Below are 57671 nucleotides of genomic sequence, written 5' to 3' on the forward strand. Positions count from 1 at the left end.
TTTTTGCTAATTTGTTATATTCGCGTAATTCTTTATTTAATTCTGCATCGTTTTGTGTTTCTTTTAAGGCTTGCACCCATGGTGTGGATTGTCCTGCGAAGGTAAGAATGTGTGGTGTTTGTGCGAGCTGGTCAAATAAGTATGTTGTCATTTTATTTTCCTTTGTTCGTGGGTTTAAGTTTTATTTTTAAAATTTATTTGTGCTTTTTGGATTATTTGTGTTTTTTGGATTTATTTATCTTTGGTCGCTTTATGCGCGGTTGCTGGCGACTTTTGAGTGCTTTCCAAATCATTCCCGAATTATTCCCGAATTATTCCCAAATCACATTGGCTGGTTTCCATGATGCTTCCCCGTTCTCGAAACACGTTTTTTACTTCTTAAAATCTTCAAAGAATTAGCAATAACATCTCTTGTTTGCTCTGGATCTATCATTGCGTCAATCTGGCCAGTTTCCAGCGAAAGATTCGCGTTTACAGTGGTATTTTCGTAATTCTCAACAAGCTTTTTTCTTAAAGCGTCAACATCTTGACCGCGCTCTTTTGCTTTTTGCAAATCCTTGCGATGAATAATGTTCACAGCTCCTTGAGCACCCAAAACCGCTATCTGGCTGGTAGGCCAAGCGTAGTTAAAGTCTGCGCCCATAGACTTTGAGCCCATTACAATGTACGCTCCACCAAAAGCCTTGCGTAAAATCACGGTAACAAGCGGAACTTGCGCGTTTGCGTACGCATAAATCACTTTTGCACCTCTGCGAATAATGCCCGCGTGCTCCTGATCCGACCCTGGCTTGTATCCAGGAGTGTCTACAAGAGTTACAACAGGAAGATTAAACGCGTCGCACAATCGCACAAATCGCGCTACTTTTTCGGAAGAATTAACGTCTAGAATTCCAGCATTGACTTTAGGCTGATTTGCCACTATTCCAACAGGATGACCTTCTATGCAAGCAAAACCAACTACTGCGGATGCCGCGTAAAGCTCTTGAACTTGCACAAATTCGCCATAATCTACGATTGCGCGAATAACGTCTAAAACATCGTACGGCTGGCGATCATTGCTTGGAACAATAGTCGCAAGCTGCTTAGCGGTTTCTCTGTCTGCGCGCGTGGCAGCGTATGCGAATGTTGGCGGATTTTGATTGCAATTTTGCGGCAAATAAGCCAAGATTGTGCGCGCATAGTCAATGGCGTCCGCCTCGTCTTCGCCCAAATAGTGAGCAACGCCCGAAGTGGAGTTATGCACATATCCACCGCCTAAATCGTCCATGCTAATTGACTCGCCTGTGGCAGCCTTAACAACATCTGGACCAGTTACAAACATGTTGGAATGTTCGCGAGTCATGATTATAAAATCCGTAAGAGCAGGGCAATAAACTGCGCCACCAGCGCAAGGTCCAAGAATTAGTGAGATTTGCGGAATTAAACCGCTTGCTTCACAAGTTTTTTTGAAGATTCTGCCATATTGCGTAAGCGCGTTAACGCCTTCTTGAATGCGAGCGCCACCCGAGTCGATTAGGGCAACAACTGGAACTCCAAGCTGCAACGCCATGTCTAGAAGATGGCATATTTTCTGTCCTTCAGCGCGTCCAAGCGTGCCGCCACGAACGGAAAAATCCTGCGCATAAACTGCCACTTTTTTGCCGTATACTTCGCCAAAGCCCGTGATTACAGCGCATCCTGCAATATCGTTATTTATGTCTCCACCGTTAAAGCGGCCGATTTCTTCAAACGTTCCCGTATCAAAAAGCAAATCCAAACGCTCTCTTGCTGTGGATTTTCCCTTTGCATGCTGGCGCTCTAAAGCATTCTGCTCGGCGTCTCTAGCAAGGCGAGCCGCGTGTTCTACGGCTGATTTTCCACGCTGAGGCTGCGTAGGCTGCGCATTTTGCATAGTTTTTGCGTCTTTATTAACATCTTTTTTATTAACATCTTTTGCAACTTGTGCAGTATCTTTAGTAAGCGCACTCATTTTGCACTACCGCCTTTAGTCACGTCAATTGTTACAAGCTTTTCGCCTGCTTCTACACCATCTCCAGGCCCTACAAAAATGCCAGTAACTACGCCAGCTGCAGGTGCATAAACGTAGTTTTCCATTTTCATAGATTCAAGAACAGCAAGTAAATCGCCTTTTGCTACGTTCTGACCTTCCGCAACGTTTACGCGTGTAATCACAGCTTGCATTGGAGCAGAAATCACTCCAGGAGCATCCTTTGGAGTTTCCGACTTGTGAGTATCTCCTCTTAATCCTCGTCCTCTAAGCGGCTGCGATGCGCGAACTGTGCTTCTAACTCGCGCAGAGCCAGTAAGATTGTCTACAATATCTTGCGGAATCGTAAGTTTTACGCGCTTATTGTCTACTTCTATTACAAAAGACTCCATTTTAGTTGTCTTATTTTGCGCGTCTTCACCAGACTTATTGGAATCCAAAGAAGCAGGCTGTCCGCCATTTGCCGCTGCAGCAGTGCGGTTCAAATACTTGTGTTCAAGCCATTTTGTAGAAATATCAAAATCGTGATCTTGCGCTGTAAAATCAGGATCGTTAAAAATTTGCTCAAAAAGCTTAGCAGGAGTGGGCACTCCCTCAATGCAAAGCTCCTTAAGCGCGCGTCTTACGCGAGCAATCGCCGCATCGCGATTTTGAGCCGTAACAATAAGCTTGCCCATCATGGAGTCGAATTTTGGAGACACGCTATCTCCAACTTCTACTCCAGAATCCACACGGATTCCAGGTCCAGATGGCCACTCGATTTTTGTTAGTGTGCCTGCGCTAGGCGTAAGATTCGTTGCTGGGTCTTCCGAAGTGATTCTAAGCTCAAAACTATGCCCGCGCGAAGGGTGATTTTGCGTAAGCTCACCGCCGTCGGCAATCGTAAGCTGTTCGCGCACAAGATCTAGTCCGCTAACTTCCTCACTAACTGTGTGCTCAACTTGCAATCGTGGGTTCACTTCCAAGAAGTAAACCTTGTGTTGAGATGTCACCATATATTCACACGTGCCCAAACCAACGTAGTCAACAGCTTCAAATAGGTTACGAGAATATCGGTGAAGCTGCGCGTTCTCGTCATCGGTAAGGAATGGCGCTGGTGCTTCCTCAACCAACTTTTGGTTTCGGCGCTGCACCGAGCAGTCGCGCGTGGAATATATGGTGAAGTTTCCATGCGAATCGCGGCCAACTTGTGTTTCCACATGGCGCGCCTTGTCTATAAAACGCTCAATAAAGTACTCGTCAAGGTCGCCGCCTTGCAAAGCGTCGTGGTTCATGTAGAATCCGCGAAGCTCGTCATCGTTGTGCACAACGGTTATTCCGCGACCGCCGCCGCCATCCGTGCGCTTCATCATAACCGGGTAGCCGTGTGTTTGCGCAAAAGTCAACAATTCTCGAATGTCTTTTACAGGCTCCGATATGCCTGGTACGGGCGGCACTTTAGCGCGAGTTGCCACGCGCCGAGCGGTTATCTTATCCCCTAAATCAATAAGAGCTTCTGGCTTCGGGCCAATCCACACAGCGCCAGCATCAATCACCTTTTGCGCAAAACTCGCTACTTCCGATAAAAATCCGTAGCCTGGGTGTACAGCATCCGCTCCGCTTTTATGCAAAATGTCTATAATCGCGTCTTCGTTTAAATAGGTGTCTCTGTACGTGTCTCCAGAAAGCGCGTAGGCTTCGCTTGCCATCTCTACATACTGTGCTTGGCGGTCGGATGCCGCATAAATAGCTACAGTTTGTATTCCCATTTCTTGAGCAGTGCGAATCACTCTAAGCGCGATTTCGCCGCGATTTGCAACAAGTATTTTTTTGATATTCGTAACCATACGTTACAAGTTATAGGAAATTTGGCTTATAGTATCCGTGAATTTGAACAAAACATTATGCGATTTTTTGTAAACTTCTCCAACGCGCAGCTGGTGATTTTTGTCTAATCTTTGATTCAGCAACGAAAAACAATACGAAAGAAGGATATCGTGGCTAATTTTGAATCTAACTCTGGTGCAAACTCTAGCGCAAACTCTAGCGCAGTTGCATCTAAGGCTTTTGGCGTTAATCGTTTGGCTGTTCCATTTGCTAAGGCGTTTTTGTTTACTGTTCTTATTAGCGCTGCAACTATGGCTGGCGCATTGCCTATTCCTGGAACTCCTGTTCCTGTAACTTTGCAAACTTTGGTTTTGGCTTTGGCTGGTCTTACTTTGACTTGGCGCCAAGCCGTTAGCTCTGTGCTTATGTACCTTGCGATTGGTGCTGCTGGAATGCCAGTGTTTGCAGGCGGAAAGAGTGGCGTTGTGGCTTTTGCAGGTCCTAGCGTTGGATTCCTTGTTGGATTCGTGTTCGGTGTGGCTGTGATTGCGCTCGTAAAGTCTGCGCTCGAAGGCGTTGTTAATGCCGCTATGCCAGAGGATTCTGTTGCTAAGAAATTTGCACGATTTGGCGCGTATTTTGCCGCATCTGTTGTTGGTTCTCTTGTGATTTACGCATTTGGTTTTGTAGGCCAATCGCTTATGATGCACTTGCCTGTTTGGGCAATCGCCGTTGCTTCTACTGGCTTTATTGTTGGCGATATTATTAAGGCTGCAATCGCTAGCGCTGCTTGCGCAGGATTGTATGGCGCGTTTAAACGCAATCACAATGCGTGATTAATTGCGATAAATCGCGTAATGCGTAATGCGCTAATCGTGATGCGTTATGCGTGACTAATCGTAATGCGCAATTAATCGCAAGCGTAACGCGCTAACTATTCTAAGACCGCAGTCTCGTCGCTGCGGTCTTTTTGTTCTAAACGCTAATCGCGCAATCCATCCTCTCGCGTTTGTTCCCTTTTTAAGCAAATTCGACAACGAACGCGGGCTAGCGTAATCAACAAAAAACACAATTATATTAAAAACTTAAATTAATACAACAATACAAGGGTGCACATGTTATGCATATTTGTTACGCAAAAGCATGCACACCCAACTTATTTCTAATTACAATTCTTCTTCAAATGGTTCATATGTCTGTTTCAAAATAAAATCAAAATATCTTACATGACCCCATTCGTCAGGATTACCAAAATGTAATACTTTCAAATTGTGATTATCATACGAAAATGCGTATAAATCTTTATTACTTATATCGTATGCAGACGTATATTGAGTCCATGGAACCAACATCTCATCATCTACCGATATTCGTAGAACTCCCTTAGGGGTGTTCTCCATTGACAACAATTGAAATACTTCATTAATCGCATTCCCGTCATCAACTGGCATAGACATTAATTTTGCATAAGCCGCTCTCAAAAATCGACTTTCTGGTTTATAGTCGCTAGGTATATCGAGTAATCCACTTATGTTCTCATCCAATCCTACATTATTCACAGCTTCATTGTTGTCATAAAGATATTTGCGATTGGTAGAACGTTCAAGATGAGCCTTCAAATTATTAAGATGCCAGTCAAAGGTCGGAGCATTTGTAAATACACCAACTGTATTTTCAAATATTTTAAAACCATTAGAAATAGAAGGTTCTACAACTATAGATCTCCCTGTTTCGTCGGAAAAAACAGCATGTTGCGGAACAGACATCCCCATCATTGGACCAGGTTCATTAACTATTCCTAAATCCGAATTGAGTGAATTAATGATCTCATCGAGAGAACGATACTGAGTTAATATCCATGTAACTAATTCTTCTCCACGAAGCGCAATTTTATTAGAATCATCAATTTCTTTCTTACTCACATATCGGAAGAAGTGATCGAAATAGAAAGACCCACCGCATATTCCGTATTCATTTATTCCATCTAAAATAACAGGGTTCTTATGCACATCTTTAGCCCAAGCAACACCCATTACTGCACATTTAGTAATAAATGGTGTATAGGTTGATTCTATAGAGGTACCAGACGGTATCTTCATACCAGCATATTCAAACTCTTGTTCAAAATCTTGGGTTCTTCCCCAATATGAATTTCCTTGTTTGCTTCTTATTCCAATTCCAGTACACATTGTTATTACTCCTTTATAATAACTAACTGAAAATAAAAATTTTTTATCAATTGACTTGTGAGACTAATTCATCCTGATCATTACGAGCAGAAGGTATTGCAGCTATAACAGCACCTACTAGTGCTACAACTGTTCCAATAAGTGTAATAACGTATACTTTTGCACCTAACGCTGGAACAAGCCAGTCGATCAACACAGATCCAAGTAACTGTCCAGCCGTCGAAGCTAGTCCTAGAAGAAGTAGACCTAATCCTCTCACCAATAAAGCCATTAAGGCTATAGACAATAATCCAAGCGGACCACCTAAGTACATCCACCAAGTCAATGGAAGATGGAAAGAAGTCTGACCTGTAGCGATTCTAACAATAAGAGCAATTGCTAGTACGGAAAAACCTACTATAAAGTTCCAAGTTATAGAAACTAACATAGAACCAGTTTCATTAGCCACTGCCGAATTACCAGCAGGTTGCCATCCCGCTAAAAGACCAGCAGCAAATGGTAGAACAGCTAGAAATACAACTGACGGAGCATGCCAGCTTGGTGAAACAACCATAATAGTTGCAACAATTGCAAGAATTGCACCAGATATACGAGGTAAATTAAACGGTTGCTTTGTATCTACACCTATTCCAAATCTATCGCATAATAATCCAGACAAAACCATTCCGCAGATTAAGGTTGTCTGGAATGTTGCAACACCAAGTACGGACGCAGATGCTCCTTCAGAAAAAACAACCATAGCTCCACATAATCCAGCTAGCCAACTCCACCAAGGTATATTATTAGAGCGAATTTTCGAAGGAATTGAAGCAAATTGTTGTCTTGTAGACGCTCGAGAGAGAATTATGATAAACATAACAACAAGTCCCGAACCGAATGATACTACTGCGCAAGCATTGCCATCAGCTAATTCTTTTCCCAATTGTCCATTCACAGCAGATTGCATTGGAGAAAGCATACCAGCCAATACCGTTCCAATGAACAATAAAGGAACCATATAACGTTGTTTACTATTCATAATGATTATCTCCTTTCATATAATTCTTCACTCTTATAGTGAATAATAATTTTAATTTGCAATTATTAAATTTCTTTAGAAAGCCACTTAACACAATTAGAAAATAGTTGACCATATCCACTCCATTGCATAAACGCTTCTGGAGCCCAATGAGGAGCTATATCTGATGCAAAAGCAATACTTCTGCCTTTATATACCTCATTAACAATGAGCAAAGGATTATCATCAACTTTCATGAGAATATTAGAACTTTCTTTAGCTAAAAGCTTTTGATATCCAAGAAGAATTGGAATAGGACTCAAATCATTCACAATTGGATGATTGGATACTATTTTAGGAATTACACCTTGAGGTTTTTCAGCTCTATCATCAAATGGACTTATTTCAACAGGAAGCACATCTTCAATAGATGTACCATGATAATGAGCTTTACCTTCAAATCCAGCAAAGGAAAGATATCCACCTGCCATCATCAGTCCATGACCTTCACGAACCCATTTAGCTAATAAATCTAAACGATTTACGCATCTTTTTCCTTCACCAAATACCCTATTAGGTAGTAAAAATGAATTACTTCCTATATCTGAAAGTATCACAACATCGTATTTGTTTAATTCATCCATTGTCCATGGAAAGTTTTCTGGAACATCATGAGCTTTTAGATGTGTAACATCGTGACCAAACTTTCTAAGAGCATCAAGAAATTCCACGCAACCAATTTCTAATTTAGTGGATGTGAATTCATCAAAACCTTTATATTCTGTAGTGGATGAAATCCAAGATTCTCCAGCTAGTAAAACTTTTGTCATATAAACAGCTCCTTTGCTTTGAATAAATAAAAACATCTCTATTTTGTAAATCTCACACATTAAGGATGTTCTTATAAAAAATAATAAATCTTTTGCGCAAATAAAACAAACACAAAAAACGCTAAAAATATGGGCTAAAAGGGCTTCATTGCTAGAATACTATAATATTTTTGCGCAAATTTTTCTATTGTAAAAGTTTTTGCGCAATAGTAGCATTAACAGTATTAAATTACTTATTAAACTATTGCTTTTTCAATAAAACTTATGGAGTCTATATGTCAATTGTTCAAGTGGCTAGAAGAGCAAATGTATCTACATCTACCGTATCGAGATATTTGCATGGTACGTTAAACGTAGAAGACTCTACAGCACAAAGAATTGACGAGGCTGCACATTTCTATAAATACACAACTAAAATAAACTCAAAGACAACTTACAAAGCACTGGCGCTTGTTATTCCTGGATTAAATAACCCATTTTATAGTGAACTATGTCAACAACTATCCATGGCAGCAGATGGTTTAGGATATACATTAAATATTAAAATATCGCAAGGAAATCCAATAAAAGAAAGAAATATTGTTGAATCCATAATTAAAGAGCAAAAGTATATTGGACTTATATACGCTGGATTAAATAACAATAATATAGCTTTGCGTAAAGTAATACCTTCTGGAATGAATGCCGTTCTAATAGATGAGCAAATGAATGATGAAAAATTATCTAATATATCAACAGTAACTGTTGACAATTACTCTGGAGCATACCAAGCTGTCTGTTATTTACTTTCCCTGGGGCATAAGAGAATAGCCTACGTGTCAGGACCAGATGGATTAAGCACAACCTCAGACAGAAAACATGGCTATTTATCTGCTTTATCAAATAGCAAAATATTATACGATGATTCTTTAATATTTTCTGGTCCATATACTGAGGAATTTGGAGAAAGTATATTCCCATACATAGTAAGTAACCCAGATCCACCAACCGCAATATTCTGTAGCTCAGATATTTCAGCACTAGGGTTACTTGGAGCAGCTGAAAGATATGGATTAAAGATACCAGATGATTTATCTGTAATAGGGTGCGATGGAATTCATATTGGCAAATGGGCGCATCCTAGCTTAACAACATTGCAGCAACCATTTGAAGCTATTGCTAAATCTACTTTAGAATTAATAAGTTTTAATGGAGAAACAAAACATATTCAATTACCATTAACGTTAACTATTAGAAATTCTACTTGCAGAATAAAAAGTTAGATCATCTGAAATATACGTTTGTTACAAGCTCTCGTAAAAACAGTAATTCATATTGATACCCACGAAAATATTGGAAATAAGCTCATATACAACGGCTTATTCGACTACAAAACCAAGAACACTTCCCCGCGTTTGTTCCCAAAATCGCCAAATATGATAACAAACGCGGGCAAAAATAAACGAACGTGGGCTAGCGTAATCAACAACGTAAATTTAAAACAAAGGATTACGAGTATAGTACTCTTTCAAAGAACGATATGCACTTCTCTTTTAATATAAGAAATTATATTGCGTCCGCTAAAACAACCACTTTTTATTAGAACACATTCTTAAAATAAGCAATGTAAATTTAATTTATAAATCTACATTGCTTATTCTGTATGCGCACTATGTCTTATGAATACTTCTTCATGTCTTATTAACAATAAGACATGACTAAATATTTAAAATATTATTCATTCTTTTTGCACCTCTCAATATCCAAATATTCTTTAAATCCTTTTTGAATCAACTTTCGAGCTTTAGAAATATCATCATTAGCCCTATATTCATCTAAGACTTTTTCTAGAAGATGTATATTCCCTTCAATATCATCTTCACCTTTACTTTGCAAATATATGATGTATAGAATCTTCTGATTGTAGACATCATTTTCATCATATAGTTCCTTATATTTTTCTTCTATTTTATAATACAAATTTATTAAGTTCACTAAATCATCAAATAATGATTTATTTTCTGCGAAAATTTCATCATAATAAATTCCAAATAATTTCTTTTTCTGATTTGTAGCCCTGTCAGGATATCCCTTATACGAATAAATAATCTGAGCTAATTTTTCCTTACTTATCTGACGCTCAAAGTTATTAGACTTTCCTATATCGCCAGTTTTACGAATATATCCTATTCTATTTTCTTCTAATAACTTTTCTATATCTATTTGCACCTTGTTAATAGATTTAAGATCAACATCAGAAATAGCATTTTGACTATTAGTATATTCGGCTATTTGATTTATTAGATCCTCTTTATCTTCGGTTTTAAAGATCCTAACTAAAACTGAGGCTTCTTTTAGATTTTCTTCCTTAAATTCACTGTCTTTAAACTCATAAATACTTCTTAAGGTCTGTCCTCCATTTACAATTTGCATATCTTCTAGCGTGAATATATATTTTGTTTTTGCATTAATGGAATCAACTTTTACATTCTTAGCTGTGATGGTTATACCATTATTGAACATAAAGAATTTATCTGGAGTGTTACGCAAAGTATTAATAATATTTTTATTGTATTTGGAATGACCTAAATATCCTCTAACATTCTCATACAACACGCCAACAGCAAGCTTCATGTCTTTTATTCTCTCAAGATCAGAATTATGATCATAAAAGTCATGAGAATTCCTCAGATTTTCGTCTGAACATGTAATTCTTATTAGATCAGCAATATCTATTTTAGCCAAGTAAGATTTTGACGAGGAAGAAGAATCAGACTCATAAACTAAAAATGATTCTTTATTAATAACAAAGGTTGAGGATATTTCACAATTCTTATCTCGCAAGAAGCCAGTAATATCGTCCAATGATATTGACTTTATACTAACATCATAGTCTTTCATCAAAGAATCTATCTCTGGCTTATTAACATCTGTACCATTACTTTCATTTGATACGACAATTAACTCAATATTCCAGGCAGAGTCTGAATGTATTTTTTCATTGATGCTTTTCATGACATTTTTTGAAATTATAGAATTATCATCTACATTTTCAAAACTATTGTTAAAAGTCATACTCAAGAATTTTGTTGAATCAAGAATAGGACTTATTTTCCCACCTTTTACAGGACTGAAATTATCTCTAAATTTAAAATTGTAAAGGAGAATTTTATTTTCTTCATCGTTAATATATACTGCATCAATACCAAAATCATTATTCTTCGTTTTACGAACTTTATTACAATAGTCAGTATCGATTATCATTCTTTCAATTTCATCTGCGTCAGCGACGCCAGTAGTTAATCCTAATATTAGATAGTAGAATCCAAATCTCTTTTTATCAGCATCAGACAACTTGTAAAAGCGTTCTTTTCCTATAGCATTTTCTAAGCATATTTCCGAACGCTTATTAATCAATTTGAAATCATTAAGACTTGCCATGTTTACTCACTTTAAAAAATAAAAATATTTGATATATACACATTATGAAAACAACGTACTACAACGTAAACTAGATATTAGCAATATAAGTATAAGTAAAATATCTCCCTTGATATAAAACATTAATCTTAGATATTAAATTATAATCCGATACACATTGTCAAACATTTAATTCTAGTTGTAAAAATATGCACACATTATTAGAATAATTTGCATTTTACAACTTGCAGATCATTTTCTGCATATATACTCATAAAGCAAAATACATCATATAAATATATAACAACGGTATTCTAGATATGAAAATGGGGGCTGAGAGAACCCAGCCCCCGAGTGGCTTAGTAAAACCAAACCACTGGAAGTTGCAACTTACTCAGCTCTACTACAGGAGCATACGCTCTTAGTTTAGTAAAGCCAAGTAGGTAGTGCTTAGTGACGCATCTTGCGAACAGCAGCACCCATACCAGCAAGCATAGAAGCAGCCAAAGCAGTCAAAGCAACACCAACACCAGCATTACCAAGCTTCTCGCCAGACTTACCATGACCCTTAGCACCCTTAGCAGCAAGCTCACCCTTAGCAGCAGCTGGAGCATTCTTACCAGCAGCCTGCTGAGCAGCCTTACCAAGCTTGCCACTAGCAGCATCATTCATAGCCTTAGCAGCACCTGGAACATCCTCAAAATTAGGAGCCAAAGGATCAGAAGTCACAACAGGAGGAAGCTTAGAAGCCTCAACACCGAAAGCCTCCGCATCGTTATAGCAAGCCTTGTACTCAGCCAAAGCAGCATTATACTTAGCAGTAGAAGCAACAGCCTTAGCCTTAGCCTCAGCATAATCCTTATTAGCCTTAGCAGTCTCAGCAACAGCAAAAACAACCTTAGCCTGAGCACGATCTACAGCATCAGCAAGACGCTGAGCCAAAACAGAATCATTCTTAGCAGAAACATTGTAAGCTTCCAAAGCATCCTGAGCAGCCTTCAAAGCCTTCTCAGCAGCTTCCTGAGCAGCTACCTTACCAGCCAAAGTAGCCTTAGCCTTCACATACTCAGCATAATCCTTAGTATAAGCAGCAAAAGCATCATCAAGATGCAACTTAGCAGTCTTCACAGCCTCAACAGCCTTAGCCTTATCAGCAGCCTTCACATGAACGCCAGGAACAACAGGCTTTGCTTCAGGCTTGGATGGCTGTGGAGCTGGAGCTGGGGTGCACTGAGCCTTAGCAAGAGCAGCCTTAGCTTCCTTCAACTCATTATCAGCATCAGCCTTCTTAGCCTTAGCTTCGAGAAGCTCAGCACGGGAAACAGCATTGCCTACTTTAGCAGTCAAATCACCCTTAGCAGCAGTATCAATTGCTTTAGTCGCACCATCAAAGGTCTTGGTACCAGCATTATCTTTGTAATCATCAGCAGCCTTCTTAGCAGCTTCAAAAGCAGCCTTATCCTCAGCAACCTTTACATTAAGCTGAGCCTTCTTAACACCATACTGCTCAGCATCAGCCTTAGCCTTGTCAGAAGTATAAGTCTCAATTGTAGAATCATACTTGTCTGCAATAGCTTTCTTAGCATTGTACTCAGCGACAGACTTATCATAATTAGCCTGAGCATCTTCAGCATCATAACCAGCCTTGGTTGCCTTACGATCAGCATCCTTAACAGCCTTCTTAAGCTCAGCGAGCTTAGCAGCATCAGCTGGCTTGCACTCTTCCTTCTTAGGAGCTTGTGGCTCAGCAGCGAATGCTGGAGCGGCGAATGCCATACCGGAGAGGAGGGTGGCGCCAGCAGCGAAAGCGGCGATAACCTTCTTATTCATCATTTTAATTTCCTTTCTTCTTCTCCTCCGTGCTAGGAACACGAAAAAGAATTTGCCTTATGCGGTTTCCCGCGTAGCACCAGTTGAACTAGGGATTCACTGGTTGCTGATTCAAAAGATACAACATGCTTTAACAAAAATCAACCAAAACATTCAGCTTACATTCAGGTTTGTTTTGAAGTTTTTCTGAAAATTCACAATAATATACACAATAAAACGTAAAAATTACGACTAATCATATTTAAAAACAGAAAAATATCCAAGACACGCCGTATATAGAATTTTTTTAAGATTCTTTCAGGTTTTTTTAAGGTTTGCATTTAATTGGCGTGTCGTCTATACGTGCCGACAAACTTTTACAATCATTTTCTGCAAAATAAAACATGTACACAATCAAACAACAAAACGGCATGAAGCTTATGCAAAAGCACAAACTCCATGCCGCACTATAGGAGAAAACTACGGGCACATACTTATACTGTCCACCATAAATCACTCGTAGTTTCGATGACGATAAGACATATCCTCATACGTAATTGATTCACTGCTATGAATAGCATATATGACAGAATCAAGAAATATCCAAGATGCCGTCTCCCACAATGTTCCCATTGGGTGAATCGTAGGAACCAAATCCCCCTTCCCCTTATAAACAGAAGCAGGTATAAAAATAGTTAAATCAGAAAGTTTAGCTGCACTACTATCTGGAACACCAGTAACACATATCAATGTTGCTCCACTTTCTTTTGCCAATCTTGCAACAGTCAACAAATGCTCAATCTCACCAGATCCACAAGTAAAGAAGAAAACATCTCCCTTAGAAATAGATGGTGCTGTGTCATCCCAAATCCAATGACTAGAATACCCAAGATGCATTAATCTCATACAAAATGCCCTACATGTAAGACCTTCACGACCTACACCAGCACAAACTATTCGTCTAGCAAATTTAATTTTTTCTATTACTTCATCAATTGATGAATAGTTCATAACATCAAAAGTTTGATGCAACTCATTTAAAATAGATTCTACATCTTTAGAATTCATAAAAACTCCTTTGTTTTAATAATTTCCCTAATAATTCAATAACATAATTACATGTTATTAATACTATTTTTTAGAAATATTATTATCTTTAGTATCATGTGATGATTTGCAATTTACAGATGTTTTATACTCCAAAAGCCTATTGACAATCATCACAAAAATAAGAGCCGCTCCCCATGTAAGATTTTTAATAAATGGAGAAAAGTTTAATATAGTAAAACCAGTTTGCAAAACTTGAAGCATAATGACTGAAAGGAAAAGATTGGCAAACTTGCCTCTACCGCCAAATGGATCAAATCCAGCAAGAACTACAACCAACAACGCCTGAAGCAAATATGTTCCACCAAAACCAACTCTAGCTGAATTCACCCTAGCAACCATAACAAGAGCTGCAATAGCAACAAATAAACCAGAAATTGCATAAGTTATAATAATAGTTCTATTAACTCTATGCCCTGAGAACAGAGAAGCTACAGGATTTGAACCATAGAAATATAGTTCTCGACCATATCTAGTATGAGAGGCAACCCATCCAGTAATCGCATAACTAATTATTCCAATCAAAAACACGGTAGGAATACCAGCTACAGATGATATTCCAAACATAGAATAATCAATCACAGATACTCCTATAGATGAGCCATTGGTAGCAGCTGTTGCAATGCCTGCAAATAAAAGTTGCGTGCCCAATGTAGCAACAATAGGATTCACTCCAGCCATGCTAACTAAACACCCATTAATAACACCACATACAATTGCGGAAAGAAGACCAAGTACAACAGCGATAACTATAGATAAGATTGGCGAACCAATTCTGCCCAATTCAGATCCCGACAATATCCATGCAATAACTATTGCAGCAACGTTCATATTCGCAACTACAGATAAATCAATGCCACCAGTTAATACAACAAGTCCCATAGCTAAAGCAAGAAACATAAACTCACCTATTTGGAAACCCATTGATTGTAAAGTACTCCAGTTATATAAAGTATCGCCTAATAAAATATAAAATATAAGACAAACTAATATAACAGAACAATAAAGAACCTTACTAGAGCGCTCAATATTTGACCATACACGTTTAATATTCGATAAATTGAATATATTTAATCCAGCCAATAAATGATTTAACATAATTTAACCAATCAATCTTAAATTTATTTCAAATTTCAGCCAAGAAAGGACATATTCTTACGATTACGCAATTTCTCTCCATAGTAAATCGCAACTACTGCAGCAATCATCACTCCGCCAATAAATAGATTGTTCCACGATGATTTCAATCCCAAAAAGACAAGAGTATTATTAAGTAATTGCGTTAAGGCAACGCCAAGAAAAGTGCCAAATAATGTACCATATCCGCCAGTAATTCTAGTTCCCCCTATAACCACTGCAGCAATAACAGTTAACTCTGTACCCATAATGCTTGTTGGGTCAACAAACTTTAAATTGGCGAATGAAATAATTGCCATTATTGCAGCTAAAACACCCATAAGAGGATAAATGAATAGTTTTATACCAAGAACTGGCAGACCAGCACGTCTTGCAAACTCCTCCGAATTACCTATAGCGTAAATACTGTGTCCCAAAGAAGTATGATTCATAATAAACCATACAAATATGTAGACAAATATAGATATTAGGAAGAATATGGAAATACCATTTTGCTGACCATTCACTGTGAAGGAAACAATATTACATCTTCCAAATTCTAATAAAGAAGATGGCATCTTACTGATAGTAACTGGTTTAGTTCCAACCGTAGTTGTCATTAACCCATAAAAAATAGAAGATGTTCCCAATGTAACTATAAATGTTGGTAATTCAAGCCAATGAATTAAAAGTGCGTTTATAGCTCCTAGAACTGCTCCTATAACAGCAGCAATAATAAGAATAACTAAGATTGAGTTTATCTTAGCGTTAACAGCAAATACAACTGATGTATATCCAGACATAATAGCTACAGCTGGAAAAGATACATCAATACCTCCAGCAATCATAATAACGTATACTCCTGCAGCAAGTATCGCCATTGTTGCACCATTACGCGTCAAATCTGCAAGAGTTCCCAATGTAAAGAAGTGCTTATTCACAACAGAAACAGTCATGGCATACAAAATTATTATTGTGAGCAATGTCTTTTCCATAGAATTTGGTCGTTTTACATTAGGCAACAATGATCTTAATTTTGGGATCACAACGCACCTCCATTTTGAACAAAAGAAACAGATTTGTCTGAAGAAGATATAAAACTCTCATTGGATTCATGAGAATTATCCCTATCTGTAGATTCCCTGAAAATCTTAGAAAATCCAGGTTCTAATTCATCACCAGTTATTTGAGTAGAAACTTTTCCTTGTTTAAAAATGTAAATTTTATTGCAAACAGCAAGGAGCTCTTCTTCCTCATCAGATATAACTATAACCGATATGCCTTTCTCAGCTAGTCTGCGTATGATCTGATAAATTTGAGATTTAGATCCAACATCAACACCAACGGTTGGAGAATCTAATATCAACAGCTTTGGGTTAGTTGCAACCCACTTACCTAAAAGAACTTTTTGTTGGTTACCTCCAGATAAAGATTTAGCCAACAAACTGAGATCATGTGTATTAACTTGCAAATCATTGAGGATTTCATCCCCAACTATTTTTTCTTCATTTTGATTTACAATTCCAAAACAGTTAGATATCCTACTCAAAATTGCAGAAGCACAATTACTTAAAAGATTACTATCTTGGAAAAGACCTTGCTTATACCTATCTTCAGGAACTAAAGCGATACCTCTTTCTATAGCATCACGAGGATTATTTATATCAACAATTTTTCCATTAATCTTCACAGAACCACTAGTTATATGATTAAGTCCAAATAGAGCAAGTGCTGTTTCTGTTCTGCCAGAACCAAGCAATCCACTAAATCCAACTACTTCACCAGGATTTACACTCAAAGTAACGCCATTAACTCTAGAAGCTTTTACATCTTCCATATTTAATGTTGGAACAACTTCCTTGTTCATGTCATAATTATTAGGAATACCGAATTGAACATCATGACCAATCATAAGAGAAGATAATTTTCTAGGATTTAAGTCCTTTGCATTATAAGTTCCAACTAATTCACCAGATCTAAATACTGTGATTCTATCTGCAACAGAAAAAACTTCATCAAGCTTATGCGATATAAAGACTACAGAAACTCCATTCAATTTTAGATTTTCTATAGTCTTCAATAATTCTTCAACTTCTGAATAAGTAAGAGCAGTAGTAGGTTCATCCATAAAAATAACTTTTGCATTAAGCACTAATGCTCTAGCAATAGCTACCTGCTGACGAGCAGCCATTGATAAATTCTCTACTCTTTCATAACAATTAATATTAGCTCCTATACGTTCGAGTGCTTCTTTTGCAACCTTATCAGCCAAAGAATTATTTATAAAAAATCTGCGGTGATGGACTTGCTCTGGCAAACAAATATTATCCTTTACCGTCATCGTGTTAAACAATGATAAATCCTGATGAATAACAGCTATACCGAGATCGATTGCTTGTCTAGCAGTTAAAGCAGAATAATTCTCACCATCAACTTCAATACTTCCAGAATCAGGTCGCAAAACTCCGGATAAAATCTTAACTATCGTTGATTTACCGCATCCATTGCCACCAGCTAAGCAGTGAACTTCACCACTAGAAATATCAAAATTAATATTTTTTAAAGCATGCACTCCACCAAAACTTTTAAAAATATTCATTGCCTTTAGACGCATGTCCATCACCTTTATTCTTGAATCACTATGAAACTTAAAAGATTAGAAAGGATACTTTCCGTCTGGGAAATCACCTTTCTTAAGAACCATAGGAGCATTACCTCTTACTTGATGACCATCAACTTGAATATCTTCATAACCTTTTACATTTAGGTTTGTACCATTACTAATCTTCTTGCCCTTAATCTTGTTATATGCAAGAGATAGAGCTGCGTAACCAGCATCAGCAGGACGCCAAGCTTTAGCATACTTAACCCAACCTTCATTTATGTAAGGCATATCAACAGATGGAATACCAAGAGAAGAAACAAATACGTTTTTATTTCCTCGCTCTTTCAAAACAGCAGCCATATTAGCTCCTGCAGAAACGGATGTGCCAAATAGTCCTTTCAAATCTGGATGCGCATTAAGTATCTCCGTTGAAACCTTTCGAGCAGTATCATCATTATTGTTATCTTCATACGGTTCGTCAGATACGAATGAAATATCTGGATATTCTTTTTCTATCAAAGACTTACATGCCTTGTACCAAGCCATATGTGTTTCCATCGTCTTTGAACCAACTATCGCTGCTATCTTGCCCTTACCACCTATTCCATCAGCAAGAGGCTTGCAGAATCCCTCACCAAAGTCTTTATTCTTAAATGCTTCTATATCATAGTCAACATCATCAGCAATATTGCCACCTTCGTGAGAAATAACAACTATGCCTTTAGCCTTAGCTTGCTTTATTACTGGCTTAAGAGCTTGAGGATCATTTGGAACAACAACAATAGCTTTGACGTTTTGCGAAATTAAATCAGAAATCATCTGAGCCTGCTTTGCAGAATCACCAGAATCTGGAGCAATTTGTTTAACTTCAACTTCTCCTTCATGATCTTTACCAAAACGTTCAACACCACTTCGCATATCATCAAACCATGGAATTCCCTCTTGCTTGGCAACAAGAACCATTTTTATTTTTCCATTTTTTGACGATTGCTTTGATCCTATTAGACCACCTGATCCACATGCTGACATAGGAGCTAAAAACGCAACAGTCAGCATCGTTGCCAATGTTACTTTCATTGATTTACGCATCTTATTCTCCTTTGATTAGTGATGCATATGATTTTTTAATTTATAAACTATAAATATTATTTTTTACGATTATCGATATATATTGATTTCAATGTTTTATCGTATCTATTGCCATACAATCTACAGCTTCTGAACGCGTTATAAAACGTTCAGAAACTTCATTAAATCGCTCTGCAATAAATGGAACATAATCACCTATATACTCACTAGACAATCTAGGCACCCATTCTGGAGGCTCAGAACCACCACAATAAACCCACGCAGCTTGTTTTGAAGCTCCATCCGCAACATATTCGCTATATTCTGGTACACTGACAGGCAATCCAAGAACGCATGGAGCAATTCTTCTAACAGCCTCAGACTGAGCGCCGCCTCCTATAAGATTAATCTTATTAACTTTCATTCCTAGAGATGTCATAGCTTTTATTCCGACACCAACTCCGCATAGCATTCCTTCAATCGCAGCACGTGCAATATTTGAAGGAGTAAAATTCTCACAAGTAACTCCATGTATTGCACCAGTCGCATCTGGCAAATTCGGCGTTCTTTCTCCTTCAAAATATGGAAGAACAACCAATCCTTCTGATCCAGGAGGAGCACACAAAGCAGAATGCGAAAATTCTTCATGTGTCATATGCAAAATTTGCCTAAACGAATCAATTACTCTAGATGCGTTTAACGTACAAACAAGTGGCAAATAATTTCCTGTAGCATCTGCAAAACCCGTAACATATCCTTTTGAATCGTGAATTGGAACTTTAGACACCAAAGACACAACCCCAGAAGTACCAATAGATAAAACAACTTCCCCTGGCTTTAGACCCAACCCAAGAGCAGCAGCTGCATTATCTCCAGCTCCTGGACCAATCTTCATATTAACGCCACAAATATTTGATTCACCGATACACTCATGAGGTCCTACCACTCGAGGTAAAACAACTTTACTTGCAAAATCATATCCAGCAGCCATAGAGATTATACTTCTCTTGTATTCATTATCTTCTGAAGAAAAATATCCAGTTCCAGATGCTTCTGAACGATCAGTTGTTAAAGTATTTATGTCTTTACCGTCTTTTAAAACCCAAGTAAGCCAATCATGAGGAAGTGCAATAGCTGCAGTTCTCTTTAGATTATCAGGTTCTTCACGATTCATCCATCTGAGTTTGGTAATGGTTAAAGATGCGACTGGAACACTACCGACAGACTTAGCCCATTTTAATTTTCCATTTTCAGTAGAACCATTTCCAAATTCGTTTATTAATTCATACGCATCAATTGCAGATCTTGTATCATTCCATAAAATAGCATCTCTAACTACGTTACCATTGTTGTCAAGCGCAACCATACCATGCTGTTGACCTGCTATAGATATAGCGACTACATCATCCAATCCGCCGGCTTGTTTAACAGCTTCATCAAAAGCATTACGCCAAACATAAGGATTTATTTCAGTACCTCGACCATGCTTGGCAGAACCAGACCTTACTAATGCGCCAGTTTTCAAATCGCGAATAACTATCTTGCATGATTGAGTAGAAGAGTCAACACCCGCTACCAATTTATGAATACTCATATTACCTCCCAACACCATCGTCAGGTTTAATTGCTTTATGCAACATAATACGTCAAATAATTAACTTTGTCTACACGAGCAACAAAAATATCTTAACAATTCCAACATGTACGGCATACTATATATATGCAGTTGATGGATTACAGTAAACACACAAGCGCGATGTCGCTATACAATAATCGACTCGATCCAGCACGGTCAAAATCCATTCGAAACCATAATTTGACGTTAATAGCTAACACACTGACTTCAAGCAACAAACATTATTCTAGAGCAGAATTAGCAAGAATAACTGGATTAAATAGGTCAACTCTTACACGTTTGGTAGATTCACTAATAGAATATGGAATAATTAGCGAATTACATTCAGAAATAACTGGATCAGGAAGACCAGCAGTACCACTGACCCCATCATTACATACTTATGCATCAATAGGATTATCTTTATCAAAATCAAATTTGGAAGCCTGTGTAATAGACATATCTGGAAATATTCTTTCAAGATATTATGAACAAATAAATGACACAAATCCTACAATAATATTGAAAAAAATCAAAAACATTATTTACTCAACGAAGCAAAAATTGCAAAAAGCAAATCTTCCAACAGTATCAATATCTATAGCAATTAGCGGTTTAATGAATACAACTGAACAACACAAAATATCAAGCCCAAATCTTAAATGGAACCACGTTGATTTATCTGACTTCTACAATAAGAACGACAAAGATAATAACTTAGAATTCATACCAATATCATTTATAGACCTTGCTGCAGCTGGAGCATATGCAGAAATCTATTTAAGAAACAAAAAAGGTAATACAATACCGAATTTTCTCTATATACATAGCGGCAATAGCATAGACACAGCATTAATAAAAAATAACACTTTTGAACAAGGGTGCAATAATTGGGGCGGAAAGTTCGGGCACGTTTTTGTATCATCGGGAAAATCTAATTGTTCGTGTGGGCATACAGGCTGTTTAGAAAGCTTTGCTGGAAGTCGAGCCTTAATAAGGGAAGGAAAACTAGGAGAAAATGCATCGATAAATAATTTTTATGCAGCACTATTCAGAAATGAGCCTGCTGCAACTCGAGCCGCAAATATAGCAGCAGAAAAGCTTGGAATAGCAATATCATCATTTATAAATATATTTGACATGCCAGTTTTTATATTTGATGGAATATATTCAGAAATTTTCGATTCTGTAAAAGATAAAATAATTGAGACTATTAAAGAAAGAGCAATATGCTCAAACTGGTCATCTATAGAAATAATGAAATCTATTGTTCCAGGTAATGCATCAGCATTAGGGGCAGCATGGAAAGGTATGAACGAATTCTTAAATACTCCAGAATTATGGATTAAAAAGTCTAAGGAAGCTTTGTCATACTACCCTATACAATCCATGTCTTCAGATATATAACTCATTACATTATTTGCATAACACATTTGTATATGACATACAAAAATTTTATGCGAAGTGAATATATAGACTACGCAGTACACATTGTATTCACTTATTGGGGAAGCTAAAACCTTCAACCGTCACCTGAGCCTGCATCAATACGCCATAAGATTGCTGAAGTATTTTAAACGCCTCTGACATATCAATAAGAAGAATGCCGCCTTCATGTAACTGAACGGTCTCTCCAGAACCTACGAAATATTCACGATCGTTTAAATCACTGTAACGCTCAACTGGTAGCAACTTTCCTTTATCAGCAATATCAATATAAGCAGTACCGCTTACAGAATACAACGCAGTTTGATATCGTCTCGAACCTATAAACCGTTTTTCAACAACGCATCGTAAATCATGAGTCCAAAATGTAATAGAATCCCCTATAGAGTAAGCCTCATCATTAGATAAACACTTGACCTTACCAATAGCCTCAATAAAACGCTTCCATTTTCGACTTCCATTTATACATACTTCAAATTCTGAAACATCGTTATAAATACGCATAATATCTTTCTTTTCATATCAATCCATTGTTGCATTATCGCAAATAGGCATAAAGGAAAAAGCGAAATTACAATTCTCAAAACGAATTCTATGAGAATCTAAAACCTCACTGCCCCATGAGTTAGATCCCAAACCCAATATTTGATCATTGAGATTTATTGTAACAAGATCATCTTCATGTAATTCATTTCTATGCTTCGCCTGTTCAATAGTATTGGAAGTAAACGGCCAAGCAGAATAAGAGAATCCATCAGTCATAGAACTACTAGACAAACGCGTTACTAAAATACCTACCCCACTACTATTACGCACAGATACCCACCGCGTATTTTGATGGTTTCCATAATCTTGCGGACGAACGTATGGAGTTATCATATCGTCGACACTGGCTTCCCAGAGTCCAACAACTTGAGAACTACAAGAATCTGGATATGTTTCACCCGGACCACGACCATACCAAGTAATATTGTCATACTCTCGAGGCATAGCAAAAGTTAATCCCACACGCGGAATAATATCTTTATAACTACCATAAGCTTCAGCGCATATTTCAAGATTAAGCACTCCAGACGAATTTACAACATACCTACTATTTAATTTCATTCCGAACGATAACACAGGAGGAGCAAATCTCTGTTCTACAGTGACTTCAGCAATATCATCACAACTCTTCCAATTAACGGAACGAGTATCTAATTGCATAATATCTAAGAAATTAGGCTTCCATAATTCATTGTACTCTTGTCGATAATTATCAATAAGAGGTCGCCAAATATCAAAATGAATCGGAGTTTTAATCATATCATGGGAAGCATTGTACCAATGTATGAGATCACCAGAAATTCTGTCAAACACATATTTCTGCGATTTCGATGTGATAGTAATATAGTCTTCATCAACTTTAATATCTGGTCGAAATACAGAACATTTTTCTTGCGAACATGGTAGTTCTATATTACCAGCCCGATAACAATACTGATATACACCAAGCGGAGAATGCTCATCATTCCACCAATAACGATGCAAACTATAAACATAAGCAGTTATTAATAACTCTCCAACATTTGAACCTAGTTTAGGAATATTTAATTTCACACGTATCGTATTAGAAGGATGTAACTCTCCTGGAGAGATAGTCGTATTATAGATGGCATGACCATTCTCACTCAATGAAAGATCAATACGAATATCATCAAGGTCAGTAAAATAACGCTTATTGGTTATAACTATATATTCACCATCTAAATCTACATGAACTGGACATAAAACCTGTTTATACTCTAATAGACCAGGGCTTGCCGCTTTCCATGGAAAAACAAGACCATCGATGCTAAAGTTGCCATCATTTGGGTAATCATGGAAATCTCCGCCATACGCATTATATGAACGACCCTGCGAATCAACTTGAGCAATTCCATGATCACACCATTCCCAAACAAAATGCCCTTGAATACTAGGATAACAATCAATAACCTTCTGATATTCCTGTAACCCACCAGGACCATTGCCCATAGAATGTGCATATTCACACAATATTCTTGGCTTTTTTGTTGGATGTTCACCAAAATCATTCATTTGAGAAACTCTCGAATACATAGTTGAAAGAACATCAACAACTTCACCAAACCTATCTTCCTCATAATGTACTGGTCGCGTTGGGTCAAGCTCTTTGCATCTATGGTACATAGCCCGGAAATTACATCCAAACCCCGATTCATTACCAAGAGACCACATAACAATACACGCATGATTACGCTCTTGAAACACTTCACGTTCAATGCGTGACACATAAGCTAGTTGCCAATCAGAATCATCACTAATCATGGAGATATTACCAACATGTTCAAACCCATGACATTCGAGATCAGTTTCAGCAACAACCATAAAACCAAGCTCATCACATAATTGATAAAACCTAGGATCATTAGGATAATGAGAAGTGCGTATTGCATTTATATTATGCTGTTTCATCATTATAAGCTCATGTTTCACATCAGCAATATCAATAGCACGACCTTTATTCTGATCAAAATCATGACGATTAACTCCATGCATAACAAAATACTTACCATTAAGATACATGAGACCATCTTTAATGCTTATTTCAACGAGCCCAAGACGATGCGACACAACTTCGTTAGATCCAGTATCACTTGTAACAGTAATTACCATGTCATATAAATATGGGTCTTCAGGATTCCAAAGATGCGGATTGTCAATATACATTTTTGTATGTACTTCTCCATTTGGAACCTTTTGCTCAATACGCGAAACAACAATACCATTATCCTCAATACTGCATGAAAAAGAAGAAGTTCCGCTTATTGTAGCGTCAAAAGATAAACAGGCTCTACCATCATCTAATAAATGAGTGCGAGCGAAGAAATCTTTCAAATGTACCTTTGGTCTACGATATACATATATATCACGAAAAATTCCACTAGCCCACCACATATCTTGATCTTCAAGATACGTTCCATCGCAATATTGCATTACAACGATAGAGAATAAATTCGTGCCTTCAACTACGGCTTCAGTAATATCAAATTCAGCAGAAAGACGCGATCCTTTTGTCATTCCAACATATCTGCCATTTAGATAGACTTCACCATAACTTTCAATACCGTCGCAACGCAAAATAATCTCTTCATCATCGTCAATAGATGAAATTATTATTTCCTTCTGATAAACAGCCGTTGGAGTCAAAGTTGGAACTCTAGGAGGATCAACAGGAAAAGGAAATGCTTCGTCAGTATATTGCAGTTGACCATAACCATCAAACTGCCACATATGAGGAACATTTACTTCATCCCAATTGGATTGTAATTCTGTTTTCATATACTTTCGGACAGAATTGGGACTTTTCAATAATGCAAATTTCCATTTTCCATTTAAACATACATATCCATGCGCAAATTCACGCTTATAAGTTTTTGCTAAACTAGAACACTCATAACTTAAGAAATATGCTCGAGCCGGTAATCTATTTTTACCAGTCAACGAAGGGTTCTCCCAATCATTAACACTTTCTACCATTGTTAAACCCCATTTACTTACGAAATACTGCTAGCAAATCGCTAAATGCATGGATATTATACTCAGCTTTTAGTGATGAAATTGCAATACTACCAAAAGCAGCACAATCCATACATCCAGCATGGGCCGCTTCAATTCCAGCTATGGCATCTTCTACAACAAGACACCTAGATGCCTCACACTGCAATAATTGCGCAGTTTTAACAAAAACCTCTGGATTTGGCTTTGAGTGTGTAATATCATTACCATCACACACTCCATCAAAATAATCATCAAGTTGAATCTGATGAAGAATATACTTAGCATTTTTACTAGATGATCCAAGCCCCAATTTTATTCCATCACAACGAAGCGACTCCATAACTTCTTTTACTCCTGGCAATATGTCATCTGGGCTCATCTGAGAAAGCATACTACGATAATATTCGTTTTTTTGATCCGTCCACTTTATTTTTTCTTTGTCAGTCATTTGACCTTGGTACTTCTCAAGAATAATATCAAAACTTTCCATTCTGCTAACGCCAAGTAAGCGTTTGTTTATCTCTTGATTAAATTCAATATTTAGTTCGTCTGCTATATGTTTCCAAGCAAGATAATGATACTTGTCAGTTTTACAAATAACTCCATCTAAATCAAAAATAACAGCCTCGTACTTATACATTGTTATATCACTCCTTTGTTGAACGACGTATAAATGATGAAGGAAGACTAGAAATGAGCACCGCACATAAAATAATTGCACTGCCAATAATCATACGAATGGTTACTATTTCATTAAGCAGTATAATTGAGAATAAAGTGCCAAAGACCGCCTCTAAAGATAACACAATAGCTGATTGCGTTTCATTAACGTATTTTTGACATGCTGTTTGCAGAAGATAGCAAACAGTCGTACTTATAAAACCAAGATAAATTACACTAATCCAACCGTTTGGCGAGGCAATCCAATGGCATTCTCCAGTAAATTGCATTACAACAAATGACAATAAAAACGCAGTACACATTTGTATACAATTGAGTACATTAGGTCTATAAACTTTTACAAATATTCCAGTTAGGACAATCTGACTAGCAAAACCTAAAGCACAAAGCAATGTCAGCAAATCACCAAAGGAAATCGTAAAATTATTACTTAAAGAAAGTATTGCGACACCTAAAACGGATAAAATAGCTCCTACAATCTCCTTCAAGCCTACACGTTTTTTAAATAAAAACATACTCAAAAAAGGAACAATTACGACATTCAGAGAAGTAATAAAAGCATTTTTTGATGGCGTTGTATACTGAAGCCCAAATGTTTGTAAGGAGAAACCTGCAAACAAAGCTACACCCATACCTACGCCAGCTAAAATCTCCTTATAATTAATGACAGTAAATTGCTTAGCAGAGATTACAAGCATAACCAATGCAGCAATAGCAAATCGTATTGTCATTATTTGCATTGGTGCAAATGAGCCTAGTGCTATATCACTTGCTACAAATCCACCACCCCATATAGCAGTAACAACAGTTAAACCAATTATTGCCAATTTACGACGCATACTACATACCATCCTCAGCACACCCATTTATAACTACTGGTGCACCATGTATTAGAATTTTCATGCTGCTACCTTGCAACATGTGAACTTCAACTTTATCTGCTGATATATTTATTTCCAACCATCTACCAGCATAATGCAATCTGAAAACTATAGACTTCCATCGAGATGGAAGTTTAGGATCTATAGTCAATACATTTTCAGCATTAATATTTATGCCAGCAAATCCAAAAATAACAGTTTGCCACACTCCACCAGCATTAGCAGCATGTATCCCTTCGCGTGTGTTACCCTGTAAATTAAGTAAATCGAGTGTAGCAGACCTCTTTATATAACGATATGCTTTAGAGTCATCTCCAACTACAAGACCCATAATGGCATGGATACTAGGACTAAGAGAAGAACCATGTAGCGTCCTAGCTTCATAAAAATGATAATTGTTTTTTACCACTTCTTCAGAAAACTCATTCCTCAAAAGATGCATTAGCATCACAACATCAGGCTGTTTAATAATCTGAGTTTTCTCTACTGGATACTCTTTCAATGCAGATGGACGAATTGGCCAATCATTCTCATCATATTGACTAATAACTACATCTTTCAAATTAAAGTATCCCTCAAATTGCTCAATAATTCCATTACAATCTTTCGGAAGATATATGTGATCTGCTACATACTTCCAATGAGCAATCTCCTCTTGAGTAAGGTCAGAATTATGAATAATTTCACTATACTTTTCAGGTTTTGCCACTTTTATTTGTGATAATAGTTGCAAAGAATAACGTATATTCCAACGCGCTAGATAATTTGTATATGTATTATTATTAACTGGCTCATGCCATTCATCAGGACCTGTAACTTGATTAATCTCATAACGAGAATATTTTTCTACCCACTCACAACGACTTACCCAAAAACGAGCAGTCTCTAATAAAATATTTATTCCTTTTGAATATAAAAATTCGTGATCATGAGTAATTTGCAAATACTTAGCAACACCAAAAGCAATTGCAGCAGTCACATGCTGCTCATATTGCGCAACATAGCAACGATAACAAGTACCATCTGGCTCAATCGTCCAATCTGGGCATTGTTCAGATCCGTCATCAGCTGACTCCCATGGGTACTGAGCCCCTAGTAGTCCATTCTTTTTCGCATTCCTCTTAGCTGCTGGTAAAAGATTATATCTATACTCTTCTAACTTACGCGCAGTATTTGGAAACACAAAAGCAAAGAATGGCAACATGAACAACTCGCTATCCCAGAAAGCGTGCCCTCCATATTCCTCTCCACTTAATAACTTAGCACCAATATTAACTCTATTATCTTCTTCATTCGCAGAACTCATAAGATGAAAAATATTGAATCGTATTGCACGATTTAATTCATTATCTCCTACAATTTCAATATCCGCGTGATCCCACATCTTCTCATACACCGCGATATGATTTTGCAGTTCTTTTTCTACACCATCAAGAATCATTGCATTTATTTCTGACTCTACATCTTCAAACAAATGATCAACAGGTGTATCTCTACTATCTTTTACTGCAACATATTTCACGAGAATAATAGGTTTTTTGCATTGAACAGAAACGTCACAAAATTCAACACCTCGTTCTCCAAAAGCATGAAAACAACGATTCTGTAATATGTTTACAGTAGACTCAAAATTATTGTCGCATTCATATCCCAACAATCTTGCACCAACTGCAACATGAATATTGTCATCACGTGTAGCCACTTCTAAATACGTACCATCAGAACTTAAACTATTATTACGTATTAGCTCTGTATGCTTTACTTTAAATCGTGGAGCATCGCAAAAATTGATAATAGAACCATCAATAGTGTGTTCTATTTCCAACAAACCATTGTAATTTAATGGAATTACTCGAACCACAACTGCCATACGATTACGATGAGCGCGACTCACAAATCGCAATGTATCAATCTGCGTATCACGCCCTTTTTTATCACGCAACACAATATATTGTCGTAGACAAGCACGTTTCATATCGAGCCATCTACGATATTGTATAATTTCACAATCTTCAATACCTATACACTGCTTCTCAAGATATAAGCGAACGCCTAACCAATTAGGTAATGTTGCTAGCTCTTTCATAAAAGTTTCGGATTTATCAAATATGCCGTTTATATACACATAAGGAAGAGAAACACTAGTTCCTTCTTCATGAGCACCACGAATTCCTAAATAACCATTTGATAATGCAAACAAACTCTCATATTGTAAATTTTTTTCAGAGCAATATGAATCTTCTGTTATACACCAATCGCTATCAAACACGCTGAAAATATCAGAATTCATAAGCATAGAACAATCCCCCTTTTTTGCGAAAATATATACAATGACAAACACTGAAGAAATAGAAAAACTACTTTTACTTTATTGAACCACTAGTTCCCTCAACTATGTACTTCTGACCAGCTAAGAAAGCAATAACTGGAGGAATAATCATCACGACAGTAATACAAAGCATTGGAATAATTTGCGTTTGATGCACACCCTTGAATGATGCCAAGCCTAACGCAAGCGTGTACTTACTACGATCTTGCAAGAAAATCAAAGGTCCTAAATAATCGTTCCACACAGTGATAATATTCAACAAACCAATTAGAATGAGGCACGGACGCATGATTGGCATATATACTTTCCACCAAATCTGCAAGTCATTACAGCCATCAATGCGTGCAGCTTCTTCGTATTCTTTTGGTACTCCAAGAAGGAATTGCCGCAATAAGAAGATGTAATACGCTGACCCAAAGAATGCTGGTACAATCAACGGGAGCAATGTATTTATCCAACCAAACGCCTTAAATTCCATATACTGAGGAATCATTGTTACATCCCAAGGAATCATCATCGTACTTAGCAAAATGATAAAAAGAACATTCTTCCCTCGGAAATTGTAACGAGCAAATCCATACGCAACAAGTGAACAAGAAAGAATCTGACCAATTGTAGTAAATACCGTCACTATCATAGAATTCATGAAAAATGTTCCAAAAGGTTGAGAATTCCAAGCTGTGACGTAATTATCCCAGTGCCATTCTTTTGGAAAAAGTGTAGGTGGATATGCAATAGCTTCAGAAGATGTTTTTAATGTTGAAAACAACATATACCCAAATGGTGCAAAGAAATAAATTGCAACCATTACCAATAAGGCATACACAACCACCTTAGACTGGATAGACATTTTCATAGCACAACCTTCTTACGCCCAAATTTCTTTATATTTTTTGCTGCATTTCGACCCTCAGTCTCATAGAACACCCAAGCGCTGGACGAACGAAAAACTAACGCAGTTAATAACAGTACGATAATAAACATCACCCAAGCATTCGCGCTCGCATAACCTAATCTATGGAATTTAAAGGCATTTTCGTATGTCATCAAACCGTAAAAATAGGTTGATTTTAGAGGTCCGCCATTGGTTAAAAGCATCACTAAAGTTACCTGTTGGAAAGAGGTAATAATAGATGTAACCAAATTAAACAATAGAGTAGGTGTAATCATAGGCAATGTAACATTGAAGAATTGCCTAGTCATACCTGCACCATCAATAGCAGCCGCCTCATATAGTTCTATTGGAATATTTTTTATATCTGTATAAAAAATAAGCATCATACTACCAACACCAAAGGCACTAGCAATAATTACTGCTAACAATGCCCACTTTGGATCAACAAGCCATTGTGGACCTTTAATTCCTAAGAAAGATAGAAGATAGTTAAGAACACCATAATTTCCATTTAGTATCCACCCAAAAATTATAGAAACAGCAACTCCTGAGATAACACATGGAATATAAAACAATGTTCTAAAGAATCTTACTCCCTTCACAGGCATAGCAATAAGTACAGCAAGAAACAGAGCGATTATTAGATTTAATGGAACAAAAATCGCCGCATATTTAAGCGTAATGCACAACGCATTCCAGAATTGTACATCATTGAACAACATCTCACTATAGTTTCCTAGCCCACGAAAAACTGGAGATCCAGTTATTCCCCAATCAAAGAAACTAATAGCAAATGATAAAAGCAGCGGTCCTAATGTAAAGACCAAAAATCCAATAATCCAAGGAGCAATAAAAAGATAGGGCCAAATACGCCGAGACACTGACGCAGTCAGCCCCTGCGTCCTATTAGATATAACACTCATAATATGCTCTATTTCAACACTTCTGACAGAGCATCTTTAGGAGATACACTAGAGCTTGGATTATACATTTTTTCAAAAGCTAGAGAAAGCTGATCAGATTTTTTGCTCCAATCTTTAACAATGAAACTAGCTGGAGTAAATCCATCAGACAATTGCAACATATCATAGAATGGGCGGTAATGCGGCTTTTTATTCATACCTTCTGATTTCACAACACTTATTCTTACAGGTAATTCGGTTCCGATACGAGACTTATTTGCCTCATCATTTGTCCAGAACTTCATAAACTTCCATGCCAAATCCTTATGTTTGCTATTCTTTGACATAGCAACACCCGAAGAGCTTAAAATAGAAACAGGCTTTTTCTTCGCATGGTCAAATGACGGTATATTTACAATCCCATAATTAAGCCCATCTTTATCAAAAGTATTCAAAGCCCAAGCTCCATAAACGAACATAGCTACATTGCCAGATCTAAATTCATCAGTACCATTAGATTCGGTGGCAACTGCAATGCCTTCTTTGCCCATATCTTGGAAGAGCTTGAATGCTTCTAAAGCTTTATCAGAATTTACATTACCTTTCAAATTACCGTTTTTATCAGTATATTTTGCACCATTACTCCACAAATACATTTCAAAATCATAAGGATCAGGTTTCATTTGATATGCAAAACCCTTAACGCCAGTCTTTTTCAGAATCTTCTTCGAAGCAGAACGAACATCATCCCAAGTCCAATTATTTGTAGGTTCTTCAACTCCTGCTTTCTTAAAGATATCCTTATTGTAATACAATGCGTGAGTGGTGAATCCAACAGGAAGACCTAAAGTTTTGCCATCATAAGAGTTATAATTCCAAAGAGTTGGGTAGAAAGCATCTTTGTAAGACTTACCTTCTTTCTTAATGTATGAATCAAGAGGTTCGAGACCATTTGCGTACCCAGGATAATTCCACATATACATTACATCTGGCGCATCATGAGAACCCATTCCAGCACTAATTTTTGCGTCAAAGTCCTTACCATACGCTTCTAGCGTTACATGAACATCCTTATTTTCAGAATTAAACTTATCAACTAACTGCTGTTGACGATCAACATCTTCCGCTACATCCCATGTAGCAAATCGAAGTTGAACTTTACTATTATCAGCAGTTGAAGAACCGCATCCAGACAAAAGCATTGATGTTGACGCAATCAATGCACATGCAAATAAAATTGATGACTTTTTCATAGAAACTCCTTTGCTAAACACAGTGATTTATCAGCAAGGATTCGACGTATATTCGCCGATTAGCATCATTGCTTAATGTCATTCTAGCGAAAAAAATACATTTGTGCAATCGGTTGTCCTACGGCGTGTCGGCATCATACTTCTGGCAGATTATAATGATAATAATAGATTTTTATTTGTTGCACGCATTGAGGACATATGAACACATCCCGTAAAAAAGCAGTAACTCTTGCAGATGTTGCTGCAGCTGCAGGAGTGTCTCGCTCAACTGCATCACGCGCACTAAATCATTCTCCGCGTATAAGTAAAGGTACAACTGAGCGCATAGAAGCTCTTGCAACGACGATGGGATTTGTTCCAAACGCTCAAGGACGAGCACTTGCTTCTGGTAGAGCAGAAGCAATCGCAATACTAGTCACTGAACCACTTAATGAATTATTTACTGATCCAACTTATGGAGCATTTATCGGAGGGATCACTGCAAAATTAGCTCAGACTTCTTATCTACCGATGTTACTGCAAGCAAGCAGCGATGATGAACGCCAAAGAGTAAAACGACATTTGGAATGTAGGTCTTTTGACGCAGTCATTGATATATCTCCATACACTGATTCTTACTTGTTAGATATAATGAATAAACTTCATACCCCTGGAGTATTGTTAGGACAAATCACAAATGAACGCTATCAAGGTATGTTTTCTGTAGTATATTCTGACGATACAAAAGGAGCTAAATTAGCTGCTCAGACAATTGTAGATCGCGGAAGAAAGCATCCTGTAGCAATAGTAGGACCTCGCGATAATCCGGCTTCACAATACAGAATTAAAGGATACACTTCCGTCTTTGGAACTAAGTTAAGTCCAGATTCTATAATCTACACACAATGGGATGCAGCTGCTGGATTTGCCGCAATGATGCAAATCCTGAGCCAAAAGAAGCCAGTTGATGCAGTATTAGCTGGATCTGATCGCATAGCAGTAGGAGTTCTTGAGGCATTAAAACAATACAACCTACAAGTTCCTGACGATGTGTCAGTTATTGGTTTCGATGATCATAACCTTGCACAAACTACAACACCATCGCTTACTACGATACATCAGCCGCTCTATGAAGAAGGACAATTAGCTGCTGAGCTTGCTATGAAAATGATTGAAGGTCAAGAGCCAATAACATCCATTCTTCAAATGAAATTAGTAATAAGAGACTCAGTGTAATTACTCCACAACACACATTATTTTGTGAACAAATACACTACAAGGTAATCACGATTACCTAAGCCTATCTTTCCCGTGTTTGTTCTCTTTTTAAGCAAATCTGACTACAAACACGGGCGCGAGACCTGCCTTCGCGCTTAAAGCGTAGCGCGCGAGCGATTTTCCCGAGATTGTTTACGTATTTGGCGATTTTGGAAACAATATCGGGCGAAAAGAAACAAACGCAGGCAAAAATACACAAACGCAAACAAAAAGGGCTTCTAGCCAATCGCTAGAAACCCTGCTTGCGGATGAAGCGAGATTTGAACTCGCGGAGGGTGTAACCCTCACACGCTTTCGAGGCGTGCTCCTTAGACCGCTCGGACATTCATCCATTTTGCGCAAACTGCAAAATGCAGAAAGAAACGCAACTTTTCAATTGTAAACCAACCCTAGAATATACACAAATTTGTGTTGAGAATTTTGCAAACAATCAATCAAGTTCTTCAAGAGTTCGACGAGCGCGAATCGCATTAGCCCTAACTTCAAGTTGATCTTTCGGAGGATATTCAACATATTCCAAAGTCAAACCATTAGACGCAATAGGACCAGTAGATCCTTCTCGAATCGGATTTTCAATCTTATCCTTAAACCAGTCAACAGAACGCTTACCGCAACCAACTTGTACACAAGCCTGAACAAGAGAACGAACCATATTATGTGCAAACGCATCAGCAACAATAGTAAACTCAATCAAACCGTGCTCAATAGGTGGAATATTGCCAGTTGATCTAGAAGCAATAGACGAACCAACAGGCGCGCAACCATCCAAACAAACGCGATTCCAAACCGCTTTTTTAACGCAGCGAATCGTAGTTCCACCAGGATTTGGACGAGCAAAAGACCCAAAATCATGCAAACCAACAATCATCTGTGCTGCCTGATTCATAGAATTGACATCTAAATCGTAATCAATTTGCAACACAAAACCACGCATACGCGGATCCAAATTCTCGCGATTTGCCGCATCACTAATCCTATACACGTATGTGCGATCAAGCGCAGAAAAACGAGCATCAAAACCGCTTGGTGCAATGCTTACACTGTGAATCGAAATATCTTTAGGCAAAACCCCACGAAGCCTATATTCTAAAGCTTTTACAGGCGTCAAATTTGTGTGACCGACGCAATTTTGTAAAATATCATCTTCTACATCTAAATGACAAACCTGATAAGAAGCATGAACGCCAGTATCCGTGCGCCCAGCAACTGTTAGTCGAAGCGGAAAACAAGAATCGCCATCATGTACACGCAAAACTTTATATAAAGCGTCTTCCAAAGTGCCTTGAACTGTTCTTAAATTCGGCTGCCTAGCCCAACCGTAAAAATCACCGCCATCATAAGCTAAATCTAAACGAAGACGCATCAAAAAACCTTCCAAAACAATTATTATAAAAACCGAATATTAGTCGCCCTAGTCGCCAGACTGCAACGATAATCTTTTCAATTCTTATGTTCTGCTCCACCAACACCAGTAAACGCACTCATAATATTACGAATTAACTCATAAGTCTTTGAATCCATATGCGTTGCTATGCTCAATATTTTCGGCAAAAGCTCAGACCAATGCGCAGAAATCTCGTCAAAAGTCGGATATCCTAAGCTAGTTAAAGCGTTGTAAACACTATCGATTCTGCGTTTTCTTTCTTCGAAAGGCAAATTCAACATCCAATCATTAGCAGCTTTAGAAACAGCAAGTGCACGCGGAGTTACATGATCACAATAGTCAAAATCTCCATCTTTAACCTGCCAATACATGCCAAAATGTTGCATCAATCCAATAGAATCAGCAAGCGTAACCTTATACGGTACGCCAGTATCCATAATCAATCCAATAAAAGCAGATTGTGGAACGACTTTTTCAATCCTGGAAACAACGCGAGAAAAAACCTTTGGATCAACAACATCCGAGCCAAAACTAGGACCGTCCATAGAATAAATTTTACTGACAAGATCACCAAGTTGTTGATTTTCTGCATCCAAACGCATTGCCGCATATGCAGCCATATTCCCGCCTTTTGAATGACCCACAACAAATATTTTAGGATTATCACTTAAATCGCAATCATTGCTATTTTCTAGATTGCTATTCTTATTATCGCTATTTTCTAGATCGACCTTATCCAGATCGATATTCTTAAAATCATTCTTCTTATTAAACAAATTCGCGAAATAATCGGCAACACTGCTACAAATCCCACGAATACCGCCACTTTTGCAAGAATCTTTACACGCGCGCCTAGATATAGAGAGCAAATATTCTGCAGCAGACTCTTGAGCTGGAACTGGGCAGCGAAAAGCCATATTAAAATCTTCCTTCCACCCAACAAGAGTGTTATCAGTCCCCCTGAAAGCAACAACAAAACATCTATAGCCAATACAATCAGTCAAATCAAAAGTAACTGCAGCAAACTGCTGTTCACACGAATCATCAACCTTCGACTCATCAAAACGCTCAAGAACCTCGCCGACTCGCATTCCCCTATATCGCGGACTAGCTGCAACAGCGAGAAGAAGACTCTTTCGAAAATCATCAACTTTAGCTGAACCAGAGCTAAACATTGAAGAAAAATCCTCACCGCGAAGCAATTCGCTTAAAGGAACGGTTGCTAGTGCGTTAGAATCGTCATTATACTTTGGAATCGATTCAGGCATGCAAACATACGCCAACTCGCATAAAATAAGCGAATCTACGGCGTTGAATTTTCTATCTTTAAAGTTAGTAAAATCGTTATTCACTAAATCGAGAATATTTGTCATATTTCAATAATAATTGATACCAGATATAGAAAAGATATATCAGATATAGAAAAACGGGCTGGAGATAAAACTCCAACCCGTTCAATAAATCTAAAACACGACGACTACTCGTAGAAAGATTTACTTACCGATGCATCAAGATGCTAATCTAAGCTACTCGGCTGCTTCTTCTTTAGCAGCAACTTTAGCAGCAGACTCAGCTTCCTTAACGACAGCCTTCTTTGGGCTTACTGGCTCAACAACAAGCTCAATAATAGCTTGTGGAGCAGTATCACCACGACGAGGAGCCATCTTAACGATGCGGGTATAGCCACCTTCACGCTGCTTCATCTGCTCAGCAATTTGAGTGAAAAGCATGTGAACAACGGACTTATTGCGGATCACGCGCAACACACGGCGGCGCGAATGCAAGTCGCCACGCTTAGCGAATGTTATCAAACGCTCAGCAAGTGGACGAAGACGCTTTGCCTTTGGCAAAGTAGTCACAATACGACCGTGCTGGAAGAGGCTAGTAGCCATGTTGGCCAGCATCAGGCGCTCATGCGCTGGGCTAGAAGCCAGACGAGGCCCTTGTTTCGGTGTAGGCATTATTACTCCTTATTGTCGCAGAATTCAGGTGGGCAAAAACCCGAACATCCAAAAACCACGACGATTGGCGGTGGACTGTTTACTCGTCTTCTGGCGAGAAGAACGTGCCACCTTCGAGATTATTGGCGTCAAAGCCAAGCGGCGAGGCCTTAAGAGACAATCCCATAGACTGCAATTTCTCTTTAACCTCATCGATGGATTTCATGCCGAAATTACGAATATCGAGCAAATCCTGCTCAGTGTGTACTACCAGCTCACCAACAGTGTGGATTCCCTCACGCTTCAAGCAGTTGTAGCTGCGCTGCGTAAGATTCAAATCCTCAATCGGAGTAGCCATCTGAGAATCAACTTCTCCCATGACTGGAGCTGGACCAACTTCAACACCTTCTGCATCGACGTTAAGCTCACGGCAAAGACCAAAAAGCTCAACCAAAGTCGAACCAGCAGATGCAACTGCATCTCGTGGTGTAATAGCTGGCTTAGTTTCCACATCCAGGATGAGCTTATCGAAGTCCGTGCGCTGTTCCACGCGGGTAGCTTCGACCTTATAGCTCACCTTCAAAACTGGTGAGTAGATCGAATCCACTGGAATGCGACCGATTTCGCTGTTTTCCTGCTTGTTCATCTGAGCAGGTACATATCCACGACCGCGCTCCACGGTGAACTCAATTTCAAGCTCACCATCTTCAGCAAGTGTAGCGATATGCATCTCTGGATTGGCAATAGTGACGCCAGCAGGAGGAGTAATATCTCCAGCTGTTGCTTCACCCTTGCCGCTCTTGCGAAGATACATCACTACTGGCTCGTCATACTCACTTGTAAGTACGATACCCTTAATGTTCAGCAGGATTTCAGTGACATCCTCTTCAACACCTGGCAGAGTCGTGAACTCATGGAGAGCACCAGAAATGCGTACCGAAGTTACGGCAGCACCTGGAATGGAGCTCAATAGGGTACGACGCAGCGAATTGCCGAGCGTGTATCCGAAACCTGGTTCCAACGGCTCAATTGTAAAGCGAGAACGCTGGGGATTCAGTGATTCCTCGGTAAGTGTTGGACGCTGTGCGATAAGCACTTTTGTATCCTTTCAGCTTCTGGTCGGTGGTGCACTCGCCGCCCATAAGCGGGTTGGATGGATGGATTCGTAAGAGTGCTCAGACGCGGCGACGCTTTGGTGGGCGAACGCCGTTATGCGCTTGTGGGGTGACGTCGGTAATAGAACCGACTTCAAGACCCGCGGACTGAAGGGAACGGATAGCGGTTTCACGACCGGAACCTGGACCCTTAACAAACACGTCGACCTTCTTCAGGCCATGTTCCATTGCCTTACGAGCAGCAGACTCAGCAGCCATACCTGCAGCGTAAGGAGTCGACTTGCGGGAACCCTTAAAGCCGACATCGCCACCGGAAGCCCAAGAAAGGACTGCACCCGATGGATCGGTGATGGAAATAATCGTGTTATTGAATGTTGATTTAATATGCGCCTGCCCAACCGGTACCGACTTGCGGTCCCGGCGACGCGGCTTGCGCGAGGCTTGCTTTGCAGCTGCCATTGACCCTCGTTTCCTAATGACGAATTAGTTGGTATGTCTAGGCGATGAGAATTAACTCGTGGCCTAGAGCCGACCACCGACTACTATCTGGTGGCCTTCTTCTTCCCGGCGACAGTACGCTTCGGACCCTTACGAGTACGAGCATTAGTCTTAGTACGCTGACCACGCACAGGAAGACCCTTGCGATGACGCTGGCCTTGATAGCAGTTGATCTGAATCTTACGACGAATGTCTGCATCGATTTCACGACGCAAATCGCCTTCAATCTTATAATTAGCTTCAAGATAATCACGCAAAGTGATTAACTGTTCATCCGTAAGATCCTTGACGCGAGTATCCGGATTAACACCGGTCGCGGCAAGCGTTTCCTTAGCGCGAGTACGGCCTACACCAAAAATGTAGGTGAGGGCAATCTCAATGCGCTTCTCATTGGGAATATCTACTCCGGCAAGACGTGCCATTGTAATTCCTTTACTATTACGCAGGTCGTGCACCAAGTCTCCCGCAATCCTGCGGCCTGGGCCTGCGCACCCAGGGTTCAGCTTTAGCTGCGACTTAGCGCCTTATCCTTTATCTTCGCGGTGGGGATCCACTCAGCCCTGACGCTGCTTATGACGTGGGTTGATGCAAATCACCATGACGCGACCGTGACGGCGGATCACGCGGCAATTTTCGCAGATCCTCTTCACGCTAGGGCTGACCTTCATGGTTTTCCTTTGCTTGTACCTTTACTTATAGCGGTACGTAATACGACCACGGTTCAAATCATAAGGGCTCATCTCCAGCACAACACGATCTTTAGGAAGAATACGAATATAATTCTTACGCATCTTTCCAGAAATCGTAGCCAGTACAATGTGCTCGTTCTCAAGCTGAACGCGAAACATCGCGTTTGGCAGTGCTTCAACTACCGTGCCTTCGACTTCAATCACACCGTCTTTTGCCATGAGCCTCGTTCCGTTCCTTGGACGTACTACTTTACGTATCCGAAGACACGCCAATCTTCTATGATACAGTAAATGCGCCCAATACAACACTCGGCGTGTCGCAAAAGGCGCATTATAAATACGAGAAAATCTAAATTTTAAATAAATCTCATACCAAAGACTCAACTATGCGATTGTTGATTTCAGCAATATCGCCAACACCATCAACCTCAACAAGCTGACCACGGCTTTCATAAATATCAAGAAGAGGAGCAGTTTCCTTCTCGTAAGTTTCCAAACGAGTAGCAATTACCTCAGGAGTATCATCTGAACGACCCTGCTCAATTGCGCGCTTCTTCATACGCTCAAGCAAAACCTCACGCTCCGCTTCAAGAGCAACAACGTGATCCAAAGGAGTACCAAGCTCCTCAAGCATAAGATCCAAAGCCTTAACCTGAGACGCATTACGTGGATATCCATCAAGAATCCAGCCATTCTTAGCATCATCCTGAGCAAGACGATCCTTAACAATGCTATTTGTCAATTCATCTGGAACAAGCTCACCCTTATCAAGATAACCCTGAACCTTCTTACCAAGCTCCGTTTGATTCTTCAAGTTGTAACGGAAAATATCGCCAGTAGAAATAGCAGGAATCCCATAATGCTCTGCAAGCAAAGCAGCCTGAGTGCCCTTACCAACGCCCTGTGGTCCCATAATTAGCAATCGCATATTAATCTCCTTGTTTCTTTATGCTCCATCGCAAATCTTAACAACAAAACCTATCTAGTAATACTATTTAGCAACTTGCTTACTATCGTTATGATCAAACAAGAATCCAGCATACTGGAACTGCTCGGTCTGAGCCTTGGCTTGACGCAAAGTATCCAAACCAACACCTGCGATAATAAGAATCGTAGTACCACCAAATGGAAGCTTCATATTAAGGTGCAAAGACATAATCAAAACTGTTGGAATCAACGCTACGAATAGCAAATAGACAGCACCAACAGTGTTTAATCTATTCATAACATAGCTAAGATAGCGACTTGTAGCACTACCAGCACGAATACCTGGAATAAAACCGCCGTATTCCTTCATGTTATCTGCAGTTTCATCTGGATTAAAAGTAATCTCAGTGTAGAAGAAGCAGAAGAACACAATCATAACTGTGTACAAGGCTATGTACCACACAGAAGTAGAGTTTGCTAAATTGGCATTAATCCAACGCACCCAATCCTTACGACTATCACCAAACTGAGCAAGAAGAGTTGGAATAGCAAGAATCGAGGATGCGAAAATTGGTGGGATAACACCACTCATATTGACCTTAAGAGGTAAGTATGTGGAAGAACCGCCATACATCTTACGACCAATCATTCGGCGCGTATACTGTACAGGAATTCTACGCTGAGCAAGCTCCACGAAATCAACAAAAATAAGAATTACAAGCAGAACGCCACCGACAATAGAGAACTTGGTCCAATCGCCATTAGTACCATTGGTTCCCCAACCAATTTCCCACAGCTTTGGAAGGAAGCCAGAGCAGATAGACATGAAGATTAACACTGACATGCCCTGACCAATACCCTTATCCGTAATAAGTTCTGCCATCCACATGATCAAACCAGTGCCACCAGTCATAATCAAAACCATAACCAGTAAGCTCCACATAGAGCCATCTGGAATAACCTGACCACACTGATAATTAAATAGTGCACCAGAACGTGCAGTAACCAAAATGGTTGTGGACTGTAAAATTGCCAAGCCAATAGTCAAATAACGAGTGTACTGAGTAAGCTTTGTTTCTCCAGACTGACCTTCCTTGTGAAGAGCCTCAAAACGAGGAATCACAACCCTAAGCAGCTGAATAACAATAGACGCCGTAATATAAGGCATAACGCCCAATGCAAAAATAGACAGCTGCAAAAGCGAACCACCAGAGAACAGGTTCACCAAACCAATAAAGTTTTCACTAGAAGAGGCAAGCTTAGCTGTGCAAGCACGTATAACTTTGTAATCAACGCCAGGAATTGGAATAAAGGAACCAATTCTGTAGATGATAATCATTGCGAAGACGAAGAGGATCTTATTCCTCAACTCCTTCGTCCTGAAGGCCTGGATTAACGTTTTCACCTGGGTCTTCCTCCCTTTTTTGCGCTACGATCTAGGCGCAACAGTAAAAAAACAAACTCTGAGGCAATAGTTTATATCACGGTGCATACCGATACAGTCATTCCGTGAGTTTAGACAATAAAAAATAATCCCTCCAGCCAAAACTAGAGGGATTATTAAACAGTCAAATCACTGCGTTAATTAGCATTATCAGCTGAGTACATTACTCTTCGCTAACAGAGCCACCAGCAGCTTCAATCTTGGCCTTAGCAGATGCAGAAGCTTTAACTCCCTTAAGAGTCAAAGCAACCTTAAGATCGCCATCACCCAAAACCTTAACTGGGTAACCATCACGCACAGCGCCCTTAACTACCAAATCAGCAACAGTAACTTCGCCACCATTTGGGAAGAGCTCTTCGAGGGCTGCAACATTAACAACCTGGAACTCTTTCTTGAATGGGCTCTTAAAGCCACGAAGCTTAGGCAAACGCATGTAAAGTGGAAGCTGGCCGCCTTCAAAGCCTGGACGAACTTGGTAACGCTTCTTCGTACCCTTATCGCCACGACCCGAAGTCTTACCCTTAGAGCCTTCACCACGACCCACGCGAATGCGATCCTTCTTAGCTCCTGGAGCTGGACGCAACGTGTGCATGTGCAACATTGGTTCTTCATTAGCCATAATCAGTCAACCTCCTCAACGCTCAGCAAGTGGCGAACGGCCATAACCAAGCCACGATTGACTGGATTGTCCTCGCGAACAACGCTCTGGCCAATCTTGTGAAGACCGAGAGTTTGAACGTTCGCGCGCTGACGCTCGGTGGAATGAACCAAACCGTGCACCAGAGTGATCTTCAAGTTAGCCATCACTCACCATCCTTTGCTTGGGCAGCCTTAGCAGCCTGAGCTTCTTCACGAGCCTTGCGAGCTTCGGCAATGCCTGCAGCGCGCTCACGAAGCAATGCGTCTGGTGCAACTTCCTCGAGAGAAAGTCCACGACGAGCGCAAATCTCCTCTGGCTCTTCAAGCTTCTTCAAAGCATCCACAGTAGCGCGAACCACGTTAACAGCGGTTGCAGAGCCCATGGACTTGGTGAGGATATCGGTAATGCCAGCGCACTCCATAACAGCACGCACAGCGCCACCAGCAATTACACCAGTACCTGGAGCAGCTGGACGAAGCAAAACTGTGCCAGCAGCATCGTGACCCAACACAGGGTGGGTTACGGTACCACGAATACGTGGAACAGTGAACATATGCTTCTTAGCATCAAGCTGACCCTTAGCGATAGCTGCTGGAACTTCGCGAGACTTACCGTAGCCAACACCAACAGTGCCCTTACCGTCGCCAACAACAACAAGTGCTGCAAAGCTAAAGGTACGACCACCCTTGTGAGTCTTGGAAACACGGTTAATAGTAACTACGCGATCCAGAAGCTCTTCGCCGCGGTTTTCTTCACGACGGTTACGACGCTCTCCGCGCTTACCTTCGCCCTTAGAGCGACGGGAACGGCGATCGTCAGTACGCTCCTCGGCGGATGCCTGAGTGTTCTGAGTTTCTTCAGCCACTTGGGTTTCCTTTTCGTTATCGCTCACAGTGCTAGACCTCCCTGACGGGCGCCTTCAGCTACTGCTGCGACGCGACCATGATACTTATTACCGCCACGATCGAAGATTACAGCGGTAATACCCGCTTCCTTCGCCTTGGCAGCGATTAACTCGCCAACCTTGGTAGCAGCTTCAGTCTTCGTACCAGTAAAACCAGCGAAGTCAGAAGTCAAGGTGGAAGCGCTTACAAGGGTAAGACCCTTAGTGTCATCCACAATCTGAGCAACCATGTGACGGTTAGAACGAGAAACTACCAAACGTGGGCGCTCTGGAGTGCCAGAAATGCGCTTACGAAGACGGGCGTGACGACGCAAACGCGCGACTTTGGTACCCTTACCGAAAATCTTAACGCTCATATCACTTACCAGCCTTTCCAGCCTTGCGCAAAATACGCTCATCGCTGTACTTAATGCCCTTACCCTTATAAGGTTCTGGAGCACGCAGCTTGCGAATGTTAGCGGCAGCCTGACCAACGGCCTGCTTGTCAGTACCCTTGACGATTACCTGATTTGCGTTTGGCAATTCAAACTCAATACCCTCAGGTGGCTGAACGGTAATAGTGTGAGAATATCCGAGTGAGAACTCAATGCCCTTACCCTTCATCACAGCACGATAACCAGTTCCAACAATGTCCAAAGTCTTGGTGTAGCCTTCATGCACACCCTTAACCATGGACGCTACGATTGCACGAGCCAAACCGTGCTTTGCACGAGTTGGACGCAAATCATCAGCTGGGGTTAAAACGATCTTGCCATCAGCAACTTCAGCGGTAATACCTTCTGGAATTACATAGGAATCAGAACCCTTAGCGCCCTTAGCACTAAAGGACTGACCTTCAATCTTTACTTCCACGCCTGCAGGAATGTCGACGGGGAGCTTACCAATATGCGATGCCATTTTCAGCTCTCCTTTCTCACCATACGTAGGCGACGATTTCGCCGCCAATGCCTCTGTCGAGGCATTCCTTCTGAGTCAACAATCCCGAGCTGGTCGAGATAATAGCGATACCGAGACCACCAAGAGGCATAGGCAAAGAATCAGACTTTGCGTAACGACGCAAGCCTGGCTTAGAAATGCGCTTGATGCCCTGGATGGAACGCTGACCATTGGAGCCATACTTTAATGTGACTTCCAAAGTCTGTCCAACCTTGGCTTCCTTAGCAGCAAAGTCTTTAATATAGCCTTCACGCTTCAGAATCTCGGCGATATTCGCCTTGAACTTGGAGTACGGCATTTCCACGGTATCGTGCTTTGCCGCGCTCGCATTACGCAGACGTGTCAACATGTCTGCGATAGGATCTGTCATTGTCATGTTGGGCTAACGCCCTTTCTCGCCGTGGTTTCCACCGCCTGTTTTAGTTATTCTTAAAGCAGTGGACCTTCAGCGTCGATATTTACCAACTGGACTTCGTAACACCCGGCAACTCACCGCGATGTGCCTTTTCACGAAGGCATACACGGCACAGACCGAACTTGCGATACACGGAGTGAGGACGACCACAAACCTGGCAACGCGTATAAGCGCGCACCTTGAACTTCGGCTTAGCGGCCGCCTTGTTTTTCAGAGCGGTTTTTGCCATATCAGTTCTCCTTGAATGGGAAACCGAGGTGCTTAAGTAGCGACTTCGCTTCCACATCGTCCTTGGTGGTGGTCACCACGGTGATGTCCATACCACGCTGATGATCAATCGAATCAGGATCAATCTCGTGGAACATTGACTGCTCCGTAAGACCAAAGTTATAGTTACCCTGACCGTCGAACTGGTTGCCATTAATACCACGGAAATCGCGGATACGTGGCAAAGCCAGAGTGAGCAAACGATCCAAGAATTCCCACATACGATCACCACGAAGAGTTACGTAAGCGCCAATAGCCTGACCTTCGCGCAAATGGAACTGCGCAACAGACTTCTTAGCCTTAGTAACCTTTGGCTTCTGACCAGTGATCAAAGTGAGATCCTTAATCGCACCTTCGATAAGCTTGGAATCGCGAGCTGCAGCGCCAACGCCCATAGAGACGACGACCTTCTGCAAACGAGCCACCTGCATAGGATTAGTGTGGCCAAATTCCTTTTCCAAAGCTGGAACGATTTGATCATTGTATTGCTGCTTTAAGCGCGGAGTTGCCGGCGCCTCAACTGTAGTATCGGTCATGCCAGCTCCTTTCCGGACTTCTTAGCTACACGCACGCGCACGGTCTTTACTTTGCCGTCGCGAGCTTCTTGCTTAACAATCACGCCCACGCGGGTTGGTTGCTTGGTCTCTGGGTCAATCACCATAACGTTAGAACGGTGAATTGGAGCCTCAACAGAGACGATGCCTGCCTGCTGACCCTGCTGGGTAGCACGCACATGCTTCTTAACAACCTGAACACCCTCGACGATCAAACGGTCTTCGGCGAGTACACGAAGTACTTTGCCTTCCTTACCGCGATCCTTGCCGCGGATAACCTTTACCTGGTCGCCGGACTTAATCTTGGCTACCATCTCAGATCACCTCCGGGGCGAGGGACACAATCTTCATGAAGCGCTTATCACGCAATTCACGACCGACTGGTCCAAAGATACGAGTGCCCTTTGGTTCACGGCCAGAGCCGAGAATAACAGCGGCGTTCTCGTCGAACTTAATATAGGAACCATCAACACGACGATGTTCCTTGACAGTACGGACGACGACAGCCTTAACTACGTCGCCTTTCTTGACCGACCCGCCAGGAATAGCATCCTTAACGGAGGCGACGATGATGTCGCCGATGCCGGCATAGCGTCGCTTCGATCCACCGAGCACGCGGATGGCAAGCAATTCCTTAGCACCCGTGTTGTCGGCGACATGAAGCCGCGTTTCCTGCTGAATCATTGATTCTCCTTAGTCGAGCTGGTTCTCCCCGCTCACCCGTACCTACTAAACAACAGGCACAGGTGAAGCGCGGAGCCTTGCTGAACTTGTTTACTTGGCGCGCTCGATAATCGAGTCGAGACGCCAACGCTTGGTCTTGCTCAAAGGCCGAGTTTCCATGATACTCACGAGATCGCCAATATGCGCCTCATTGTGTTCATCATGTGCCTTGACCTTGCGTGTGGAGCGGACGACTTTACCGTAAAGTGGGTGTGTCGAACGCTGCTCCAGCTCCACGGCAATTGTCTTGTCCATGGCCTCGGACACGACGTAGCCGCGACGAACCTTGCGGAAGTTGCGCTCTTGGTTCTCAGCCATGCTTACTTCTCCTTGACCTCAGTGGCGCCAGGCTCTTGGCTGATGCCGAGTTCACGCTCACGCAGGATAGTATACATCCTGGCTATGTCGTGCTTGACCGCCTTGAGGCGAGCGCTGTTTTCGAGTTGACCAGTTGCTGCCTGGAAGCGCAAGTTAAAAAGCTCTTCCTTAGACTTCTTTAAGAAGCCTTCGATTTCAGCATTAGTCTTCTCGTTTAAATTCTTGATGGTGTAGTCTGCAGTTCCGACTGGCATCAGATGTCACCGCCTTCACGCGCAATAACACGGCATTTCATTGGGAGCTTGTCGATAGCGCGGCGCAAAGCCTCGCGAGCGACGTCCTCAGAAACACCACCGATCTCGAACATTACACGACCTGGATGGATGTTAGCAATCCAGAATTCTGGAGCGCCTTTACCGGAACCCATTCGTGCACCAAGCGGGTGCTTGGTTAATGGACGATCAGGGAAAACCGTAATCCACACGCGACCACCACGCTTAATATAGCGGGTCATTGCGATACGGGCTGCCTCGATCTGACGGTTAGTGATGTACGCCGGAGCCAGCGCCTGAATACCGAAATCGCCGAAAGCGATAGCGGTTCCACCCTTAGACATGCCGCTACGGGTAGGACGGTGCTGCTTGCGATATTTAGTCCTTTTTGGGATAAGCATCTGCTCACTCCTTCGTTTCCGTTGCGGCAGGAGCTTCAGCAGCTGCAGCTGCAGCTGGCTTCTCAGCCTGTGCTTCGGCAGCCTTCTGCTGGTTGGCAGAGCGTGCGCCACGACGTGGACGACGATCGCCACGGCGACCTTCACGCTTACCCTGCTGGGCCTGCTGCTCTTCGAACTCACGCTCGGTCATATCACCCTTATAAATCCATACCTTTACGCCGATACGGCCGTAGGTAGTCTTAGCTTCAAAGAAGCCGTAATCAATAAGGGCACGCAGGGTCTGCAGTGGAACGCGACCCTCACGATAGAACTCAGAACGGCTCATTTCGGCGCCACCAAGACGACCAGAGAGCTTAATACGGATACCCTTTGCACCTGCGCGCATTGCATCCTGCTGTGCTTTACGCATAGCGCGACGGAATGTAACGCGATTGGTTAACTGTTCCGCAATTCCCTGAGCAACCAATTGAGCGTCAAGTGCAGCATTCTTCACTTCGAAAATGTTGAGCTGTACTTGCTTACCAGTGAGCTTCTCAAGCTTTGCACGAACACGCTCGGCTTCTGCGCCACGACGACCGATAATAATACCTGGACGAGCGGTGTGAATATCAACACGAACGCGGTCACGAGTACGCTCGATAACGATGCGGGACACGCCTGCACGTTCGAGGTCATGGCTCATTTCCTTGCGAATCTTGTCATCCTCAAGGACGAAGTCACGGTAACGCTCGCCGGCTTTAGTAGAATCAGAGAACCACCTAGAGCGATGATTCTCGGTAATGCCCAGGCGATAGCCGAAAGGATTGATCTTCTGACCCATCTTTAGCGATCCCCTTCCTTAAGCGAGACGATAACAGTGATATGGCTTGTGCGCTTGTTAATGCGCGCAGCGCGACCTTGTGCACGAGCGCGGAAACGCTTAAGCGTTACACCCTCATCCACATAGGTTTCCTTGATGACCAAGTCTTGCTCACGGAATGGTTCTCCAGCCTTTTCAGCCTTAACGCGAGCGTTAGCGATCGCGCTTTCAAGAACCTTACGCACTGGTAAAGATGCGTCCTGAGGAGCAAACTTCAAAATGGTAATAGCTTCGCTTGCACGCTTGCCTCGGATGAGGTCGACCATGCGGCGAGCCTTGCGCGGCGTCACACGTACGTGACGAGCGATTGCTTTAGCTTCCATGTGTCCTAACTCTCCTTTAGCGGCGTGCTTTCTTGTCGTCCTTCACATGACCCTTGAAGGTCTTGGTTGGGGCGAATTCACCGAGCTTATGACCAACCATTGCTTCGGTAACGAATACCGGCACATGCTTGCGGCCATCGTGTACGGCAAAGGTGTGTCCAATGAAATCAGGAGTGATCATCGAACGACGCGACCACGTCTTGATGACGTTATGCGTGCCCTTGTCGTTTTGTTCGTCGACTTTCTTCTGTAAGTGGGCGTCGACGAAAGGGCCCTTCTTGATGCTACGAGTCATCTGTTCGACACTCCCTTACTTGCGGTTCTTACCATTCGGACGACGACGAACAATCATCTTGTTCGAAGCCTTCTTCGGACGGCGGGTACGAACCTCGCCCTTGCCCCATGGAGAAACAGGTGGTTTACCACCACGGGTACGACCACCATGAGGGTGATCAACAGGGTTCATAGATTCGCCTCGGGTGATTGGCCTGCGACCAAGCCAACGAGCACGACCTGCCTTACCAAGCTCGATATTAGCGTGGTCAGAGTTGCCAACCTCGCCGATTGTAGCGCGGCAACGAGCGTCCACGTTACGAATTTCGCCAGATGGCATACGCAACTGAGCGTAAGCGCCATCCTTAGCTACGAGCTGAACGGCAGCACCTGCGGAGCGTGCAATCTTTGCGCCACCAAGTGGACGAAGCTCAATTGCGTGCACCACGGTACCAGTTGGGATGTTCTTAAGAGGCAAGTTGTTGCCTGGCTTAATATCAGCCTGAGCGCCAGTCTCAATAACATCTCCCTGGGAAATGCCTTCAGGAGCGATAATGTAGCGCTTCTCACCATCTGCATAATGCAACAATGCGATGCGAGCGGAACGATTAGGGTCATACTCAATATGAGCAACCTTTGCTGGCACGCCATCCTTGTCCCAACGCTTAAAATCGATGAGACGATACTGACGCTTGTGTCCGCCGCCGCGATGGCGGGAAGTCATGCGACCGTAAGAGTTACGACCGCCAGTTTTGCTGAGTTTGCGTACCAACGACTTTTCAGGAGTGGAACGCGTAATCTCGGAGAAGTCCGAAACGGATGCGTTACGACGTCCTGCAGTCGTAGGCTTATAAACGCGGATAGCCATAATGTAGTATTCCTTTACTTTTCTCGGCTAGCCTTCAGTTACCAAAGATATCGATTGTCTGGCCCTGTGCCACGGTGACAATAGCACGCTTCTGATTCACACGACGACCGAAGCCGGTGCGAGAGCGCTTAAGCTTGCCAGCGCGATTCAAGGTGTTAACATTCGTTACCTTGACTTTGAAGATTTCTTCGATAGCCTGCTTGATCTGAACCTTGTTAGCATTTGGAGCTACCACGAAGGTGTACTGACCACGATCGGAAGCTGCATAGCTTTTTTCAGAAACAACTGGCTTTAAAATGATGTCATGTGCTGGGTTATGGACTGCGACCATTTAAATCAGGCCTCCTTAACTTCAGGCTCGGTCTTAGCTGCAACGAAGGCTTCGAAACCTTCCTTGGAGAAGACTACGTACTGAGCGGTGATGACATCGTAGGTGTTGAGCTGATCAGCGAAGATCACATGCACCGTTGGAATGTTACGAACAGACATCCACTCATTGATGTTTTCACGAGAGAGAACAACAGTGGTGAACTGATCCTTAGTTACTGGTGTAAGTGCTGCAACTGCTGCTTTGGTGGATGGAACATCCTTAATACCAAAGTCCACAACTGCAATGCGACCAGCATTTGCACGATCCGAAAGAGCATAACGAAGAGCAGCTGCCTTCATCTTCTTTGGAGTACGCTGATCATACTTGCGAGGAACTGGACCATGTACAACACCACCATGCACCCACTGTGGAGCACGAATGGAGCCTTGACGAGCACGTCCGGTGCCCTTCTGCTTCCATGGCTTCTTACCGCCGCCAGATACATTAGCGCGATTCTTAACCGCGTGAGTACCCTGTCGAGCAGCAGCAAGCTGAGCAATAACGACCTGATGAACCAATGGACCGTGAGCCAAAACGTCTTCGTTGGAGATGCCGAAAATCTCAGCAGGAGCTTCAACAGTTCCGTTTGCATTGCCCTTGGTGTCAGTTACGTTCAGAGTTACGTTTGCCATTTAAATCAGGCTCCCTTCACTGCCGAACGGACGAGAACGATAGCACCTTTAGGTCCTGGAATAGCACCCTTAATAGCTAAAATACCGTTCTCAACATCCGAAGAAACGATTGTGAGGTTGAGCGCAGTAGAAGTCACATGACCCATGCGACCAGCCATACGCTTGCCCTTCAAAATGCGGCTTGGAGTTGCACATGCGCCCACAGAACCTGGACGACGTTCATTCTTGTGCGAGCCGTGAGTACGACGGTAAGACTTGAAGCCCCAACGCTTGATTGTGCCAGCAAAGCCTTTACCCTTTGTAGTACCCGTTACGTCGACTTCGGCACCTTCAGCAAATACTTCAGCGGTCAATTCTTGACCTGGCTTGTAATCTGCTGCATTTTCAGTGCGCACCTCAGCGAGGTGACGACGAGGAGTCACGCCAGCCTTTGCAAAGTGACCAGCCAATGGCTTGGTGACCTTGGTAGGATCAATCTGGCCATAACCGAGCTGTACGGCGCAATAACCGTCAGTTTCTTCGGTCTTAACAGCGGTAACTACGTTAGTAGCGACCTCAACCAGAGTTACGGGGACAAAAAGGCCGTTTTCATCCCAAACCTGGCTCATGCCCAGCTTACGGCCGAGCAAAGCAGTGCGATTCTTATTTTGCGACATTATTTACCCCCCTTCCTACAGCTTAATCTCGATATTTACATCCGCAGGCAGGTCAATGTGCATCAAAGAATCCACAGCCTTTGGCGTTGGATCAACGATGTCAATGAGGCGCTTATGAGTGCGCATCTCGAAATGCTCGCGAGAATCCTTATATTTGTGAGGAGAACGGATAACAACAAACACGTTCTTCTCGGTCGGCAGAGGAACCGGACCCACTACTGTGGCGCCCGCGTTCGTCACCGTCTCGACGATTTTCTTCGCCGATTGGTCGATGACCTCATGGTCATAGGACTTAAGCCTGATGCGGATTTTCTGTCCCGCCATTGCCGTCCGCCCTTTCTAGCGATTCGTTTACTGTTTACCAACCTGTATTAAAGGGCACCGGGAGAATAGACACTAAAGGTCATTCCACATCAGTGCGCAGCCTACAAAAATCAACAAAAATTGCGATTTCTGTTTCTGCGCTCGCTTTTTTGAATTACAATATGCGAGCCTTAAAAACAGGCAACTAAGTAATTAAACCATCAACCTTGGATTAACAAAAATCGGGCGTGTCGGCTATTTTCCAACGAAAAATGGCAGAAAACTACAGCTAGTGCAGCCTCTGCCATTTGCAACTAAATATACAATAATTATTCAATAATCATCTAAATAATCATTCGAAAATCACTTAAATAATTATTCAATAATCACTTAGATTCGCGCTCCAAACGCATACGATGTCCTTCTTCTTGGGAAACACCATAATACGCTGCAATCGCAATATCTTTCATATCTTCGATTTGAGGAATACGAGGATTTGCAGGAGCGCACTGATCTTCGTAAGCACGCATGCCAATCTGATCCAACAAAGACCAATAGTATTCTTCATCCACACCGCATGCCTTAAACGAAGCATCCATACTAAGAAGATTATCTCGATAATTTTCAACAGCGCGCGCCAAATTCTCAACGCCCTCTTGAGGAGTTTTACCAGGATCTATGCCAAGATTCTTTGCAATCTGCTGGTATCGCTCCGGAGCGATGTAGCGATTGTACTTTGGCCAGCTTGTAGGCTCTTGTGGAATTTGACCATTGTAGCGAATCACATAAGGCAGCAAAATTGCATTCGTGTGGCCGTGAGCAACATGGCACAAAGCTCCGATTGTATGTGCCATTGCGTGGCACATACCAAGGAACGCCGAACCAAACGCCATTCCAGCCATAGTAGCCGCATTATGCATTTTTTCTTGAGCTTGAATCTTGCGTTCGGAATTATTGGAATTCACAGAATCGTTAAGATTATCCCAAATCAACTTTGCTGCATGCAATGCCATTGCGTCCGTAAAGTCGTTAGCATAAACAGAAGCAAAAGCTTCCATAGAGTGCGTCAAAGCGTCAAAACCAGAATCGCAAGCCAAGCGACGAGGCTGTGTGCGTGCCAAAACTGGATCCACGATTGCCACCGAAGGCGTAATTGCGTAGTCAGTAATTGGGTACTTGTAGCCAGTCTTATGATCTGTAATAACTGCAAACGGAGTAACTTCCGATCCTGTTCCAGAAGACGTTGGTACACAAATCAAGCAAGCCTTTTTACCAAGAGGCGGAATCTTAAATGCGCGCTTTCTAATATCGAAGAACTTTTCGCGCAAATCAGCGAAGGAAATTTCTGGATGCTCGTAAAGAAGCCACATAATTTTTGCAGCATCCATAGGAGATCCGCCGCCAACAGCAATAATCGTATCTGGCTGGAACTCTTCGCGCATCATTTCGGCGCCGCGTTCAACAGTTTCAACGCTTGGCTCTGGCTCAACGTAGTCAATAATCCTAAACGTTACGCGATTGTCTCTAGCGCGAAGCTGATCAATTACCTTGTCTATAATGCCAAGCTGCTCCATAACTTTATCGCACACAATAACTGCGCGCTCAATGCCATACATGTCTCGCAAATAGCGAACAGCATTCGGCTCAAAATACGTTTTGGCCGGAATCTTGAACCACTGCATATTATTATTCCTTCGCGCTATGCGCTTTATATTAATAAGATTTACTGCTTGAACATTTCCAGAAACAGAGTTTCCACCATAAGAACCACAGCCTAAAGTGAGAGAAGGTGCGATTGCGTTGTAGATGTCACCAACACCACCCAAAGATCCTGGGGAGTTCCAAATGATTCGGCAAGCGTGCATGCGGCTGCCATATTCGCGAGCAAGCTGCTGATTATTAGTGTGAATCACAGCAGTGTGACCAGCTCCGTGAACAAGCATCTTCTCGCACATTTCAAAGCCTTGTTCCTTGTTATCTGCGCGAAGCAAAGCGTGAACAGGAGCCAACTTTTCCATTGTTAGAGGCTCCATCTCGCCAACTTCCTTGCACTCGGCAATAAGGATCACAGCATCTTCTGGAATATCAAACCCAGCTTCATGCGCAATATATTGAGGAGATTTTCCTGGAACAACTGAATTAAGCTTAGGAGTTTGACCTGAATACGAAGTGCAACCAAACATATACTGTTCAAGTTTCGCTTTTTCATCAGCGTTAACGAAATATGCTTTTCTGCGCTTCAATTCCTTTAACAATGGCTCATACACGTCTTTATGCGCAATAATCGCCTGCTCTGTTGCGCAAATCATACCGTAATCAAAATGCTTTGAAAGCACCAAATCGTTTGCAGCGCGCACAACATCTACGTCCGCATCAACATATGCTGGAGCGTTTCCTGCACCAACGCCAAGTGCTGGCTTACCCGAAGAATAAGCAGCCTTAACCATTCCAGGACCGCCTGTTGCAAGAATTGTTGCAACATCTGGGTGCTTCATTAAAGCTCCCGTAGCTTCGATTGATGGATGTTCAATCCACTGAATGCAATTTTCTGGCGCGCCTGCTTCTATCGCTGCATCGCGCACAACTCTTGCCGCTTCTGCGGAGCATTTTTGAGCGAATGGATGGAAGCCAAAAATAATTGGGCAACGAGTTTTAAGAGCAATTAGCGATTTAAAAATGGCTGTAGATGTTGGGTTTGTGACTGGAGTCACGCCTGCTACTATGCCAACTGGCTCAGCGATTTCATCGATTCCAAGAACATCATCTTCGCGAATAATGCCTACTGTGCGCTGGCCTGCAAGATAATGGGTAATGTGTTCGCATGCAAAAATGTTTTTTGTGGCTTTATCTTCAACTAATCCTCTGCCTGTTTCTTCAACAGCCATTTTTGCTAAGACTAAATGCTTGTTTAACGCTGCAATAGACGCTTTTGCTACTATTCTGTCTACTTGCTCCTGATTTAATTTTTCAAACTCTTCTAAAGCAACCTTTGCTTTTTTAGCTAATTCATCTACTTCTCGTTTGGCTGCTAATGCGGATTGCTCTTTTTCATCAAGCACTGTTTCTTGCGCCTTTTCTTGCGCCTGCGCCATTTGGTCCTCCTCGATCATTCATATATTTTTATATTTACATTTCATATGCAGACATTTACATGAAGAATCTTCTTTATAAACACATCTTAAATGTCTAACAATGTGATACAGTTCACAATCTACTTGATTTACTGTACTATTTTGGATTTGCAGCGAGTTGCGCTATTTATGAGCGAGGTTTATCCTCTAATGTTCGTTATTTGTTATTATTTGTGACTATTTATGTGCGATTATCCTCTAAATTTTCTAGAATGTTAGATTTAATGATTACTTATAAACGATTAATAACATTTAGAACATTCAACCGCATTAGATACAAAAAATGGCTTCCAGCAAAAGCCAGAAGCCATTGAAAATATAAATTCTTCGCAGCTTAACGCTTTGAGAACTGAGGTGCACGACGTGCCTTGTGCAAACCAGCCTTCTTGCGCTCCACAACGCGAGCGTCGCGAGTCAAGAAGCCAGCCTTCTTCAAGGAAGCACGGTTTGCATCACGGTCAATAGCATTCAAAGCACGAGCAACACCCAAACGGATTGCACCTGCCTGACCAGTGGTGCCGCCACCGTCTACAAGCACGACAACGTCGAACTTACCTTCAAGCTTCAAAAGCACAAATGGGGAATTAACTTCACGCTGCAATAAGCGAGATGGGAAGTATTCCTCAAGAGCGCGACCATTAATAGTCCACTTGCCAGTGCCTGGAATCAAACGAACGCGAGCAACGGCTTCCTTACGACGACCAGTGCCATAGCCTGGAGCAACGGCAGAAGTACCAGTGCCTGCGCCAGCGTTTGTCTCAGTTGTATAGCTAGTCAGTTCTTCTTCATTCTCAAGAACCGCGGAGTTGTTGTTATCTACCATAATCATATTCTCCTTACGATTCACTTAGCCTGCTGAGAGACCTGAGAGATCTCGAAGACCTGTGGTTTTTGCGAAATATGAGGATGCTCAGCACCAGTGAACACACGAAGGCGATCAAGCTGAACCTTAGCAAGACGATTCTTTGGAAGCATTCCCCTCACAGCGGAAACGATGATGCGCTTTGGATTCTTCTCCAAAAGCTCAGCATAGCTATCGCGACGAAGTCCACCTGGACGACCAGAGTGAGAATACAATTCCTTGCTCAACTTATTGCCAGTTAAAGCAATCTTATCTGCATTAATGATAATGACGTGATTGCCAGAATCAGCATGAGGAGCAAATGTTGGCTTATTCTTACCACGCAGCAAAATGGCTACCTGGGAAGCCAAACGACCAAGCACCACATCAGTGGCGTCGATAATATACCAGTCATGAGTTAAATCTGCTGGTTTCGGTGTGAAAGTCTTCACAATCGTACCTTTTCTCTATTGTGTTTCGAGCTTTATATCTTCTTGGTTTATAGGAGATATGCTGCTCATAATCCGTGGGCTCCCTGAAAGTCCTCGATGGCGAGTGGGAAAAGCGCTTTGAAGGACCCCTTAGGGAAACACAACAATCTGCAAGTATATCGCCATATGACGACTATTTGCAAGTTTCTATTTTACATACAATGCGGACTGCAACGCTCGCGAATATCAACAAACGCTACAGCCCGCAATTAATCACGCATCTAGAACTACTTATTCATGATTTGCGCTAAAGACTTAACTCTAGGCAAGTCAAATAAGTTGTCTAAAAGAACAGGATTACAATTAGCATCAGCCAAAGGAATACGCCAATTTGGATATTCATCATTGGTACCAGGCTGATTCTGAGCACGATGCTCGCCCGTTGCATCAACAATGGATGCAGCAAGCAGCTTGGAAGGAGCAGCTTTAAGTGCTCGATATAATGCTTCTACAATCTCTTGCTCATGCTCAGATTCATTTTCTAGAGCCTTCTTGTCTAAGAAACCTCCAGAAACAAGCATTTTCAGCATCGCATTATGCTCTTTAACAGCACCAGCGCGGAATTCTTCTACGGATCCCGAAAGAAGATTCAAACGCTCGCGAATATTAACGTGCTCGTAGTTTAAGTAGCCTGCAGCCGGTGGCAAATCGTGAGTATTTACAGAAGCAAGCGTCATTTCGCGCCACTTCTTAGGCTCGCGGAATGCACCATCCCTCTGTTCAAACCACTCAACCGTGCATCCAAGAACCTTATTCTTAGCCAAAACTTCCAAAGTTTCAGCTGGCACAACACCAAGGTCTTCTCCAACTACAACACCATTTGCGCGCGTAGCTTCAATCGCAAGAATGCCAAGCATAACGTCTGCATCATAGTAAACGTAAGCTCCGTCACCTGGAGTAGATCCTTCTGGAATCCACCATAAGCGGAAAAGCCCAAGAATATGGTCAATTCGCACAGCGCCAGCAGACGCAAACATTCCGTGAACCATATCTTTGTACACTTTAAATCCAGTGCGTTCAAGCTCGAATGGATTAAGCGGAGGCTGAGACCAGTTTTGACCCTGCTGATTGAAGTAATCAGGAGGCGCACCTACGCAAGCACCATTGGCAAATCGCTCTGGATTCCACCAAACCTCGGAGCCTGCAGGATGCACGCCAACAGCCATATCCGACATAATGCCAATGCGCATACCCGCATTTTTAGCTGCAACTTGAGCATCATGCAATTGCGTAAACGCAATCCACTCAAGCCAACGATAAAACTCTAGAGTATCTGGGAATTGTTTACATAAAGCACTAATCTCATCGGAATCTTTAGTAAGATGCTTCTCCCAGCAGTCTTCTCCCTTAGGAGCACCCCACTTATCGTAGCAAAGGCACCAAGTTGCATAAGATTCAAGACGCTCACCCATGTCCTGCTTAAATGCTTCAAATTCTTCGGAGCGTTCAGCAGAAAGCCCAGACTTAAAAATAATCCACAAAGCATGCATTTTTACTCGCCACATGGAGTCTCGATCAACAATTTGAGCATCATTATTAAGAGGCTCTACTTCGTTATGAAGATCGTCAACAGTCTTACGATCCTTATCATTAAGCGAATCATATTCTGGAATTATTTCTGGGCGAATATAGGTTACATTAACCATTCCTCTTGCGACTGGCAAATAAGGAGACGGCGTTAATGGTGCAACTGGTTCACCTGCATGCAATGGGTTTACAAGCACAAAATCTGCACCTGTTTTTTTCTTTGATTGCACAAGAAGA

General features: G+C 41.5%; 61 protein-coding genes and 1 tRNA gene (2 of these 62 cut by a window edge). 4 read left to right on the forward strand and 58 right to left on the reverse strand.

The genetic code is table 11. The features are described 5' to 3' along the window. The 3 genes from GAVG_RS05225 to GAVG_RS05235 form a co-directional block, all read right to left on the reverse strand. A protein-coding gene (locus GAVG_RS05225; RefSeq protein WP_013399750.1) for a type I polyketide synthase crosses the window boundary here: on the reverse strand, nt 1–151 show its 5' portion. 9398 nt of this gene lie to the left of the window's left edge; only the first 151 of its 9549 coding nucleotides appear in the window; its start codon is at nt 149–151; the stop codon falls past the left edge of the window. A 171-nt stretch (nt 152–322) separates the two neighbouring features. Further along, on the reverse strand, nt 323–1969 hold the full coding sequence (locus GAVG_RS05230; protein ID WP_004138555.1) for an acyl-CoA carboxylase subunit beta: 1647 nt from the start codon (nt 1967–1969) through the stop codon (nt 323–325). Then, nucleotides 1966–3813: an ATP-binding protein gene (locus GAVG_RS05235; protein WP_009994305.1), complete on the reverse strand. Its 1848-nt coding sequence runs from the start codon at nt 3811–3813 to the stop codon at nt 1966–1968. Before GAVG_RS05235 ends, GAVG_RS05230 begins: the two co-directional genes overlap by 4 nt. A gap of 150 nt (nt 3814–3963) precedes the next feature. Here GAVG_RS05235 and GAVG_RS05240 point away from each other — a divergent pair, with 150 nt between their 5' ends. Beyond that, entirely contained in the window at nt 3964–4629 is a 666-nt protein-coding gene (locus GAVG_RS05240; RefSeq protein WP_009994304.1) for a biotin transporter BioY, read from the forward strand. 330 nt (nt 4630–4959) lie between these two features. On the opposite strand, the gene GAVG_RS05245 is transcribed toward GAVG_RS05240, so the two are convergent. The 3 genes from GAVG_RS05245 to GAVG_RS05255 form a co-directional block, all read right to left on the reverse strand. Then, nucleotides 4960–5982 (reverse strand): linear amide C-N hydrolase, encoded by a 1023-nt coding sequence (locus tag GAVG_RS05245; RefSeq protein ID WP_009994302.1) that lies wholly within the window; start codon nt 5980–5982, stop codon nt 4960–4962. Between the two features lie 46 nt (nt 5983–6028). Next, a complete protein-coding gene (locus tag GAVG_RS05250) occupies nt 6029–7000 on the reverse strand; it encodes a DMT family transporter (protein ID WP_004114440.1) in 972 nt (323 codons plus the stop codon). Nucleotides 7001–7065: 65 nt separating this feature from the next. After that, nucleotides 7066–7809 carry a glutamine amidotransferase gene (locus GAVG_RS05255; RefSeq protein WP_009994300.1) on the reverse strand — a complete coding sequence of 248 codons (744 nt, stop codon included), beginning with the start codon at nt 7807–7809 and terminating at the stop codon, nt 7066–7068. 275 nt (nt 7810–8084) lie between these two features. On the opposite strand from GAVG_RS05255, the gene GAVG_RS05260 reads away from it, so the two are divergent. Continuing rightward, a complete protein-coding gene (locus GAVG_RS05260) occupies nt 8085–9071 on the forward strand; it encodes a LacI family DNA-binding transcriptional regulator (protein WP_009994299.1) in 987 nt (328 codons plus the stop codon). 451 nt (nt 9072–9522) lie between these two features. On the opposite strand, the gene GAVG_RS05265 is transcribed toward GAVG_RS05260, so the two are convergent. From GAVG_RS05265 to GAVG_RS05300, 8 genes are all read right to left on the reverse strand, one after another. Beyond that, the gene (locus GAVG_RS05265) at nt 9523–11229 is read right to left on the reverse strand and encodes an AIPR family protein (RefSeq protein ID WP_009994298.1); all 1707 of its coding nucleotides are present in this window, start codon (nt 11227–11229) and stop codon (nt 9523–9525) included. A gap of 429 nt (nt 11230–11658) precedes the next feature. After that, nucleotides 11659–13041, reverse strand: coding sequence for a hypothetical protein (locus tag GAVG_RS05270; RefSeq protein WP_009994296.1), 1383 nt, complete (start codon nt 13039–13041; stop codon nt 11659–11661). Nucleotides 13042–13530: 489 nt separating this feature from the next. Further along, the gene (locus GAVG_RS05275; protein ID WP_009993566.1) at nt 13531–14085 is read right to left on the reverse strand and encodes an SIS domain-containing protein; all 555 of its coding nucleotides are present in this window, start codon (nt 14083–14085) and stop codon (nt 13531–13533) included. Nucleotides 14086–14148: 63 nt separating this feature from the next. After that, on the reverse strand, nt 14149–15024 hold the full coding sequence (locus GAVG_RS05280; protein ID WP_009993568.1) for an ABC transporter permease: 876 nt from the start codon (nt 15022–15024) through the stop codon (nt 14149–14151). 233 nt (nt 15025–15257) lie between these two features. Continuing rightward, the gene (locus GAVG_RS05285; protein ID WP_016810457.1) at nt 15258–16235 is read right to left on the reverse strand and encodes an ABC transporter permease; all 978 of its coding nucleotides are present in this window, start codon (nt 16233–16235) and stop codon (nt 15258–15260) included. Between the two features lie 47 nt (nt 16236–16282). Next, nucleotides 16283–17854: a sugar ABC transporter ATP-binding protein gene (locus GAVG_RS05290; protein WP_004114425.1), complete on the reverse strand. Its 1572-nt coding sequence runs from the start codon at nt 17852–17854 to the stop codon at nt 16283–16285. A gap of 42 nt (nt 17855–17896) precedes the next feature. After that, complete coding sequence (locus tag GAVG_RS05295) at nt 17897–18934, reverse strand: substrate-binding domain-containing protein (protein WP_013399756.1); 1038 nt, start codon at nt 18932–18934, stop codon at nt 17897–17899. 88 nt (nt 18935–19022) lie between these two features. Further along, nucleotides 19023–20507 (reverse strand): xylulokinase, encoded by a 1485-nt coding sequence (locus GAVG_RS05300; protein WP_041160670.1) that lies wholly within the window; start codon nt 20505–20507, stop codon nt 19023–19025. A 321-nt stretch (nt 20508–20828) separates the two neighbouring features. On the opposite strand from GAVG_RS05300, the gene GAVG_RS05305 reads away from it, so the two are divergent. Beyond that, nucleotides 20829–21935: an ROK family protein gene (locus GAVG_RS05305; RefSeq protein WP_226988335.1), complete on the forward strand. Its 1107-nt coding sequence runs from the start codon at nt 20829–20831 to the stop codon at nt 21933–21935. A 90-nt stretch (nt 21936–22025) separates the two neighbouring features. Here GAVG_RS05305 and GAVG_RS05310 read toward each other — a convergent pair whose 3' ends face one another. The 8 genes from GAVG_RS05310 to GAVG_RS05345 form a co-directional block, all read right to left on the reverse strand. Next, nucleotides 22026–22478, reverse strand: coding sequence for a cryptic beta-D-galactosidase subunit beta (locus GAVG_RS05310; protein WP_009993824.1), 453 nt, complete (start codon nt 22476–22478; stop codon nt 22026–22028). Nucleotides 22479–22496: 18 nt separating this feature from the next. Further along, a complete protein-coding gene (locus GAVG_RS05315) occupies nt 22497–25514 on the reverse strand; it encodes a glycoside hydrolase family 2 TIM barrel-domain containing protein (protein ID WP_009993823.1) in 3018 nt (1005 codons plus the stop codon). Nucleotides 25515–25527: 13 nt separating this feature from the next. Continuing rightward, a complete protein-coding gene (gene pgmB / locus GAVG_RS05320; RefSeq protein WP_004114408.1) occupies nt 25528–26175 on the reverse strand; it encodes a beta-phosphoglucomutase in 648 nt (215 codons plus the stop codon). A gap of 7 nt (nt 26176–26182) precedes the next feature. Further along, complete coding sequence (locus GAVG_RS05325; RefSeq protein ID WP_004138715.1) at nt 26183–27055, reverse strand: DMT family transporter; 873 nt, start codon at nt 27053–27055, stop codon at nt 26183–26185. A 1-nt stretch (nt 27056) separates the two neighbouring features. Continuing rightward, complete coding sequence (locus tag GAVG_RS05330) at nt 27057–29393, reverse strand: glycoside hydrolase family 65 protein (RefSeq protein ID WP_009993820.1); 2337 nt, start codon at nt 29391–29393, stop codon at nt 27057–27059. Nucleotides 29394–29460: 67 nt separating this feature from the next. After that, nucleotides 29461–30282 (reverse strand): carbohydrate ABC transporter permease, encoded by an 822-nt coding sequence (locus GAVG_RS05335; RefSeq protein WP_004114402.1) that lies wholly within the window; start codon nt 30280–30282, stop codon nt 29461–29463. Further along, nucleotides 30279–31244: a carbohydrate ABC transporter permease gene (locus GAVG_RS05340; protein WP_004114399.1), complete on the reverse strand. Its 966-nt coding sequence runs from the start codon at nt 31242–31244 to the stop codon at nt 30279–30281. The genes GAVG_RS05335 and GAVG_RS05340 overlap by 4 nt, the downstream gene beginning before the upstream one ends. Before the next feature lie 8 nt (nt 31245–31252). After that, entirely contained in the window at nt 31253–32476 is a 1224-nt protein-coding gene (locus tag GAVG_RS05345; protein ID WP_004114397.1) for an ABC transporter substrate-binding protein, read from the reverse strand. 198 nt (nt 32477–32674) lie between these two features. Here GAVG_RS05345 and GAVG_RS05350 point away from each other — a divergent pair, with 198 nt between their 5' ends. Beyond that, a complete protein-coding gene (locus GAVG_RS05350; RefSeq protein WP_004114395.1) occupies nt 32675–33691 on the forward strand; it encodes a LacI family DNA-binding transcriptional regulator in 1017 nt (338 codons plus the stop codon). Between the two features lie 287 nt (nt 33692–33978). Here the strand turns inward: GAVG_RS05350 and GAVG_RS05355 are convergent. From GAVG_RS05355 to malQ, 36 genes are all read right to left on the reverse strand, one after another. Continuing rightward, nucleotides 33979–34064: transfer RNA gene (locus GAVG_RS05355), tRNA-Ser, on the reverse strand. A 99-nt stretch (nt 34065–34163) separates the two neighbouring features. Then, entirely contained in the window at nt 34164–35096 is a 933-nt protein-coding gene (gene truA, locus GAVG_RS05360) for a tRNA pseudouridine(38-40) synthase TruA (protein ID WP_004116034.1), read from the reverse strand. Between the two features lie 77 nt (nt 35097–35173). Then, on the reverse strand, nt 35174–36490 hold the full coding sequence (locus GAVG_RS05365; protein WP_004138632.1) for an Mbeg1-like protein: 1317 nt from the start codon (nt 36488–36490) through the stop codon (nt 35174–35176). Between the two features lie 153 nt (nt 36491–36643). Beyond that, nucleotides 36644–37078 carry a 50S ribosomal protein L17 gene (rplQ, locus tag GAVG_RS05370; RefSeq protein ID WP_004114389.1) on the reverse strand — a complete coding sequence of 145 codons (435 nt, stop codon included), beginning with the start codon at nt 37076–37078 and terminating at the stop codon, nt 36644–36646. Between the two features lie 79 nt (nt 37079–37157). Beyond that, nucleotides 37158–38153, reverse strand: coding sequence for a DNA-directed RNA polymerase subunit alpha (locus GAVG_RS05375; RefSeq protein ID WP_004114387.1), 996 nt, complete (start codon nt 38151–38153; stop codon nt 37158–37160). Nucleotides 38154–38232: 79 nt separating this feature from the next. Further along, nucleotides 38233–38631, reverse strand: coding sequence for a 30S ribosomal protein S11 (gene rpsK / locus GAVG_RS05380; protein WP_004105468.1), 399 nt, complete (start codon nt 38629–38631; stop codon nt 38233–38235). A gap of 83 nt (nt 38632–38714) precedes the next feature. Continuing rightward, nucleotides 38715–39092 carry a 30S ribosomal protein S13 gene (rpsM, locus tag GAVG_RS05385; protein ID WP_004105472.1) on the reverse strand — a complete coding sequence of 126 codons (378 nt, stop codon included), beginning with the start codon at nt 39090–39092 and terminating at the stop codon, nt 38715–38717. Nucleotides 39093–39224: 132 nt separating this feature from the next. After that, a complete protein-coding gene (gene rpmJ, locus GAVG_RS07105) occupies nt 39225–39338 on the reverse strand; it encodes a 50S ribosomal protein L36 (protein WP_003842636.1) in 114 nt (37 codons plus the stop codon). Nucleotides 39339–39359: 21 nt separating this feature from the next. Next, nucleotides 39360–39578: a translation initiation factor IF-1 gene (gene infA, locus GAVG_RS05390; RefSeq protein ID WP_009994478.1), complete on the reverse strand. Its 219-nt coding sequence runs from the start codon at nt 39576–39578 to the stop codon at nt 39360–39362. Between the two features lie 148 nt (nt 39579–39726). Continuing rightward, on the reverse strand, nt 39727–40287 hold the full coding sequence (locus GAVG_RS05395) for an adenylate kinase (RefSeq protein ID WP_004114385.1): 561 nt from the start codon (nt 40285–40287) through the stop codon (nt 39727–39729). Nucleotides 40288–40350: 63 nt separating this feature from the next. Then, a complete protein-coding gene (gene secY / locus GAVG_RS05400) occupies nt 40351–41691 on the reverse strand; it encodes a preprotein translocase subunit SecY (protein ID WP_004116039.1) in 1341 nt (446 codons plus the stop codon). A 202-nt stretch (nt 41692–41893) separates the two neighbouring features. Then, nucleotides 41894–42349 (reverse strand): 50S ribosomal protein L15, encoded by a 456-nt coding sequence (gene rplO, locus GAVG_RS05405; protein WP_004114381.1) that lies wholly within the window; start codon nt 42347–42349, stop codon nt 41894–41896. A 2-nt stretch (nt 42350–42351) separates the two neighbouring features. Further along, entirely contained in the window at nt 42352–42534 is a 183-nt protein-coding gene (rpmD, locus tag GAVG_RS05410; RefSeq protein ID WP_004114379.1) for a 50S ribosomal protein L30, read from the reverse strand. After that, complete coding sequence (gene rpsE, locus GAVG_RS05415; RefSeq protein ID WP_004114377.1) at nt 42534–43262, reverse strand: 30S ribosomal protein S5; 729 nt, start codon at nt 43260–43262, stop codon at nt 42534–42536. The genes rpmD and rpsE overlap by 1 nt, the downstream gene beginning before the upstream one ends. Further along, nucleotides 43259–43630, reverse strand: coding sequence for a 50S ribosomal protein L18 (rplR, locus tag GAVG_RS05420; RefSeq protein WP_004114376.1), 372 nt, complete (start codon nt 43628–43630; stop codon nt 43259–43261). Before rplR ends, rpsE begins: the two co-directional genes overlap by 4 nt. A gap of 1 nt (nt 43631) precedes the next feature. Then, a complete protein-coding gene (gene rplF / locus GAVG_RS05425) occupies nt 43632–44171 on the reverse strand; it encodes a 50S ribosomal protein L6 (protein WP_004114374.1) in 540 nt (179 codons plus the stop codon). A 16-nt stretch (nt 44172–44187) separates the two neighbouring features. Beyond that, a complete protein-coding gene (rpsH, locus tag GAVG_RS05430) occupies nt 44188–44586 on the reverse strand; it encodes a 30S ribosomal protein S8 (RefSeq protein ID WP_004114372.1) in 399 nt (132 codons plus the stop codon). Nucleotides 44587–44668: 82 nt separating this feature from the next. Next, nucleotides 44669–44854, reverse strand: coding sequence for a type Z 30S ribosomal protein S14 (locus GAVG_RS05435; protein ID WP_004114370.1), 186 nt, complete (start codon nt 44852–44854; stop codon nt 44669–44671). A gap of 1 nt (nt 44855) precedes the next feature. Then, complete coding sequence (gene rplE, locus GAVG_RS05440; protein ID WP_004114368.1) at nt 44856–45428, reverse strand: 50S ribosomal protein L5; 573 nt, start codon at nt 45426–45428, stop codon at nt 44856–44858. Continuing rightward, complete coding sequence (rplX, locus tag GAVG_RS05445) at nt 45425–45760, reverse strand: 50S ribosomal protein L24 (protein ID WP_004114367.1); 336 nt, start codon at nt 45758–45760, stop codon at nt 45425–45427. The genes rplE and rplX overlap by 4 nt, the downstream gene beginning before the upstream one ends. A gap of 1 nt (nt 45761) precedes the next feature. Further along, a complete protein-coding gene (gene rplN / locus GAVG_RS05450) occupies nt 45762–46130 on the reverse strand; it encodes a 50S ribosomal protein L14 (protein WP_004114366.1) in 369 nt (122 codons plus the stop codon). A gap of 90 nt (nt 46131–46220) precedes the next feature. Next, nucleotides 46221–46487: a 30S ribosomal protein S17 gene (rpsQ, locus tag GAVG_RS05455; RefSeq protein WP_004114365.1), complete on the reverse strand. Its 267-nt coding sequence runs from the start codon at nt 46485–46487 to the stop codon at nt 46221–46223. Between the two features lie 2 nt (nt 46488–46489). Beyond that, nucleotides 46490–46741 (reverse strand): 50S ribosomal protein L29, encoded by a 252-nt coding sequence (gene rpmC / locus GAVG_RS05460; RefSeq protein ID WP_004105502.1) that lies wholly within the window; start codon nt 46739–46741, stop codon nt 46490–46492. Further along, complete coding sequence (rplP, locus tag GAVG_RS05465) at nt 46741–47160, reverse strand: 50S ribosomal protein L16 (RefSeq protein WP_004114362.1); 420 nt, start codon at nt 47158–47160, stop codon at nt 46741–46743. The genes rpmC and rplP overlap by 1 nt, the downstream gene beginning before the upstream one ends. 4 nt (nt 47161–47164) lie before the next feature. Next, nucleotides 47165–47980, reverse strand: coding sequence for a 30S ribosomal protein S3 (gene rpsC / locus GAVG_RS05470; RefSeq protein ID WP_009994481.1), 816 nt, complete (start codon nt 47978–47980; stop codon nt 47165–47167). Between the two features lie 2 nt (nt 47981–47982). Continuing rightward, nucleotides 47983–48342, reverse strand: coding sequence for a 50S ribosomal protein L22 (gene rplV, locus GAVG_RS05475; protein WP_004114358.1), 360 nt, complete (start codon nt 48340–48342; stop codon nt 47983–47985). Nucleotides 48343–48358: 16 nt separating this feature from the next. Next, nucleotides 48359–48637 (reverse strand): 30S ribosomal protein S19, encoded by a 279-nt coding sequence (gene rpsS / locus GAVG_RS05480; RefSeq protein WP_004114357.1) that lies wholly within the window; start codon nt 48635–48637, stop codon nt 48359–48361. A 15-nt stretch (nt 48638–48652) separates the two neighbouring features. Beyond that, a complete protein-coding gene (gene rplB, locus GAVG_RS05485) occupies nt 48653–49483 on the reverse strand; it encodes a 50S ribosomal protein L2 (RefSeq protein ID WP_004114355.1) in 831 nt (276 codons plus the stop codon). 34 nt (nt 49484–49517) lie between these two features. Next, nucleotides 49518–49814 carry a 50S ribosomal protein L23 gene (gene rplW / locus GAVG_RS05490; protein ID WP_004114354.1) on the reverse strand — a complete coding sequence of 99 codons (297 nt, stop codon included), beginning with the start codon at nt 49812–49814 and terminating at the stop codon, nt 49518–49520. A gap of 5 nt (nt 49815–49819) precedes the next feature. Beyond that, a complete protein-coding gene (gene rplD / locus GAVG_RS05495; protein WP_004114353.1) occupies nt 49820–50485 on the reverse strand; it encodes a 50S ribosomal protein L4 in 666 nt (221 codons plus the stop codon). 5 nt (nt 50486–50490) lie between these two features. Beyond that, a complete protein-coding gene (gene rplC, locus GAVG_RS05500) occupies nt 50491–51141 on the reverse strand; it encodes a 50S ribosomal protein L3 (RefSeq protein ID WP_004116043.1) in 651 nt (216 codons plus the stop codon). Nucleotides 51142–51156: 15 nt separating this feature from the next. Then, nucleotides 51157–51465 (reverse strand): 30S ribosomal protein S10, encoded by a 309-nt coding sequence (gene rpsJ / locus GAVG_RS05505; protein ID WP_003808013.1) that lies wholly within the window; start codon nt 51463–51465, stop codon nt 51157–51159. A gap of 365 nt (nt 51466–51830) precedes the next feature. Further along, nucleotides 51831–54536 carry a bifunctional acetaldehyde-CoA/alcohol dehydrogenase gene (gene adhE, locus GAVG_RS05510; protein WP_048653137.1) on the reverse strand — a complete coding sequence of 902 codons (2706 nt, stop codon included), beginning with the start codon at nt 54534–54536 and terminating at the stop codon, nt 51831–51833. A gap of 373 nt (nt 54537–54909) precedes the next feature. After that, nucleotides 54910–55398, reverse strand: coding sequence for a 30S ribosomal protein S9 (gene rpsI, locus GAVG_RS05515; RefSeq protein WP_004114350.1), 489 nt, complete (start codon nt 55396–55398; stop codon nt 54910–54912). Between the two features lie 20 nt (nt 55399–55418). Beyond that, entirely contained in the window at nt 55419–55868 is a 450-nt protein-coding gene (gene rplM, locus GAVG_RS05520; RefSeq protein WP_004114349.1) for a 50S ribosomal protein L13, read from the reverse strand. A gap of 266 nt (nt 55869–56134) precedes the next feature. Continuing rightward, a protein-coding gene (gene malQ / locus GAVG_RS05525; protein ID WP_004116056.1) for a 4-alpha-glucanotransferase crosses the window boundary here: on the reverse strand, nt 56135–57671 show its 3' portion. Its footprint extends 632 nt past the window's final position; 1537 of the gene's 2169 nt are visible here — the last part of the coding sequence; its start codon lies beyond the right edge, outside the window; it ends in the stop codon at nt 56135–56137.

The organism is Gardnerella vaginalis ATCC 14018 = JCM 11026, from assembly GCF_001042655.1.
GTDB classification, from domain to species: Bacteria; Actinomycetota; Actinomycetes; order Actinomycetales; family Bifidobacteriaceae; genus Bifidobacterium; species Bifidobacterium vaginale.

Bases quoted from the DNA above. Each gene is read 5' to 3' on its own strand.
- GAVG_RS05230 (WP_004138555.1), bottom strand. From the start codon at position 1,969: ATGAGTGCGCTTACTAAAGATACTGCACAAGTTGCAAAAGATGTTAAT.
- GAVG_RS05235 (WP_009994305.1), bottom strand. From the start codon at position 3,813: ATGGTTACGAATATCAAAAAAATACTTGTTGCAAATCGCGGCGAAATC.
- GAVG_RS05245 (WP_009994302.1), bottom strand. From the start codon at position 5,982: ATGTGTACTGGAATTGGAATAAGAAGCAAACAAGGAAATTCATATTGG.
- GAVG_RS05250 (WP_004114440.1), bottom strand. From the start codon at position 7,000: ATGAATAGTAAACAACGTTATATGGTTCCTTTATTGTTCATTGGAACG.
- GAVG_RS05255 (WP_009994300.1), bottom strand. From the start codon at position 7,809: ATGACAAAAGTTTTACTAGCTGGAGAATCTTGGATTTCATCCACTACA.
- GAVG_RS05260 (WP_009994299.1), top strand. From the start codon at position 8,085: ATGTCAATTGTTCAAGTGGCTAGAAGAGCAAATGTATCTACATCTACC.
- GAVG_RS05265 (WP_009994298.1), bottom strand. From the start codon at position 11,229: ATGGCAAGTCTTAATGATTTCAAATTGATTAATAAGCGTTCGGAAATA.
- GAVG_RS05270 (WP_009994296.1), bottom strand. From the start codon at position 13,041: ATGATGAATAAGAAGGTTATCGCCGCTTTCGCTGCTGGCGCCACCCTC.
- GAVG_RS05275 (WP_009993566.1), bottom strand. From the start codon at position 14,085: ATGAATTCTAAAGATGTAGAATCTATTTTAAATGAGTTGCATCAAACT.
- GAVG_RS05280 (WP_009993568.1), bottom strand. From the start codon at position 15,024: ATGTTTCTTGCTTTAGCTATGGGACTTGTTGTATTAACTGGTGGCATT.
- GAVG_RS05285 (WP_016810457.1), bottom strand. From the start codon at position 16,235: ATGGAAAAGACATTGCTCACAATAATAATTTTGTATGCCATGACTGTT.
- GAVG_RS05290 (WP_004114425.1), bottom strand. From the start codon at position 17,854: ATGCGTCTAAAGGCAATGAATATTTTTAAAAGTTTTGGTGGAGTGCAT.
- GAVG_RS05295 (WP_013399756.1), bottom strand. From the start codon at position 18,934: ATGCGTAAATCAATGAAAGTAACATTGGCAACGATGCTGACTGTTGCG.
- GAVG_RS05300 (WP_041160670.1), bottom strand. From the start codon at position 20,507: ATGAGTATTCATAAATTGGTAGCGGGTGTTGACTCTTCTACTCAATCA.
- GAVG_RS05310 (WP_009993824.1), bottom strand. From the start codon at position 22,478: ATGCGTATTTATAACGATGTTTCAGAATTTGAAGTATGTATAAATGGA.
- GAVG_RS05315 (WP_009993823.1), bottom strand. From the start codon at position 25,514: ATGGTAGAAAGTGTTAATGATTGGGAGAACCCTTCGTTGACTGGTAAA.
- pgmB (WP_004114408.1), bottom strand. From the start codon at position 26,175: ATGTATAAGTACGAGGCTGTTATTTTTGATTTAGATGGAGTTATTTGT.
- GAVG_RS05325 (WP_004138715.1), bottom strand. From the start codon at position 27,055: ATGCGTCGTAAATTGGCAATAATTGGTTTAACTGTTGTTACTGCTATA.
- GAVG_RS05330 (WP_009993820.1), bottom strand. From the start codon at position 29,393: ATGCTTATGAATTCTGATATTTTCAGCGTGTTTGATAGCGATTGGTGT.
- GAVG_RS05335 (WP_004114402.1), bottom strand. From the start codon at position 30,282: ATGAAAATGTCTATCCAGTCTAAGGTGGTTGTGTATGCCTTATTGGTA.
- GAVG_RS05340 (WP_004114399.1), bottom strand. From the start codon at position 31,244: ATGAGTGTTATATCTAATAGGACGCAGGGGCTGACTGCGTCAGTGTCT.
- GAVG_RS05345 (WP_004114397.1), bottom strand. From the start codon at position 32,476: ATGAAAAAGTCATCAATTTTATTTGCATGTGCATTGATTGCGTCAACA.
- GAVG_RS05350 (WP_004114395.1), top strand. From the start codon at position 32,675: ATGAACACATCCCGTAAAAAAGCAGTAACTCTTGCAGATGTTGCTGCA.
- truA (WP_004116034.1), bottom strand. From the start codon at position 35,096: ATGCGTCTTCGTTTAGATTTAGCTTATGATGGCGGTGATTTTTACGGT.
- GAVG_RS05365 (WP_004138632.1), bottom strand. From the start codon at position 36,490: ATGACAAATATTCTCGATTTAGTGAATAACGATTTTACTAACTTTAAA.
- rplQ (WP_004114389.1), bottom strand. From the start codon at position 37,078: ATGCCTACACCGAAACAAGGGCCTCGTCTGGCTTCTAGCCCAGCGCAT.
- rpsK (WP_004105468.1), bottom strand. From the start codon at position 38,631: ATGGCAGCTGCAAAGCAAGCCTCGCGCAAGCCGCGTCGCCGGGACCGC.
- rpsM (WP_004105472.1), bottom strand. From the start codon at position 39,092: ATGGCACGTCTTGCCGGAGTAGATATTCCCAATGAGAAGCGCATTGAG.
- rpmJ (WP_003842636.1), bottom strand. From the start codon at position 39,338: ATGAAGGTCAGCCCTAGCGTGAAGAGGATCTGCGAAAATTGCCGCGTG.
- infA (WP_009994478.1), bottom strand. From the start codon at position 39,578: ATGGCAAAAGACGGTGTGATTGAAGTCGAAGGCACGGTAGTTGAAGCA.
- GAVG_RS05395 (WP_004114385.1), bottom strand. From the start codon at position 40,287: ATGCGATTGCTAATTATGGGACCACAGGGCGTTGGTAAGGGCACTCAG.
- rplO (WP_004114381.1), bottom strand. From the start codon at position 42,349: ATGGCTAATGAAGAACCAATGTTGCACATGCACACGTTGCGTCCAGCT.
- rpmD (WP_004114379.1), bottom strand. From the start codon at position 42,534: ATGGCTAACTTGAAGATCACTCTGGTGCACGGTTTGGTTCATTCCACC.
- rplR (WP_004114376.1), bottom strand. From the start codon at position 43,630: ATGAGCGTTAAGATTTTCGGTAAGGGTACCAAAGTCGCGCGTTTGCGT.
- rplF (WP_004114374.1), bottom strand. From the start codon at position 44,171: ATGGCATCGCATATTGGTAAGCTCCCCGTCGACATTCCTGCAGGCGTG.
- rpsH (WP_004114372.1), bottom strand. From the start codon at position 44,586: ATGACAATGACAGATCCTATCGCAGACATGTTGACACGTCTGCGTAAT.
- GAVG_RS05435 (WP_004114370.1), bottom strand. From the start codon at position 44,854: ATGGCAAAAACCGCTCTGAAAAACAAGGCGGCCGCTAAGCCGAAGTTC.
- rplE (WP_004114368.1), bottom strand. From the start codon at position 45,428: ATGACCGATACTACAGTTGAGGCGCCGGCAACTCCGCGCTTAAAGCAG.
- rplX (WP_004114367.1), bottom strand. From the start codon at position 45,760: ATGGTAGCCAAGATTAAGTCCGGCGACCAGGTAAAGGTTATCCGCGGC.
- rplN (WP_004114366.1), bottom strand. From the start codon at position 46,130: ATGATTCAGCAGGAAACGCGGCTTCATGTCGCCGACAACACGGGTGCT.
- rpsQ (WP_004114365.1), bottom strand. From the start codon at position 46,487: ATGGCTGAGAACCAAGAGCGCAACTTCCGCAAGGTTCGTCGCGGCTAC.
- rpmC (WP_004105502.1), bottom strand. From the start codon at position 46,741: ATGCCAGTCGGAACTGCAGACTACACCATCAAGAATTTAAACGAGAAG.
- rplP (WP_004114362.1), bottom strand. From the start codon at position 47,160: ATGCTTATCCCAAAAAGGACTAAATATCGCAAGCAGCACCGTCCTACC.
- rpsC (WP_009994481.1), bottom strand. From the start codon at position 47,980: ATGGGTCAGAAGATCAATCCTTTCGGCTATCGCCTGGGCATTACCGAG.
- rplV (WP_004114358.1), bottom strand. From the start codon at position 48,342: ATGGAAGCTAAAGCAATCGCTCGTCACGTACGTGTGACGCCGCGCAAG.
- rpsS (WP_004114357.1), bottom strand. From the start codon at position 48,637: ATGACTCGTAGCATCAAGAAGGGCCCTTTCGTCGACGCCCACTTACAG.
- rplB (WP_004114355.1), bottom strand. From the start codon at position 49,483: ATGGCTATCCGCGTTTATAAGCCTACGACTGCAGGACGTCGTAACGCA.
- rplW (WP_004114354.1), bottom strand. From the start codon at position 49,814: ATGGTCGCAGTCCATAACCCAGCACATGACATCATTTTAAAGCCAGTT.
- rplD (WP_004114353.1), bottom strand. From the start codon at position 50,485: ATGGCAAACGTAACTCTGAACGTAACTGACACCAAGGGCAATGCAAAC.
- rplC (WP_004116043.1), bottom strand. From the start codon at position 51,141: ATGTCGCAAAATAAGAATCGCACTGCTTTGCTCGGCCGTAAGCTGGGC.
- rpsJ (WP_003808013.1), bottom strand. From the start codon at position 51,465: ATGGCGGGACAGAAAATCCGCATCAGGCTTAAGTCCTATGACCATGAG.
- adhE (WP_048653137.1), bottom strand. From the start codon at position 54,536: ATGGCGCAGGCGCAAGAAAAGGCGCAAGAAACAGTGCTTGATGAAAAA.
- rpsI (WP_004114350.1), bottom strand. From the start codon at position 55,398: ATGGTAGATAACAACAACTCCGCGGTTCTTGAGAATGAAGAAGAACTG.